This is a genomic window from Blautia sp. XA-2221 (assembly GCF_028767025.1).
Lineage (GTDB): Bacteria > Bacillota > Clostridia > Lachnospirales > Lachnospiraceae > Blautia_A.
In genome coordinates this window covers 173,015-230,685 of sequence record NZ_JAJQXX010000004.1, presented here as the reverse complement: position 1 = coordinate 230,685, position 57,671 = coordinate 173,015, and the positions used below count along the sequence as shown (strand labels likewise).

The window sequence follows — 57,671 nt, the reverse complement described above, 5'->3', positions numbered from 1 at the left end:
TTTAAATTCCACACGAATGTCTTTTGCTTTTAATATCAATTCCATAACATTTTCCTCCTGTCTATAATCGCATGTTTTCATTTGCTTGTACGCAGGGAAAACCCTGCGTACAAGCAGGAAGAATTACATGAAAATAAGATACATAAATATCCCTCCAATATTGTTTATTTTAAATCAAATTTTCTAATCTCAGTTATCATTGGGCAAACTATTGCAATGCAAATAATTAAAATACCTGATAGTAAAAACCAATGATTTACACCGATTCTATCAGCAAAGAATCCAGAAAGAATTAACCCAATTGGCATAGCAAGAGACATGATACTTCCAGTTAAAGAAAATACACGTCCTAAATATTCAGGCTTAATTTTCTCCTGAAAAAGAGCTGTTTGCACACCGCTGTAAAACGGAACCGAAAGCCCCATTATTGCACAGCAGACTACAAATATGAAAAATCCACTTTGGGGAAGTAATCCTGAAATGGTTAAGCTTATCCCCATCATAAAAATGGATGCCGTTATTAATAAGATTCGCTTTTGGTAATTCCCAAATAACCCTAATAATAGACCCCCTATCAACATACCAGAGGCATAAGCAATCTCCGTAATAGAAATATACATCGGTGTACCATTAAAATATTCCATAGTGATTAAAGGATATAAAGCATTTATGGGCATATAAACAAACATATATAATGTTCCAACGAGTAATAAAGCAAATAATCCTTTATTTTGCCGTAGTACAGCCATTCCTTCTTTCATTTCTCGTATGAAATTTGGTTTCAAACTTTGCACTTGATCACCCAGCTTAGGAATACGTACAATTGCTACCGTAATAGATGCAATCACAGCACCCAATACATCGATGGCAATAATAGCATTTAGTTCCCAAACGGAGTATAAGAGTGCTGCAACCGCCGGACTAACAATATAGCTTATAGACTGCAAAGACTGACTATAGCCTGCACATTTCGTAAGCTGTTCTTCTGGTACTAAAAGTGGCGTAACCGCATTGAGAGCCGGGGTGTGAAAAGCCGTTCCAATGCTACGGATAAACAATACTACCATAACCATCCAGATAGGTAGCTCCATATACAATGCAACAATAGCAAGCACTGCCCCAGCTGCTGCGATAATTAAATCAGCACCAATCATTATCTTCTTCCTATCATGACGATCCACTAATACACCAATAGCTGGTCCAAAGACCGCATAGGGTAAAAAACCTACTAGTGAAGCCATAGACAAGACTATCGCAGATCCTGTTTTCTCTGTAAGGTAAAAAATGATCGCCATTTGCAGGATGGCACTAGTGATTAATGATACTGCCTGCCCTGCCCATATTGTATAAAACTTAAGTTTCCAATTGTTGTATTTTTCCATTTATATTATCTCCTGCATATTATTTTGCTTGAATTTCTATTTTGAACAGCATTCTAGGCAATAAAAAATGCAGGCCAAAATCCACAATGTGGCTTTTGGTCTGCATACATACAATTTGGAAACATTCATATTAAAGACATAGTTAAATAAAGGTATAGTTAAATAACTTATATCTCACCGTAACTAATGAATGCTCAATATCGTATAAATAAGCACAACAAAAAAGCCTATCATCGGGGATAGATTCTGCTTTTTTTATTGCCAGCTTATCTTAAACGCATTGAGGCTGTCATAGTTTCGGTTCCTCCTAAACTCTTATTTGTATCAGCATATATTTTAACACAATAAGTTGTTTTAAGCAACGTTTAAAATTGAAAAAAGCCACGGACAGCGATAGCAAAATACGCAATACCGTCAATGGTCTCGATGAACAGTGCAAGCACTGCCATTGACGGTATTTCTTTATTTTGCTTATGAGCAGACAAGGGCAGTAAGCCAAAAGCTGGCTTACCGCCCCAATCACTCATTCTGTTATGCGTAGATAATCTCGCTGTAAATGATTTCTCTAACTCTGGACTGAATTTCATTCATTTTCTGTACCCACAGCATAGCATTATCTGCTTTCAGTTTCTCGGTCACATTTTCCTGCTCTGCAATTTGCTTTGTCAGCAGGAGCAAACGCTCCTGTGCCTGTCTGTCAATATCTGCAAGGTAGGAGTTTAGTGTACCCTCAATCAGCATTGTGGTATAGAGGAACTGCTTATGCTCCTTTAGATACTGCTTGTGGCGCTGTCCCCACAAACCGATAGGCTGTGTTTCTTCTTCGGAAAGTATCAGACAAGGGATATAATAATCTCCCTGCAATTCATACCATAAACCGTTGCTTTCATCAAAAATGTACTTGTCCATATAATAAATCCTCCAGTATAATATATTCGCACATACGTCACAGTTCTCCGATTGCCACATTCTCTTATATCTTGTTATCAGATTTTCTTGCCCTTGTGTTTGCCCTTATCAGCTTCCAAGGGAAGAATAAACGTAAGTGAAATCGTATAATAAGTTAAGGTGAGCATTTTGCGATAAACCCTTTATTTTCAAGGCTTTCGGAGGATTTTATTAAAACCCTGTGAGGGTTAATAACCACTTATAAAAATGTGGTTTTCAAATTGCAGTTTGTATAACTGGCAACCCAATCACAATTAAATCTTCACAGCTTTGCTAAGCAGGAAATCTGAAATGATATGCTCCCTTTATGAGAGACAGTAAAATAATAAACTGTCATCACGAAGAGAGCATATCTAAAGATTTCCTGCTTTTTTTATTTTATTAAAAAAATTATAATTCTGCAGAAAGTTCATGCATCCAGAAGGACGCAGCATCATATTCTCTTGGTTCAGATAATACTGGAACGGTGAGGACATCGATTGGTACGTAAAGTATTTTAGCCATTTTAGCAAGGATTTCATCACGAGGCTTTCTTGCATCTGCTTCATATTGTGCAATTCTGACATCAGCAGAATCTTCCGGAAAGCCAAGTGCAATACCTAGTTCTTTTTGTGTGAGATGATTTTTCTGTCTCAAATGTTTTAATTTTCTTCCAAACGTAATCATAATAGAAAATCCTTTCTGTAAGTTATTTTGATTGTGCGAGGTGTCAAATGATATATCATTCGGCACCTCTGGTTTTATGATCTTTATTCCCCGGTACTTCCGAAAGCACCAATATCTCTTGCTTCTCCGAGATCCAGAACAAAGTCGGCAATTAGAACGGGAGTGATAACCAGTTGCCCTACACGGGTATCTTTGCTGAGTATTTGGGATTCTGAACTAACATTGCTGATAATGGCATGAATTTCGCCACGATATCCGGAATCAATAGGCGGAAGTTCGCAGACCAATCCTTTTGCAGCCATGCTGCTTCTTGGAAAGACATAACCGGCATATCCATCCGGAATCATGAGCCCAAATCCTAAGGGAATTCTTGCAATCTCTCCTGGCTTTAATGTGCAGTCATAAGGCATATACACATCGGCGCCGGCATCGTTTTCATGAGGTCGGAAGGGATAATGATCTTTCTCTAACCCAAAGTCGATCAATTTAATTTTCATAAACAGCTTCCCTCCCTTCTACGAGCAGAGGATAATCTGCTCTCATTATTTCTAATGGAGACCAGTCTTTTGGGATGGGGATTCCACAGGACATAGCACCTTCTTCACAACATCCCCTTTGGCAGAAAGGACCGGTCAGCTTCGGTGAAAATAACACCGGATCGAATTCATATAGTTTCTGCCAGATGTCCAACATTACAATTCTTGTTTCGTCGGTATTTCTTCTGCAGATACGCTGACTGATCATATGTTTCCACTCATAAGGTGTAGCACAGATGATCAGAATATTTCTTAAAGCATGGGGGAGGGCATAGCCGGCAGAATCATGATGAAATCCCAAAGAACACAATTCCTGATAACATCTGAGATCCGATAAGCAGCTTTGCAGATAGAGATCAATGTATCTCTGTTCGGAAAAAAGGATTTCATATGGAATCGCAAATGCAGCTTTTTCTGAATAGTTGCTATATTGCAGAGATGCACTCATGAATTTCACTTCGTTTTGATGACGAGTGATCTGTGCAAGAAAACGTCTGCTTGCCCCTACAATCGCAACGGTGATCACCGTAAATTTTTGTACGGTTGGATGAGGTAGACTGGCAATCCGGTCTACGGTTTTATCCGTAAAAGATTTCTGATAAAGAGCCATAAGATCACCCATGTTTTGAATGCAATGCCCCTGTTGGGTAAGCCTTGCTGCGAATACCATGTTTTGAGCTGCTTTCTGAATGGTATAACTATTTAAAATCTTTGTCTCAATGTGATCCATAGGCTTGTTCCTCCTTTATCAATGCTTTCAGCAGAATGAGATAGTTGATGCAGTCTGTGATCTTCTCATCCCATTGTTCTAACTCAAATTGGAGCAACGAAGAGTAACACATATCATAGAGAGATACGACATGCTTCGACATCATTCCGGCCAGAGCAGTCTTAGGTGTGCATCCCTGTAATGAGGCAGCAATTTTAAATGCACTCAGGCGATCAATGCGGTCTCCGGTGTATTCTTTTTTCTTGTGTACCAGTACATCGGCACATTTTCGATATTGTTGTTCAAGGACAACATTAAATTCATTTTGTGTCATATTGTAATTCCTCCTTCGTAAAATGATTTATAATTCGGGTTCCCGTGTCTTTTGTTTTTTGGGAACCTGGTTGTGGAGAATTGCTTCCACATTTTTGTCTACGGTTCTTAAATCTTGTGTCAGATCCTTTAGAGATCGGATGGATGATTTTTGCTGGTCGATCTGTTCCTGCAAGCTGGCTTTTTGTTCCTTCAATGTTTTGATAGGAAGCATCTTTCCATCTGGATAAAAAGATTTCAGCCAGTCACGGGCTTCTTCATATGCTTGAATTTCAGCGGTGTGTTCCTTTCGGAATCTGCCTTTGTTTTTCGCTTTTAAAAATTCGGTATAGATTGCTTTCTGTGCAAAATATTGTCCGGTGTAATGAATCTGCCGGTTGATGCTTTTCAAATCTGCATTCATTTCCATAAGCTGATCTGTTGCCTGATCTAACTGTTTTTGAGATTCGGAAAAGGCACTTTTTAATTCGGTTTGGGTATTGTATCCATGTTCTTGCACATAGATAATGGTATTTGCCATTTCCTGAAGATTGGATATTTTTACCCGATGAGCATATCCGGGACTTTGCATTGCTTTCACATTTTTCTGAAGATCTACCACCAACCGTAAATGAGATCTGACATAAAGAATGGTTATCGGATTTTTTCGTAAGAAGAGCTGTTCTAAATGTTCTTTGCCGTATTGAGTTCCTAAAGCCTTCTCTGTAATCCGTTTGTCCCGATCCGGATGGAGATAACGATATCTTCCCCTCTCTTCAATAACGGAAATCTGATATTTTTCAAAAAGCAGAGATTGGAATTCCTGAAAGTTTTTGGAATGCGAGCTGCATTCTTCAATGGCATTTCTGAGTTCCTGCTTCTGTGTTTGAAATGTTGTGGCTGTTGGTTTCAATCCATCGGCAATGATTTTTTTATTTGTCTCTTCTAATTTTTTCTGTCCGGATTTTTGAGCCATATATTCTGCTTGTGGCACTTTAGTTTCAGCCGGAGAGAGAAGATCGATTTGATGAAGTCCCTCTTGGATGCACATATCCATAATTTCCTTTTTGAAATAATCCAGAAATTTATTTGTGGATCGGTGCTTGTATCCGGCTTCATGATCGTGAGGCTGCGTCATATAAGATTCTCTTTTTACTGTGTTTTTACGAACACTATTGATAACAATGTGCGTATGGATATTGCCGGATCCATTGTGACCATCGGTATGTGTCACGATAAGAGCCTGATATCCTGGAAAAATTTTCTTTGCAAGTTCTAAAGATAGAGCCTGTGCTTTTTCTCCCGTCAGATCACATTCAATAGCATCGGCAGGATCATAACTGATGATATAGTGATGACTTTTGATTTCGGATTTGCTTCGGTTCTTTTTAAAATGTTCATTACATTCATAGCATTCAACATCAAAAGTATCGGGATTACAGTTGAGACCATCCATGTATAATTCATCTCTTCGCAGTGGTCGATTAAATTCATCAAGAATCATTTTTCCGGTTGATTCATCATGTTGAAAGATGAGATAATCCAGAGCATCTGAATAGTTTGCATTTCGACTTTTAATATGTTTCACTATTGCCATGATAATCACCTATTACTTTTAGCAGTTCTTTTTTTAATCTATAGAGATCGTAAAGGCATTGCTGGATTTCATTTGCTACAGATTTAGAGTACGCTCCTCCAGTGTTAAAATACTTTGCAATCTGATTAAGATTAGAGCCGATTTTTCCATACTCTGCTAAGAGCATTTTTACTGTTTTGCTTTCAATGACAACCTCATAGTGTATGGCCATTTTGTGATCTAAAATCAGGTTTCTCAGATAATCAGAACGTGATAATTTTGCCTGAGAAGCGGCATGATTGACTAACTCTAATTCAATGTCACTTAATCTTAAACAGATGATATTAGAGTGTTTCATTTCATTTCTTTTTTTCTTCGGTGCCATGTTCCTCCTTTCTTAATTTGGCACTTCCAACTTTATGGCACTCCACAAGAAATATCAGCTGTCCCTTCTGATACTTCTGGTGTTGCGTACACATTTTATGTGGAAGCCAATCTGACATTTTGCAAATGTCAGTATCGAGGGTATGGGGAGCGAAATCCACATCAAGATAAAACTCAAAGTAATAGGAAAGCCAAAATGGCGATACCGTATTACTGAGTGGATCTTGCTCTTGAAAGATTAACCCTCTCATATAACGAAAGGCTCAGGGCAGAAAATACAGGGTGAGATAGAAAAAAAGTAAAAAAACTGCTATACTACAATTCAGAACAAAGCAAAAAAAACGATTTTGAGAATAGAGGTATGAAGAAAATGGTAAAACCAATTATGAAAGATATATTTTTTCTGGGACAAAAATCTGAACCGGCAACAAAAGCCGATCTTCAAGTTGGAAAAGATTTAATGGATACGTTAGCTGCGAACCGTGAGGGATGTGTTGGAATGGCAGCGAATATGATCGGTGTGAAAAAAAGTGTCATTATTGTAAATATGGGATTCGTAGATGTGGTAATGTTTAATCCTGTATTGGTAAGAAAAGAATCACCTTATGAAACTGAAGAAGGATGCTTATCTCTTACAGGAGTGCGTAAGACAACGAGATATCAGATGATAGAAGTTGAATATCTGGATATGAATTGGAAGAAACAGAAATTGAAACTTGATGGTTGGACTGCACAGATTTGTCAGCATGAGCTGGATCATTTGGAGGGCATACTGATTTAAGCCGAGAGAAATTTACAGGAGTGATACTTTATGGGAACGGAAAGAACAGATGAATTATATAAGGTTTTACTTACCAAAGGATATCCGAAAGAACTTTGTGCAGAAATAGCCTATAAGAATCTGAATACAGATTATACAGCGACCAGGATGTTGGGATACTTGTATCGTTACACAGAGCCCAGATTGGAAGATGTGATAGATGAAATGATTGCAATCCTAAGTGACCGGGAAGAAATCATAAAGAAAAAAGAAATGGAGCAGTCGCAGGCTGTTATAAATGAGATTTATAGAAATGGATTATAAATTTTTTTAGTCACCCTGTAAAAATCCTCTTTTTCCTTTCGTTATATAGAAGGATCTTTTTCCTTCCTATATGTATGAAAGAAGAAAGAGGGTTTTTTATATGTCAGAAAAAAGATGTTATACCGTAAAAGAGATTCAGGAAATTTTAGATGTAAGCCGCCCGACAGTCTATGCATTATTAAAGAAAAAAGAGTTCCGATGGATCCAGTTGGATGGAGGAAAGTATAGAATTTCAAAAAAGAGTTTTGATGACTGGCTTGATAAACAGCCGGAGTAAAAAATCTGGGATGTTGGTTGAGAGAAAAAGTCGCAATCGACATCCTAATTTTTTATTTGAAAATGATGTATGATGCAGAAAAGAAAGGAGAGTTGATCAGATGAATCAAGTTGTTATAGAAGAAACTTCGTTTGAAGAAGTGCTTTCAGAAATAGAGGAGAACAGTAAATACAAACGACTTCCTCCAAAGGAAAAAACCTGGATGACAGTTCCAGAGATTGGAAATCTTTTGGGACTAAAGAAGACAGGCAGATACTGGCTGGTTCAGAAAAATTATTTTGAATGCAGAGAAATCGCAGGACAGATGCGAGTGAATATTGCGAGCTTTGAGAAATGGTATGCAAACCAGGTGAAGTATCATAAAGTGAACGGGGAAGAACCGGGGAAAAACCTAAAAAAATGGTCTTATTCCATATCAGAAGTTGCCAAGATGTTGGGGATTAGTGAAACTACGGTTTATGATCTGATTAGACGTGACGGTATAAAAACAGTTACTGTTGATTACTGGATCAGGATTCCGAAAAAATCTTTTCAGGAATGGTATGAGAAGCAATCGAAATATCGCACACAGAAAGACAGGGAAAAGGACAAGGAGCTGGAAGGAGCAACAATTACCATGCCAGAAATGGCAAGGCTTCTGGGAATTCCAAGACGTCAGGTATATGAGATTTTGAAGAATTCTAAATACAGCCATTTTTTTGAAACGATTGAAATTGCAGAGAAGAAAAGAATTACAAAAGAGAGCTTTCAGAAATTTTTAGATGGACAAGATCATTATAAATTGGATCCGGCCAACGATTATGAAGAGTTGTCAATGGAACAAAATTTTAGTTTGGCAAATTACAGGCGAAAGAAATTAGCCAAAACCGGAGATCGTAGTAAGAATGGAAATCTGAGTTATCTGACATTTGATGAGGCAGCGTTTCTTGCAAAGGTCAGTAGAGGGATGATTTACAAATGGATGGATGATGGGAAATTTTCAGCAGTGAAGATTGGAAACATATCCAGAGTAAAAAGAGATGAATTTGAAGCTTGGTTGGAAGAAAGGAAAGGGAATTAGCATGGCATCGATCAGAGAACGAAACGGAAAATTTAATGTGATCTATAACTATAAGGATGATTCCGGTAAACGGAGACAGAAGTGGGAAACATATGATACAAAAGCAGAAGCAAAGAAGCGAAAAAGAGAAATCGAATATAAACAGGAAATGGGCGCACTTGTTGTGAGAAAGTGCAATACATTGTCGGATCTGCTCACGGAATACGTTTCTTTGTATGGAAAAGAAAAATGGGCATTATCCACTTATGAAGGGAATGTAGGGCTGATCAGAAATTATATTGAGCCTATGGTTGGCTCTGTGAAACTTTCGGAGATTAACACCCGCTTTATGGAAAAATATTATCAGGGATTGCTACAGACAAAAGCAGTCGGAAATCCGGTGAAGGGGAATAAGAAAAATGAATTTGTTTCTGCGAGTACTGTCAGAGAAATCCACAAGCTGCTCCGTAATTGTTTTGAGCAGGCAATCAAATGGGAGATGATAGAAAAAAATCCGTGCACCTATGCAACGGTGCCGAAACATAAATCACAGAAACGGGAAATCTGGACAGCAGAAACCTTGATGTATGCAATGGATGTCTGTGAAGACGAACGGCTGAAGCTGGCAATCAATCTGTCATTTTCCTGTTCCCTACGATTAGGGGAAGTGCTTGGTTTGACCTGGGATTGTGTAGATATTTCTCCGGAAGCAATCGAAGAGAATCGTGCATACGTTTATATCAATAAAGAAACACAACGGGTAACAAAGGAAACTCTGAAAAATCTGGAAGGGAAAGATGTGTTGCTGGTATTTCCTTCGCAACATAAAACCAACAAAACTGTTCAGATTTTAAAAACACCAAAAACAGAAAGCAGTATCCGTAAGGTATTTCTTCCCAAAAGCGTTGCTAATATGTTGGTTGAGTGGAAAGCGGAGCAGGACGAAGTAAAAGAAGTCTTAGGTGAGGAATATATAGATTATAATTTGGTGATGGCAACGACATTTGGAAATCCCATTGGTACCGGAGCAATCCGGGGACAATTAAATAAACTGATCGAAGAATATAATCTTCCGCCGGTTGTCTTTCATAGTTTGAGACATAGCAGCGTGACATATAAATTAAAACTGAATGGCGGAGATATCAAAGCGGTTCAAGGGGATTCCGGGCATTCACAAGTGGATATGGTAACAGATGTGTATTCCCATATTATTGATGAGGATCGAAGACGAAATGCAGAATTATTCGAGGAAGCGTTCTATGAGAAGAAAAACCTGGATCCAAAGATGCGAGAGGAAACCACAACTCAGACAGTAGATGTGCCGGATGATGTGGATGCAGAGCTGCTTGCAAAAGTATTGGCAAATCCGGAAATGAAAGCACTATTGGCTTCGTTGGCAAAGGCGATGAAGTAATGAAAAATAGTGAAATTTTAGTGGAAAATTCGATGTGCAGAATTTTCAGCAAGTTAAAATATAAAACAGCAGTTTTTATCCAACTATTGAAAGTTTCATCCAAAATGGGGTATAATATGGACGAAAGAACAAAGGAATGGATGATAAACCTAAGGAAGGTAGGTGTAGAGGTGAGAAAGTTTGATTATATGAAATTAGCAGATAGATTGTGGGATGGAGAAGTCGTGTCATATATTGCAAAAATTCATGAATGTAAAGGGCGTCAGGAATTATTTACAAGGCAGAAGCCGGTTGAACTGGAGCGTTTGATAGAAATTGCACGTGTACAGAGTACAGAGGCATCAAATAAAATAGAAGGTATTGTTACAACAAGTACACGTATTAAACAGCTTATGAATGAGAAAACAACACCTAAATCACGAGATGAAAGTGAAATTGTTGGATATCGTGATGTACTTAATACCATTCATGAGAGTCATGATTTCATACCAATTAGAACAGCATATATTTTACAATTACATCGTGATTTGTTAAAACATGCAGGTCTTTCCTATGGAGGTCAATTTAAGAATACACAGAATTATATCAATGAGACAAAGGCTGATGGAACAGTAGTAACAAGATTTATTCCGTTGTCACCGTATGAAACGGAACAGGCAATAGAGGCAATTTGTGAAAGTTATAGAAGAACATTGGCAATGGAAACGGTTGATCCGTTGATTTTAATTCCAACATTTATTTCTGACTTCCTTTGTATCCATCCATTCAATGATGGAAACGGAAGAATGAGCAGATTACTGACTTTATTGCTTCTGTATCAAAATGGATATGAAGTTGGAAAGTATATCAGTATAGAGAAGCAGATTGAAAAAACCAAAGATGCGTATTACGATGTATTGGAACGAATTGATTATGGATGGCACGAGGAAGAGAATGATCCAACTCCTTTTATTAAGTATATGCTTCAGGTAATTCTCGCTTGTTACAAAGAATTTGAAGAGCGAGTTGGATTGATGTCAGAAAAAAATAGAAGTACGGTATATGATGTTGTTAAAAATTATGTAACTGAAAAAATAGGTAAATTTACTGGTGCGGAGGTTATCGCAGCATGCCCGATTGGTAGTCGATCAGCTGTTTTAAATGCATTGAATAAGCTTACAAAAGAAGAGATAATTGTAAAGTGCGGTTCAGGGAGGGGAACGTTCTATGTACGGAAAGATGCTATGGAAAATGAGAACCTTCCCCAATAGAGGTGATATTATTCATAATATGTTGGAATATGTTGATATTGCTGGAGAGTATGTTTAAATCAGGTAAATGCCCGAAAAGTCTTAATGAAAATCACAATATACGAAAAAAAGGAAGGGATTTTAATGCTGAATATTTATTATGGTGATATGAAAGAAGCTGTATATAATACATCGGCTTATTTTAAATATGATTATGAAGATAGTTGGATTGTAGATCCTTTTGTGAAAGAAATGATTCAAGATGTAGATAAGTCAACAGTTTTGGATAGTGGAGTAATAGATAGTCCGGTTTTAGGAAAGATTCCGCCAACCGGGTTATCCGGAGGAGTAAAAACGTTAATCCTTTTTAAGTTTAATAAAGATAAAATTTTCAACGTATCAACCTGTGGAGATAACTGTGCGAAATGGCTGCTTAAAATTGCAGAATCGGAAGACAGGACTGTAAATCTGAGGCATCTGATGGATTTCGGTAAGGAACCTTTTGAAATTCGTATTTTGAATACTAATGAAATTGTTCATTCTATGAAAGAACTGGTACCGATTGCAGGAGAATTTGTCTAATGGAGGGGTGGTACGATGAGAGGGAAACATAGAGTTATTGTATCAACAAAACGCTTAAAATATGATTTTGAAATTCGGAAAAATTTAACGATCATTCGCGGGGACAGCGCTACGGGAAAAACTACTCTTGTAGATATAATTCAGGAATATGTGAACAATCCAACAGGAAGTCCGGTAGATTTGACATGCGATAAGAAATGTTATGTGCTGGAAGGTGCTTTGTGGAAAGGACAACTGGCGGAGATTACGGACAGTATCGTATTTATTGATGAGGGAAATGATTTTATCAAGACTGAGGAGTTTGCTAGAGAAATTCAGAAAACAGATAATTATTATGTGATTGTAACGAGAGAATCCTTGCCAGCTTTACCATATAGTGTGGAAGAAATTTATGGGATCCGGACATCCGGGAAGTATGGAACATTGAAGCAAAGTTACCATGAATTATATCGGATATATGGGACAAATGAGTAGCTTGGAGAATATGCATGGACTATAAGTAGCAGGAGATCACTATGTTAAAAATATATTTAGGAAATATGGAGAATGCGATTTATCATCCTCCGACTTATTTCGATAATCGATATGAGGATGAATGGATTACAAACGAATTATCAATCAGAATAATTAAAGCTGTAGATAAGTCAGAAGTGATAAGTTCTCATCTGATACAAAGTCCAGTATTAGGAACGATTTCCACAAAAGAACTGTCAGGTTCTGTAAAGACATTGATGCTGATGGCATTTGACCAATCTGGAAAAGTGTTTAATGCGTCTGTATGTGGAGATGATTGTGCAAAATGGATTCTTTCTATAGGTAAATCAAAAGACTTGACAATAAATTTAAGACATATTATGGATTTTGGAGAAGAAGATTTTGAAATAGAAATTCTCAATACAGGTGATATTGTTCATAATATGTTGGAATATGTTGATATTGCAGGAGAGTATGTTTAGATCAGGTAAATGCCTGAAAAATATAACTTTACTAATGTTTTGGATGTCACTACAAGTAATATATCATGGGAGTTACATTTGAAAAGCGTGAATCTATTCATGACGGACAAACAGAAAGATGATATTTTTTCATCATTTATTACGGATGAAATTTCTGATTTTAATTCTAATGTATATTATACGAATCCGGATTACTTGCGATGTTCCTATTTAGAAGGAAAAATGTTGGCATAAAAAATTTACATTATCAGTAGTCAAAACACCGTAGACAACCAGTCTAAAGTACGGTATTATATATGTAGAAATCAATTCAATTTCATATTGTTTATCATTCTCGAATGCTTGAACGATGGTAGCCATATTTTTCATAATGGTGGTGACACGAAGGTATTCCCCAAGTATTAGCTGATGCAAATATTCTGCTAATAAACAGGTCTTATCTAAGGCATATATGTGGGGTACAGGAATTGACTTGATTTGACTCGGAAGTAGAAAAAAGCCGTGACTTTAAAGGGCTTATAATGATAGTTCTTGTCTGGAATTGACACTACCTATTCGCTCTCCTAAGACTCAATTATAGGTTCGATTCCTATACGAGACGGTCAGTCAAAAGCGTTCAACTGTTAGCAGAAATGCAAATAGTGGAACGCTTTTTTGATAAGGAAAACGTATGATTTTATTGCCTTGAGGATGATTTTCAGATAACATAATGTAATAATAGTTAGATGGAAGTTGATAAAAACAGTGGCGAGAGGAAACGACATTTCAGACAGCAGATGTACCGGATGATGTAGATGCAGGAGAGGTTGTCTAATGGAGGGATGATACGATAAGAGGGAAACATAGAGCTATTGTATCAACAAAACGCTTAAAATATGGTTTTGAAATTTGAAGAAATTGACAATCATTTGTGGGGACAGTGCTACGGGAAAAGCTACTCTTGTAGATATGATTCAGGAATATGTGAACAATCCAACAGGAAGTCAGGTAGATTTAACATGCGATAAGAAATGCTATGTGCTGGAAGGAGTTTTATGGAAAGGATAACTGGCGGAGATGACGGGCAGTATCGTATTTGTTGATGAAGGAAATTATTTTATTAAGGCTAAGGAGTTTGCCGGAGAAATTCAAAAAACAGATAATTATTATGTGATTGTAACGAGAGAATCACTGCCGACTTTATCATATAGCGTAGAAGAGATTTATGGAATCCGGACATCAGGAAAATATGGGGCATTGAAGCAGAGTTATCATGGATTTTATCGAATATATAGTGTGAGTAAGTAATTTGGCAATAGGGATTATTATGATATGGATTTAGTGGCAGATATCTTAGTGGGAAAAAAACAGCGGAATATTGCTAGAGGAAAGAATAAAGGATATAATTTGATTGGGATAGGAGAGAATCGCAGAGTAGTTCGTATGGAGGTTGATTATGGGCGGAATATTGTTGTATCATGGAAGCAAAATTGAAGTTGCATATCCAGAGATACGAATAACAAAATATACAAAAGATTTTTCAAAGGGATTTTATTGTACGAATGATTATAAGCAGGCATATCGATGGGAAGACAGGCGTTCTGAAAATGGAGTTGTTAATGTGTATAAATATATTGAAAATCCTCAATTGAACATTCTTCATTTTTCTGAGATGACTGATGAATGGCTGGATTTTATTGCGAGATGTCGTAAGGGAGAACCGCATTCTTATGATATTGTGGAGGGACCTATGGCAGATGATACGATATGGGATTTTGTTAATGGATTTATGTCAGGAAAGATTTCTAGAAGTGTTTTCTGGGAATATGCAAAATTTAAATATCCGACACATCAGATTAGTTTCCACACGGTCAACGCATTGTGCTGTCTTACATTTGAAAGGAGCGAATCTATTCATGACGAACAAACAAAAAGATGATATTTATTATGTGTGCTGTTTGATAGAGTTTATTGCAAGAAAGACAAAAAATCATAGACAGGATATCATTCAGTATTTTACAAAGAAAGATTTGGAACGACAGTTAAGACTGGCTGAAGTTAATCATTGCCTTTCTTTTGAACAGGTGTCAGATGAATTAATTGAGGACTTTAATATCCAGGATGGAATGTTTGATACTGTAAGTGAGTGCCGTTATGAAGTTCCATCAGTAACTTCAATTGGTATGCTTTATCAGGAGTTAGTGCTTGCCATTATGAAAAAGGAAGATGCAGCACAGGGAATTATTGATATTTTTTCATCATTTATTACGGATGAAATTTCTGATTTTAATTCCAATGTATATTATACGAATCCAGATTACTTGCGGTGTTCTTATTTGGAAGGAAAAATGTTGGTATAATAAATTTATATTATCAGAAGTCAAAACACCGTAGATAACCAGTTAAAAGTACGGTATTCTATGTATAGAAATCAATTTAATTTCATATTGTTTATTGTTTTTGGATGCTTGAATGATGGTAGCCATATTTTCATAATGGTGGTGACGCGAAAGTATTGCATTAAAAAATACAAAGACACACTGAGTTATTTCAATAAAAATTATGTATGTACTGAAATCTTTCCTTGGAAACTTGGGAGAAAAATTGTGAAAACAGAAGAAATTTGTCATGCAAGTGACTATGATAAGTTTTATATTGCTTCAAGGGAAGTGAGTTTATCAACGGTTCAATAATTTACATTATCAAAATGCCCGTCTGAATCAGATTGTTTTTTAAATCAGATCCAAACGAGCATTTTTTGTTAATTGGAATGAGGGTTTGTGCGGTTTTGTTTTGAAATCAGTATTCCATATTTCGAATGGGGGAGATATTTCACTGTCAGAATATCTCCCCTGTCTATGCCCCTGAAAGAAGGGAATTCAACATATTCTTCATGCCCATCTTCTATGCTGATGATCACAACACTTCTGTCAATTTATTGTGGAATTTTTCTCTTTATAAGAAAATAAAGCAGAGTAATTAACATTGCAAAAATGACTATGCTTCTGCTAAGCATTTTAAATAGTATCGCATCCATTCAGGTTCCTCATTTTTTTATGCAATTTTTAGTTTTTGGATTTCTGCAAGCGTTATCTGTAGCCAGTTTGCATTTCTGCTTCTGGCAGATATTTAGCTGCATTTTTGAGTTCTGTATAAAATAAGAATTTCCTCAAATAAATTTTTCTTCTTCCTTCGGGTAATGTTCGTTAATCTTATTTTACAGTTCTTTTGTAAAAATCTAAGTTTCTATAGCCAGTTATCCCGGATAATCGTTCTATCTGTCAAAAAATAAAAAGATATTTTCCGGTATAAGTGAAAATAGAAGAAAAAGAAGAGCGCCGTATTTCTATAAAAACTCACGCAGATTCTTTTACATACACCGTTTGTCAAGAAATATATATAATCCCAGCATAATGATGACACAGCCACAGAATCCGCCCATACCTTTCGCCAGTTCGTTGTTGCGAAATTCTTCTCTTGGTAAAATTCCATCTTTTTCGTAATCATAGTAAATATGGTCTGTAGTATAAGCAGGAATGCTGTCGCCTACTTCATGCTCCCCATATATTTGTGCGGAAACCTGCATTTTTTTATCTGTATCGTAGTAGAAGAAATAATTTCTGGATAAACTATATTTTCCACTGGCAGAGGTGTAGGTATCTTTTTTCTTAATTGTAACATCCTCTATAAAATAATCTTTTCCCAGAACCATTTGCTCCATCTGATTTTTGAATTTTACAGAGGTGATCGCTACTTTTGTCCAGAGGAGAACAAACAGGATGCTAACGATTACCAGTATAACTGACAAAAGTTTCCTAATTCTTATTCTTTTTCTTATTTTTGCTTCCAGATCTTTGGATTTAATCAATTTGTTACTCATTTTTACCACTCCTTCTGCCGGGGTGTTACGATTATCAATATCCCCAGCCGCCCTCAACAACTTCCCAGCCCTGCCACTCATCGACTTGTACCAGACTCCAACTCCAGTCTGTGTAAGTTTCATTGGGTATCAGGCCTAAATCTCTGGCTCTCCAGTCTGTTTTAAAGTTGGACAATACAATTATAAAATCTCGCTTATTTATCTCTTTGTATTGTTGCATTTCAGCAATAAATTCTGTTTCTACTTCTGTGTCATAGCGTAATTCCGTTAATGTACAGCCTTTGAAGTCAGTTGCAAATTTAGTTTCTACTGCATCAAAGGCTTTGTTGATCAATTCTTTATCATACAATGCTGAAGTACCTACTACACGATTGACATCAGCTGTATTGCCATTCTGTCCAAACAGCATGAAAATAACTGTTGTAATTGAAACTGCTATAACAATAAATATTATACAAGGAACTAATTTTTTTTTCATATTAATCTCCAGCGAAATCAAATCATATCAATCTTAAAAATATTTGTGATTATTTGGATTTATGGCTCTTTTTTAATCAGTATCTATTTTTACTTATTGGATTTATGGTTCTTTTTCAATCAGTATCTTATTTTGCTCATTGGATTCATTAATCTTTCTCATTTAGTAGTTATTTTTGTTCATTGGATTTATTGATTTTTCTCATTCAATATCTTATTTTTGCTTATTAAATTTACGATTCTTTCTCATACAATATTTTATTTATCTCTTTCAACAGTAACTTTGTCATCAATGTCAATTATCCAGACAAACGTAGTGGCAATTTTTTCTCCGGTCAGAGTAAGATATTTATTAACAGCTCCGTGGTCGATCATAATTTTTCTTTTTGACAGATAAAAAATTGGACCTTAACGGATTTTTTTAGGTTCATTTCTACATAATAATGCTGCATGGAATAAATAGCAAGGGTTTTAAAATCAATCAAACAGAGTGGGATTGGTTCTTGATTTTATGCTTCATCATATATTGGAAACGGGCAGTCTTCAGAAGGCTGCCCGTTCGGATTATGGAGGATAAATACGTATAAGAATGATAGTTTCATGTAGATGATTTTCTACTGAAGGTGCTTAATTTCCATATCTTTTGGGAGAATTAAGTTTAATATAATTGCCATTACAAATACAACAGCAACTACGTTTGCAGAAAATACAGACTGCAGTATTTCCGGGAAGATATGCCAGATACCGATTTCACTTGCTGTGGTAAATCCAATACCTATGGAAAGGGAAAGAGCGGCAATGGTAATATTCCTCTGGGTAAAGCCTGCTTTTGCTATCATCTGGATTCCGGAAGTCAGGATAGTTCCAAACATCATAATAGTACATCCGCCGAGGACTGAATCTGGAAGGGAAGCAAAAAAGTTTCCTACAGGAGGAAGCAGTCCGGCCAGGATCATGCAAACAGCACCGGTCATGATAGTGAAACGGTTTACCACTTTTGTCATGTTGATAAGTCCTACATTCTGGGAAAATGATGTAACAGGAGGACAGCCTAAACAAGAGGAAATTGCAGAGGCATATCCGTCACAGGCAAGAGAACCTGAAATTTCTTCTGTTGTAATATCACGATCCAGACCTCCGGAAACCATTGCTGTAGTATCACCGATGGTTTCAGCAGCAGATACAAGGAAGATGATTGCAACAGAGAAAATAGCTCCCGGGTTGAATTCCGGCGCATAAGGCATGATTTTCGGGAAGGAGATGATGCCTCCGGAGAATATAACAGAGAGATCTACTTTTCCCATAAAAACAGCCACAATATAACCTACGATCAAGCCGGCTAAAACAGAAAGCTGTTTCCAGTATCCTTTTGCTTTTATATTCCAGATCAGGCATACCAGAAGAGTAATGGTTCCAAGAATAAGGTTCTGAGCAGAACCAAAGTCGTCTGCGTATCCTCCGCCGAAAGATCTGGTACCAACAGTAAAAAGAGAGAATCCAATGGCAGTTACAACAGATGCGGCAACGATCGGGGAAATAATTTTTTTCCAGTATTTTGCCAGCAATCCCAGAGTACCTTCCATAATACCGCCGACCATAACGGCTCCCACAACTGCAGGATATCCATAATTGGCGGCAACCGTACTTAATACAGTTACAAAGGTAAAGCTGACTCCCATTACAATAGGAAGACGGGAACCAATTTTCCAGACAGGATAAAGCTGGATCAGCGTTGCAATTCCGGCAACAAACATTGCGTTTTGGAGAAGAATTGCAATTTCAGCCTGTTTGAGCCCTCCTGCTGCGGCTATAATCGTGATCGGTGTCAGATTGGCAACAAACATTGCCAGGATATGCTGAAGGCCAAAAGGGATCGCTTTCATAATAGGAACCTGACCATCCAGACGGTAAATGTTGGAAATGTCTGCGCTTTTAGCGTTCTTCATAATAGATATCCTCCTTTTCAAATGATTTTGTACAATTTTTTCGTTCCTCCATAAAATTAATTATTATAGCAATAAAACTAATTTAATTTTAACATAAAAAATAAATTTGTCTACAAAAAAATTGGTTATACCTTACAAAATATGCTGGAGAATTTGAAGTATGATTTTGGATGGAATTAAAGTTAGATTTTCGGATATTATAGAATTTTTATAACTTGCGAAACTGTCATAGACAGGCAGAGCGTTCCGCGGTATATTATTAACAGAATTACAAACAGGTATTTCCGGAAAACGGTATAACGCTTCCATATGTTTATTTTTAAATATATGCGGTACAGTGTTGGGGAAAATTTTGACAGACAGGAAACTACAGGAACAAGTAATGAAAGTTAAAAACAATATAGAAACAGAGATAACAATTCCATTTAAGGGAGAATATGAAAAACTGAAGCTGCTGATAGCTCAGGGAGTATTTGAGCTTGTTTTGCCGGAAACATCAGACAGGGAAGATATTTACCTGATTTATCTTATGAATGATGCGGTGGAAAGCTTTTTGGTTTTTCGGCAGGCAAGGCTGACAGGTACTTATGAACCTGAGTTTGAGGGGGAAATAAGAGCTGATCTTGAAAAAAAGGGAAATCAGTATATATTGATCGTGCATCAGGGGGATTCTGTTTTTACTGTTTTTTTCAGAAATTTAGAGTTGGAAACCCATCTTTTTAATTATGGCAAAACGGGCCATTTCTGGGTAAAAGGGTATGAATATCTGAGACAGCTGGAATATCGTATTGCTATTTTAAGGGATAAAAGAGAATATCTTGGAAAGGAATTTTGCACGGAAGAGGAAGAGCGACTTTCTTATCTGGCAGAATTTCCTCCGTTAAATTTTTGCTGTTATCCTGCAGTATCAGAAAAATATATTGTACCTTCTTATCCGAAATGGAAGGTATCTGAAGAAGCCCTCAATGAAATGATGAAACTGGCAGAAGAGGCAGGTGACAGGAGTCTTATCAGATGGCTGAAAATGTATTCTTATTTTCCGGGAAGGACGGTCGCAAGGAAGATTGCCCGTATGCTGCACCGGGTAAAGCACACAGAGATTGTAGATCTTATTAACAGGAAAATTTCTGATGCGGCAGCTGTATACCAGGAGCGGCAGTTTGGGACAGAAAACCAGGATCAGGAGAGTTTTTCGGCAAATAAAAAAGAGGGAGGTGTACAGGAAGAGAACACAAAAGAGAAAATAAGAATCCGAAGTATACAGAAAAGAGCAGAACTGAGAAAAAAGGAACTGGAGAGTTCCGGAAAACAGGTGGATATACTGAAGGAAGAACCTTTTTTGTATGCAAAAGATTCGGTGGAATATAAAATTCACCTGATGATCTGGAAAACAGAGGGCAGAAACCGTAAGGTAGATGTGGAAACCATACAATAGATATGGCAGTCTATGGGGAAAAATATGAATGGCAGGAACATTTGTCGTAAAGCAGATGAAAATGTATCCATGAGGAATTAGAGCTGACATTCTGAATGAGGAAAATATATGAATAATTATGATAGGGAAAAACAGGAGGCTGTGGATGCAGGATATAGGACTCTGAACAGTCTGAAAAAAGCAAGGGATCATCTGAAAAAAGCCAAAAACTGGGGAACATGGGATATGCTCGGATGAGGAATCATTACTACCATAGGAAAACACTCCTGTATGGAACAGGCAAAATGGGACATGGAGGAGGCAAAATCTGAACTGGAAAGTTTCAGCCGGGAACTAAGAGACATAAGTATTTCCTGCAATCTGTCTTTTGATGTAAGTGATTTTCTTTCCTTTGCGGATATGTTTTTGGATAGTTTTATAGTGGAATGGATGGTACAGGAGCAGATTCACAGAACTTACGAAAATGTAGAAAAAGCAGTTTGGCATGTACAGGCAGTTATCAGGGAATTGGAACATAGATAGACCCCAAAATTATGAACAGTTGAAAATTATATTTTTAATGGATTTACTATAAAGAAACGGAGAGGAATAACAAAATGGGAAAATTAATCAATATGAATGCAACAGTCGAGAAAAACAAAACACTTCAGAATATTTTGAACCAGCTGGATACAGTAAAAGATGAGCTGGCAGAGCTGCTGTCCGTATCTGAAGAAACAGAGACAGACAGCGCCGGAATGGATGCTCTTACAGAGGCTCTGGACGCATTGGAGGACGCAGCAGAGATGATCGGCGAAGTTCTTATGGGCGACTGATAGCTCAGGGATGTTCATAAGACAGAAGTTCTTTCAGGATAATGTCATATTCTTCTGAAAAGATGCTGTCTTTGTTCCAGAGAAATGTAAAATCGTGCATAACCATAAAGTCAGAAAGCGGAATCTGTGTCAGGGTTCCGTTTTTTATTTCCTGTTCTACTGCTGACTTATAAAGAAAGGAAATACCGCAGTCCTGGCACAGAAGACTGACAATAGTATGGATATTTCCCACTTCTACAATGCTGCTGAAATCGTGTACAGACATATTTTTCAGAGCCAGAGTGCGGGTAAATATTGCTAGCGTTCCGGAACCGTGTTCACGGATAAGCAGCCGTTCAGAAGTAAGATCGCGAAGTGTTTTTACTGGGTTTTTAAATTCGTGACTGCTGGACGCCACTGCAATATATTCTTCTGTCCGGTAAATGCGCGTGTTGTAGTTATCAGCCTTAAAAAATCCTTCTACAACAGCAAAATCTATGGTTCCTTCACAGAGGCAGGATAGAAGTGTCTGAGTATTTCCATAACGGATCTGAAAGTCTGTATCAGGGTGCGCCTTGATAAATTCCGCAAGAGCAGGAACAAGGGTGTATTCTCCGATTGTCATAGTAACACCAAAGGTAAGTATTTTTTTTGCATGCATGCTTTCGGTGATACGTTTTTTCAAAGTGTTTTCATCATTTCTCATAGTTTCCAGTGCAGTGCGGAGGATTTCCCCTGCCGGAGTGAGAATGAGCTTCTTTTTATCACGGATAAATAAGGGCGCGTTATATTTCTCCTCCAGGAATTTTATGTGCTGGGAAACAGCAGGCTGGGTAAGGCTGAGAGCCTGTGCAGCATGAGTAAAATTCATGTATTCGCATACTTTTAAAAAGGTTTCCATTCTGAAATCCAGCATAGTGTACCTCCTGTACGGATATATTTAACCTGCCATAATCATAACAAAAAATTATGATTATATCAATATATATAATTTTACAAAATGAATTGAATCTTATATAGTAGTTTCAGAACAAAAACACGCAGGATCAGGAGGAAAAATTATGTATGATATCATTATTATCGGAGCAGGACCGGCAGGGATCAGCGCAGGAATTTATGCAGTAAGCAGAGGCAGAAAAACGCTGATTATTGAAAAAGATCAGGTGGGAGGAATGATCGGAAAGGTTTCTACAGTAACTCACTATGCAGGTATCATTGACGGAGAAACAGGAGAAACATTTGCGGAAAGGTTAAAAAACCAGGCGCAGCAGGCCGGTGTGGAGTTTGCATATGAGAAAGTGGAAAGAACAGAGCTTGGCGGAAAAATAAAAGAAATTATAACAGATAAAAATCATTACAGAGCTGCGAAGGTGATCCTCGCAAATGGAACAACTCCCAGAAAACTGGGAATCCCCGGGGAAGCAGAACTTTATGGCAAAGGAATTGGCATGAATGCAGCCAGAGATGCGGAAATGTACCGTGGAAAAAATGTGTATGTAGTAGGCGGGGCAGACGGAGCGGTAAAAGAAGCGTTATTTCTGGCAAAATATGCAGCACATGTGAATATCATACATTTTGAAGAAACATTGGGATGTATTGCAGAGTTCAGAGAAAAGATTGCGAAAACCGGAAATATCAAGCTCATACTTCATTCCAGACTTCATGCAGTATATGGAGCGGACAGAGTGGAATCACTGGAGATTGCAGATGAAAGAACTGGAGCGATAGAAACCATTGCGGATCCGGGATGTGGGATTTTTGTGTATGCAGGTGCTGTTCCAAATACAGAACTTTATCAGGAACTGAAGCTGGAACAGGGATTTATTGTTACGGATGAAAATATGGAAACAGAAATTCCGGGAGTTTATGCGGCAGGAGATATTCGTAAGAAAAATGTGCGTCAGGTATCAACAGCAGTTGCAGAAGGAACACTGGCAGCTATTCATGCCGCAGTATAAACAGGGGAGGAAGAAAATGAAATTTTTGTCAGAAAACGGAAAAGGAATTCTGGTATGCCTGGCGTTGGCGATTCCTGCAAGTCTGTTGGGAAAGCTTTTTCCGATTATCGGAGGACCGGTTTTTGCCATCATCGGAGGTATGCTTTTTGCGCCGCTTATAAGAGGTAAAGACAGCTGGCAGTCAGGTATTAAATATACGTCAAAAAAAATACTGCAGTATGCAGTGGTTCTCCTGGGCTTTGGGATGAATCTGGAAGTTGTCATGGAAACGGGCAAGCAGTCGCTTCCGGTTATTATATGTACGATTACGACTTCTCTTGTGATTGCCTGGGTATTTTACCGGAAATCAGGAATGGATGAAAATACAGCAACGCTGATCGGGGTAGGCTCATCTATCTGCGGAGGTTCTGCCATTGCGGCAACAGCGCCGGTTATTGAGGCAGATGAGGAAGACGTTGCACAGGCGATTTCAGTTATTTTTCTTTTTAATATACTGGCAGCACTTATTTTTCCGGCTCTTGGTACCGCCCTTGGATTCTCTACTACATCAGGAGATACGTTTGGACTTTTTGCCGGAACTGCAGTAAATGACACTTCATCAGTAACTGCAGCTGCATCTACCTGGGACAGTATGTATCATCTGGGGCATCAGACACTGGACAAAGCAGTAACCGTAAAGCTTACAAGGACACTGGCGATCATTCCTATTACTCTTTTTCTGGGAATCAGAAAGGCAAGAAAAGCAGAGCAGGACAATGGAAATAAAATATCGCTGAAACAGGTTTTTCCATTCTTCATACTGTTTTTTATAGGGGCCAGTCTGATCACAACCGTAGCTTCAGGATTTGGAGTTCCTGCCTCTGTGTTTGTTCCTTTTAAAGAGCTGTCTAAATTCTTTATTATAATGGCAATGGGAGCCATTGGATTTCATACAGATATTGTAAAGCTGATAAAAAGCGGCAAACAGCCAATTTTGCTGGGCTTGTCCTGCTGGATCGGAATTACGGCAGTAACACTTATCATGCAGCATCTGATGCATTTATGGTAAAATTATTTGTGCCTGTAGTAAAAAACAGCAACCTGAGTCCGATCTCTCAGCTGCAGTTTATCCAGAATAGAGCTGAGATAATTACGGACGGTTCCTTCGCTTAAAAAAAGACGGGAAGCAATCTCTTTGTTGCTGAGACCGTCTGCAATAAGGCGGATAATTTCAAATTCCCGTTCACTGATATCATAGTCCTCATAATGAAAAGCAGAACCGGTTTGAATAAGCTCCGGTATTCTGGACATGATCTCCGTGCCAAAAACAGTCTGACCGGAATGGACAGCTTCAAGAGCCGGCAGGATGCTTGCATAATCCTGTTTCAGAAGATAGCCTTTTGCGCCAAGCTTCAGAGCTTTTACAATATATTCATCATCAGAAAAAGTAGTAAGAAGAAGGATTTTTGCATCAGGAAATTCCTTCAGTATTTCAGCGGACGCATCCAGTCCGCTTTTTTCTTTCATACGGATATCCATGAGAAGCACGTCCGGCTGATGGATTCTGTATAAATCTACAGCTTCTGTCCCATCTGATCCTGTGGCAGCTACAGTGATTTTTCCACTGGCTTCCAGAATGGTTTTTAATGCGCCGGAAACAAACATATCATCATCTGCGATCACAATGTTCATAGGTTAATTCTCCTGTTCTTTTGGAATGATAATAAAAATACGGAATCCATGATCTGTGGTGATCTGGAGAGTTCCATGTAAAGGGACAAGTCTGTCATGGATATTGGAAAGGCCCATTCCTCTGTTTTGTGCAGAAAAGTTATCCGCTTCTGCAGCCTGTTGAGAAAAAGAATTCCCGAAAAAAGAACCTGATGTTTTATTTGCGGAAGAACTCTGAAAGCTACAGGAAGGTGTTGGAAGGTTTCCATTATCCTCTATACAAAGCTGATACAGGGCAGGATGTTCACGCATGACAATATATGCGCTGGTGGCATTGCTGTGCCTTGCCATATTGGACAGCGCTTCTTTTATAATACTGATAAAGCAGTATTTGATCTCACGGGGAATTTCAAGTCCCATATCATAATCCAGAGCAACAGGACAAAAATGAAATTCTGAGATCAGATCTTCTACAGATTCTCTGAGATTGACAGATTCATCATGAAGATCGTGGACACTTGTCCGGATACTGGTCATTGCCTGATTAAGAGAAATATCCAGACTGTCCAGAAGGGGAGAAACTGCCTCAGAGGTGCTGACTGCTTTTGCGGCTCCTGTGATCAGAATAGAACGGGATAAAAGATGTCCTACATTGTCATGGATTTCTCTGGAAATGCGGTTCCGCTCTTTTAAAGTGGCTGTATATATTTCATAATTCTGTTTTTCTGCAAGCATATGATTTTTTTCTTTCAGAAGCATATTTTTTTCTGTACTGTCATCCCGGAGTTTCATAAAATCCTGCCTGAGTTTTTCTTCGGCTTCGGTGCGGCGTTGGAGGAAAAATGCCACAATAAAAAACAGGATGCCCCAGAAAGAAAAAATAAAAATATCTGAGTTCATTATCCGGATCACATAAAGGTAAAGGAAACCTCCTGCAAGGGCAGGAAGATAAAAATGATCCTGGATCAGAATATAAAATACTGCAGGAAAAAATGCAGACATTTCAGGGACTGCAAGCGCTGCTGTCATAAAAGCTGCGCACAGAAAAAGATGAAGTTTTTTTGATACTGAGAAATAGCCTGCGCAGCAGATTCCCACACACAGAAGGAAAGCGCAGATAAACGCTTCATCTGGTTTCTGAAAAAACAGAAAAAAGAAACCTGATAAGATAAGTAATCCTGTATTTTCAAGATGGCCCATGACAGTTCCTCTCCTGATTGTTATTTCTGATAAGGCTCCTTGCGGCTCCTGTGTTTCAGATGGTTTCAGTATAATACAAAACTGTGACCGGGGCAAAGAAAACAAAGGAGGAAAAGAAGAAAGTGACATTTGTCATATGAGAAAATGACGGTGTTCACTACCGGAAAAATCTGTCATAGGTTATAATTTTTTTATGATCAAGATAATCAGCAGGTATGGAAATTGAAAATAAACAGGGCGTTTCATTACGCTTTTGCAGAGCTCATATAGAAGCTTGAATATTTTGGGTGTATGTATATGCCAGAGTTGTCTGTGAAGAATTGGATATTTGCTCCTTTACAGACATGAAACAGAAAATAAAACTTTACCGGGAGGGAAAAAGATGGGCGGAACAGATTATGAAAAAGAAGGAATTGTACATATAGAAAATCTTGTAAAAAGATATGGTTCTCTGGTGGCTTTGGATCATCTGAATCTGGATATACGGGAGGGTGAGATCTTTGGGCTGCTGGGACCAAACGGTTCGGGGAAAACAACAGCAATTAACTGTTTGCTTGCTCTCTTAAAATATGATAAGGGAAGCATCCGGATTTTTGGTAAGGAGATGGAGCCTGATAATTATGAGGCAAAAAGGCAGATTGGTATTGTACAGCAGAATGTGGCGGTCTTTGATGAGTTTACTGTGTATGAAAATATTGACTATTTCTGCGGTCTGTATATAAACGACAGGAAAAAAAGGAAACAGCTTGTGGAGGAAGCAATTGACTTTGTGGGGCTTGGGGATTACAGGAAAATCCGCCCCAAAAAACTTTCCGGAGGGCTTCTGAGACGTTTGAATATTGCCTGTGGAATCGCACATAAACCACGGCTTATCATTCTCGATGAACCAACAGTTGCTGTGGATCCTCAGAGCAGGAATCGGATTCTGGAAGGGATCCAGGAGCTGAACAGACAGGGTTCCACTATCATTTATACTTCTCATTATATGGAAGAGGTGGAGCAGATCTGTACAAGAATAGCAATTATGGATCATGGAAGGAGTATTGCAGCAGGAACCAGGGAACAGCTGACAGGAATGATAAAAACAGGGGAAAAGGTGACGGTAGAGGCTGTTGTGCTGAAAGAAGAGCAGCTTGTACAGATTCGGGAACTGGCTCATGTATTTCAGGTGGATTATGAAAATGATATTCTCAGGATTCAGTGTACAGAGGCAAAACATAATCTTGTGAGGATCCTGAGATATCTGGAAGACCAGGAGATCAGTTTTGGAAGAGTTTACTCAGAACTTCCCACTCTTAATGATGTATTTCTGGAAATTACGGGAAAGGAACTTCGGGATTAGGAGGGAAATTTATGGCTCAGTTGATTAAATACAGTATTATCCGTAAAATAAGGAATTTTAACATTATATTCTGGCCCTGTATTTTTCCTCTTATTATGGGAACCCTGTTTTACTTTGGGTTCGGAAATATGTCAGAGGCTGATTTTGAGACTGTTCAGGCAGGATATGTAGAGGAAAGCGCAGGCAGTTCCGTTTTTTCTAAGTATCTTGAAGAAATTGAAAAAGGTGGAACTCTTATCCATGTGGATACCATGACGGAAGCGGAGGCAAAGAAAAAACTGAAGGATAGACAGCTGGACGGGATTTTTTTCGCAGCAGACACTCCTTATCTGCAGGTTGCAAAAAACGGAATGGCGCAAAGTGTTATGCAGAGCCTTCTGGAAAGCTACCTGAACGGAAAGAATACACTGGAAACCGTGGCGGCGGTCCACCTGGAAAATATGGATCAGGCAGTGGCAGCCATGTCTGATTATCAGGAAATTGTAGAAAATGTATCTTTTGGAGGAAAAAGTACAAATAGCAATTCTGTATTTTTCTATGCGCTGGTGGGCATGGCCTGTCTTTATGGATGCTTTGTGGGAATGGGTTCCGCATTCTGGCTTCAGGCAAATGTAACAGACCTGGCGGCAAGGCAGTGTGTGGCGCCTGTACACAGAATGACTATGATTCTTACAGAAATGTTGAGTTCGTTTTTTATCCATTTTCTGAACGTAGTGATTCTTCTGCTTTATCTGAGATATGTTCTTCGTATGGAATTTCAGGGAAGTATGGCGCAGATGCTCCTGATTTCTCTGGTTGGGTGTATTGTTGGTGTCAGTATGGGAATTTTTGTATCCAGCGCGTCAAAGTTAAGCGAAAACATGAAAGTAGCGATCATGCTTGGTATTTCCATGACAGGAAGTACTCTTGCAGGATTAATAAACTGCAAAATTAAATTTATAGTAGACCAGAATGTGCCGATCATAAATAAACTGAACCCGGCAGCTCTGATCACAGATGCATTTTATTGCATTAATGTTTATGACGATCCGGTAAGAATGAAGACGAATCTTATTACGCTTCTGATCATGGCCGGGATACTGACAGCCGGTTCATTTTTTGTAGTCAGGAGGGTTCGCTATGACAGTATTTAAAGGATATATGAAAGTGATCAGACAGAGCAGATGGCTGATACTTATGTATGTGGCGATATTTTTTGCCTGTACACTTCTGATGCAGTCAGCGGCAGGAAAAACAGAGAAAAGTTTTCAGGCAGAGTCTTTGAAGATAGGAATTGCAGATGAAGACGGAGGAACGCTTGCTCTGGCGCTGAGAGCATATCTGGATAACTTTCATGAAGTGATACCACTGGAAAATGATATTTCTGCTATGCAGGAAAAGCTTTTTTACCGTGATGTGGAGTACATTGTAAGAATTCCGGAAAATTTTTACCGGAAATGCATTGTAAGTGGAGAAAAGCTTCCGGTTACAGCTGTCCCGGATACCTATTCCGGCATTTATGTGGATCAGCAGATCAACAGCTTTCTGAACAATGCAAGAACCTTTCAGGCAGCAGGATTTACAGAGAAGGAAATGGCAGATGCTCTCGTAAAGGACATATCGGTGAGAGTGGAGCTTGACAGGTCATCAGGAGCCATAGAAACACCTCAGTATATTTATTATTTTCGGTATGTTCCATATCTGGCGTTGGCCCTGCTGGGATTCGTGATAGGAAATGTGCTGCTTGTTTTTCGCAAAAAAGGTCTGAAACACAGATTGCTGGCATCTCCGGTTTCGTCCAGACGGCAGGCACTGGAAGGGATCCTGTGTATGATCGTGTCCAGCACAGCGCTGTTTGTACTGATCATTCTGGTGGCATTGATCTGGTATGGAAAAGAGCTGTGTGCAAACGAGAATTGGGGATATCTTATTATAAATACAGCGGCTTTGTTTTTTGTGGCTCTTTCTATTGCTTATTTTGCAGGAAGCCTTGTAACAAATAAGGATGCGCTCACAGGAACCATGAACATTATTTCCCTGGGAATGTGCTTCCTCTGCGGAGTGTTTGTTCCCCTGGACTATATTTCCACAGGAGTAAAAAATGTCAGTCAGTTTCTTCCTGTATACTGGTATGAAACCGCAAATGAAATTCTGGGAAGGTTTACTGTACTGACCGGCAGCGAAAAAACACAGATATTTCAGGCGATTGGTATTCAGCTTGTATTTGGAGTGGTGTTTGTGTGTCTGACTCTGGTGGTGGAAAAATACAGAAGTACAGGGAAGTAAGGTGATTTAGTCACAGACTGGCATGGAATCTTCGTGTATGATACATACATAAACAGGAGGAAAAAAGTACAGAAATAAATCTGGTACAGAAGTGTGATGAGAAGCAGTACATGGAAATAAATCCTGTAAAAATGGAAATGATAAATAAAAATACATGATGTCCGGGAGGCAGGAAACGGAGCACCGGGCAGGAGGAGGATCATATGTCAGTTTTAAATATTACAAAAAATAATTTTCAGGAAGAAGTAATGAACAGTGAAAAAACGGTTCTGCTGGACTTTTGGGCAGGATGGTGCGGACCTTGCAGAATGCTTTCACCGGTAGTGGATGAAATTGCAGAAGAAAACGACAATATTAAGGTTTGCAAGGTAAATGTGGATGAGCAGCAGGAGCTGGCATCAGAATTTCAGGTAATGACAATCCCGACACTGGTTGTTATCAAAAACGGTCAGATCCAGAATCGGTCTATGGGTGTGAAGCCAAAAGAAGAAATCCTGGACATGGTTCAGTAAAATGTAATAAAAAGTACAAAACAGGGAGTTCCTTCAGGTTGGAAAAGGAGTTCCCTGTTTTTATTTAATATGTATTTATTCCGAAAGTTTTTCCAGTCCTTTTTTGTCCGTGATCTCGATTGTTCCCCGGGACAGTCTGACCAGATTTTCATTCTGAAAATACCGGAGCATTCTTGTGACTACTTCCCTGGCAGTGCCAAGATGATTTGCTATTTTTTCGTGGGTGATCTTTAAGATATCAGTGTTTTCCAGAAGACTTTCTTCAACAAGAAAAGCGGCAAGCCTTTTGTCAAAGCTTTTCCACATGATCTGTTCGATCAGCCACATTACCTCAGAAAAATGGCTTGCCATGATCTGATTGGAGAAGTTTGCCATTGGAGCGGATTCTTCCATCAGAGCTTTGTATATATGGGGTGGAAGAACCAGTATTTCACTGTCTTTTTCGGCTTCAATGATAACCTCAAACTGGATATTTTGCATAACGCAGGATGCGGAAAAAATACATACATCCCTTTCAAAAAGACGATAGAGGGTGATTTCTCTTCCTTCGTCAGATACGATATATGACCGAAGCTGTCCGGAAAGGATCAGCAGCATTCCAAGACAGCTTACAGATCCGTTGTGCAGGATGGTTCCTTTAGAAACAGAACGGCGAAAAGCTGTCTGGGAAATTGTTTCCTGATGGGTGGGTGTCAGCTTATCCCATACGGGAAAATATGTGGAAAAATCCATATTTTATGCCTCCTTTTACGGGCAGGCAGTGTGATTACTGCCAGGACAAAGTTTTAAGATTACTGCAAGTGAAAACAAAATTCTATTGCCAGAAATAATATGGAATAAAATGTGGCTATTTTATTATTACAAAGGAAATAAACAATGATTTAAGTATATAGAAACGTTTAAAATCTGTCAAATATCTGGAAACTTTAAAAGGCATGTGATAAAATTCAAGTTAATGTATAGTTTCCAATAAACAGCTTATAATCAGTTATCAGGTGGCTTATATGGAGGAAATTGCTATGGAAAGACATGGGTTTGCAATGAAAATAAAGAAGGGGCAGATGAATGCATACAGGAAAAAACTTGGTGAAATCTGGTTGGAACTTACCCAGTTTCTGGATAGAAATGAAATTAGAAATTTCAGTATCTGGAATGCGGAAGATTTGATTTTTGGATATTATGAAAATCAGGATCACAAAAGTACAGGAGAAGAGGAAAAGGCAGAAATTAAGGCTCTTTCAGAGAAAATTCAGGATACTTTTGACTGGATTTCCACGCCCGGACAGGACATGAGACTGATGTATCATAATTTTGGTATTGTGAGAGAAAATAAAGAGTTGATTCGTCACAGAGTATTTATGACCAGGCTGAAAGACGGATGCGAAGAAGAATATAAAGCACGTCACGACAGGCTGGTTGCAGAACGGGGAGATGCCGTAGATCCCGGTCCGGACAGCAATTTCAGTATCTGGAGTGCCGGAGGATATATTTTTGGCTATGACGAAATTGACATGACTATGGAAACAGAGGAAACAATTGTTTCAAGAGAGGCAACGGTTGCCTGGGAAATGCGTCAGCTGGAGATCATGGATTGGATTACAAATGATGTGGACTGGATGACAGGAGATGTTCATGCAGATGTCAAACGTCTGGCATGGCATAACTGAGCAGAATTGTATGGCTTATTATTGAGCCCGGCAGCAGAAAATTACTGTGGAAGACAGACATAACTGTATAAAAAAATAAAATGATATACAAAAACCTTCGGAGTCTGTTCCGAAGGTTTTTGTATACAGGAATCATGAACACAGGTTAGCTTACCGGACATAATCCTTAAGATATTCCTGGGTGGTGTTGTCGATCAGGTGATAGGTAAGTTCTGCCATGGTTTCCGGGGATTCGTGTTCTGTCTTTGACAGCCAGGTTTTGATCATGCCGATGCAGCCGCTGAGACAAAAAGCATAGGCATAGCGGATCTCGCTGTCATTAATTGCAAAGCTGCTTGGCTTGAGGAACTTGCTGGCGATCAGTGTCTCAATTCTTTCTACAAAATCCATGTCCCCGTTAGGTCCCAGAAGGGCAAGGGACAGATCGCGGTTGCTGTCCAGAATGGAAAAAAAGCGGGCAAGGAAAGGAATGATTTTTTCCCGTTCTGTGCAGTCTGTAGGGCAGCCTTCCATGGCTTCCCGGATATCCACCATTGCTTCTTCCTCGATTTTTTCAAGCATCTGGTAGATGTCTGTATAATGCAGATAAAAGGTGGAACGATTAATATCCACTTCATCTACCAGTTCCTTAACGGTGATTTCCTTAATACTTTTTTTCTGCATCAGGCGGGCAAGTCCCTGCCTGAGCTGCATCTTTGTTTTTCTGACTCTTCGGTCAACTTTTTCAGCCATGAAAAAACCTCCAATCTTTTTGCAAAAAAAGGCATTATTTTGGTAGAAATGTCGAATTTTATGTTTAGTAGACAAAATAGAAAAAAATGTCTATTAGTAAATATTAAGCTCTTTTTTTGTCGCTTGTATTTTTTTTCAGTTTTAGTATAATACGTTTTGTAAAGAAAAGCAACACATTGTTTATTAATAGAGTTGAAAATGATTAATAGAATTTTAACTATTAGTAGAACAGAAATTGATTAACAGAATATAATGTGATTAACAGAACCAGATAAACGCTGTGCATCGAAGTGTATCTGATTCTTTTAAATAAAGTATTTTCTATATAAAATATATCATGAAAGAAAGGGAATGACTATGATCAAAAACGAGTGGAAGAATCTGCTGAAGAACAAAATGTTGGTAGTTGTTGTTATGGCTATTATCATAATCCCGGTCATTTACGCAGGATTGTTCCTGAAATCCATGTGGGATCCATATGGAAGTCTGGATAACCTTCCTGTAGCAGTAGTCAACAATGACAGATCAGTGGAATATGAGGGAAAGACTTTAAGTGTGGGCAGTGATATGGAAGACGCCCTGAGGGATAATGATTCCCTTGACTTTCATTTTGTGGACAGTAAAGATGCGGAGCAGGGACTGAGAAACGGTACATATTATATGGTAATTACCATTCCGGAAGACTTTTCTGAGAATGCTTCTACTCTGATGGATGAGAAGCCCAAGAAAATGGAACTGAAATATGAAACAAATCCGGGTACCAATTACATTGCTTCCAAAATGAGTGAGAGCGCTATTGTAAAAATTCGTGATGAGGTAGCTTCTCAGGTAACAGAAACCTATACTCAGACAGTTTTTGACCAGATCACAGAAGTTGGAGACGGTATGCAGGAGGCTGCCGACGGTTCAAAGGAACTGAAGAACGGACTTGGAGATGCTTCTGATGGAAATAAAACTATTACAGATAATCTGAAAAAACTGGCGGACAGCACGCTTACCTTTAAGGATGGAGCAAATACTCTGACAGAAGGTCTGAAAGAATACACGGACGGTGTAGCGCAGGTAGACGACGGAGCCGCACAGCTGAATGATGGAGTGGGAACTTTGACAGCAAAGGTTCCTGAACTGACAGCCGGTGTAAATAAACTGAATCAGGGCGTTAAGGATTATACAGACGGCGTTGCAAAACTTGATGCAAATTCTGCACAGCTGACAGCCGGAACAACAGATCTTCAGGAAGGTGCAGAAACTCTGAAAAAAGGTCTTGATACCTTAAAGGATGGAACTACCCAGTATGTAAGCGGAGCCAATACTCTTGCAGATGGAGTGACACAGTATGTTGCCGGAGCAGATCAGCTGGCAGCCGGAGCAAAACAGCTTTCACCGCTGCAGGGAATCGGTCAGGTATCTTCAGGTATTTCTCAGCTGAACAGTTCTGTTTCCAAAGGAGATGGTTCTCTGAAAGCAGGAACTCAGCAGTTGGAAGCCGGTTTAGGGGAGCTGTACGGGCAGCTGAAAGAGCTTGGCGGCAGTCTGACAGCAGAAAACATCAAAAAGCTGACAGCCGGTTTAAATGAAGCAAAAGGCGGAATGGAAAGCGCGGGAAAAGGAATGACCGCTGCCTCTTCCGGAATGACGCAGGCTGCAGAGGGAATGAAAAATGCAGCCGGTGTGATCACCCAGGCCGGACAGGGGATTTCTGCAGTGGCATCACAGGTACAGAACGCATCAAAACCTGTGGCAGATGCAGTAAACGGAGTGACAGGAATTGTAAATCAGTGTGCCCAGGATGCAAATGGAAAACTGGATGCGGCAAGAGCCCAGGTAGATGCGGCAAATGCCCAGATCGCTTCTGCAAACGGACAGATTGAGGCGGCAAACCAGCAGATATCAGGTATGCAGGCATCTATGGCAGGCGCCCAGGCAGCCATTCAGGGAATTCAGGGTTCAGCGGATGAAAACGGAATGGTTTCTGCAGCAAGTCTGAATGCTGTGATCGGAATGCTTGGCAATTCTGCTTCCGGTGTATCCGGAGTAGATGCAGTACAGAATAATGTGGAAAACATGGACGCTTCTGCTTATACTGCACAGGCACAGCAGATTTCAGATGCAGCTGCCGGACAGCTGGCAGGCATGCAGGAAACTTTGAATGGAACTGCGGGACAGTTGAATCAGGCAGCTGAAGGACTGAAAAAAGGAGCGGAAACTCTTGGTGCAAAATCAGGAGAAATGAAAGCGGGCGCAGCTCAGATGGCAGCCGGGGCTGAAAAAATGGGAGCCGGAGTAGAAAATATTCCAGAGATTCCATCGGATCCGATTAATCAGGTGACCGGAGCGGTAGGCCAGCTTTATGCAGGCTCTCAGAAAGTAAATCAGGGTGTTGGAGCTGTTTCTTCAGCTCTTGGTACACTGGAAGAAGGAACAAAGGATTTCCCGAAGGCAGCAGCCGGTGTAAAAGCTCTGAATGAAGGATTTGCACAGCTGACAGCTAATGATAAAGCGCTGACAGCAGGAGCCAAAGATCTGAAAGCTGCAGGCAGTACGGTAACAGGAGGAATCAGTAAGCTGACAGCCGGAGGAAAAGATCTTGCAGCGGGAGTAGGCATATTAAGCCAGGGAATTAAAACCTACACTGCCGGAGTCAGAACACTGGCAGGAAATAATGACGCTCTTACTTCAGGAACTCAGCAGCTTGCATCAGGAGCCGGTACTCTTGCAGCCGGAGCGGCGCAGCTTGCAGATGGAACAAAAACTCTGAAAGCCGGAACCAGTAAACTGGTTTCCAATAACAGTAAACTGAACAGTGGAGCAGCCCAGCTTGCAGACGGTGCAGGACAGATTCAGGACGGTTCTTCCAAGCTTTATGACGGATCAAAGGAACTGGGAAGCGGAATCAAAAAATTAAGCGACGGTTCGGAAACCCTGCAGACAAGTCTCAGCGACGGAGCAAAACAGGTAAAAGAAACAAAAGCAAACGATGATATGATAAGTATGTTTGCCACACCGGTCAAAGAGAAAGAAACTCAGATGACAACTGTGGAGAATAACGGACACGCTATGGCTCCTTACATGATGTCTGTAGGTCTTTGGGTAGGTTGCCTTGCCTTCTGTCTGATGTATCCTCTGACAGAATACAAAGGAAAATTAAAATCAGGCTTTGCATGGTGGGCAAGTAAGGCGTCTGTTCTTTATCCGGTAGCGATACTTCAGGGAATCCTTCTGATTGTCCTGCTTCACCTGATAGACGGATTTACGCCGGCAGAAATGATGAAGACAGTTCTCTTCTCCTGTCTGACATCTGTGGCCTTTACTTCTATTATGTACTTCTTTAACATTACTTTTGGAAAGGTAGGAAGTTTCCTGATGCTGATCTTTATGGTAGTTCAGCTGGCAGGTTCAGCAGGAACTTATCCGGTAGAGATTTCACCTTCCTTTGTGTCAAAGATTCATAATTATCTGCCTTTTACCTATACAGTAAATGCTTTCCGAAGCACGATTGCAGGGGGCGAAAGTATAGGAACAGCAGTTGTTGTACTGATTGTGCTGGCAATTATATTTACAGCGCTGACAATTTTACAGTTTAATCATATGGCACATGCCAGAAAGAGTGGAAAGACGGTTCTTTATGACTGGCTGGAGGCTCATGGAGTAGCATAAAAAAGAAAAACGCTGCAGCTCAGGATCTACAGAGGATTCCGGGCTGCAGCGTTTTTTATAGTAATTATGTATTATTTCTCAACAATTTCAAGGATTTCCATTGGACAGGCTTTTACACAGATACCGCAGGCTGTACATTTGGATGCGGTTGGTTTGTCCTCAGCTTTTACCATCAGGCCGAAAGGACAAGCTTCCACGCATTTTCCACAGCCGGTACACAGTTTTTTGTTTACCATGTATACGCCTTTTGCATTCTGGGTGATTGCGCCTGCTTCACAGACTTCCGCACATTTTCCGCACTGAGGACATGCCATTGGCTTTGGCTCTCCCTTGCGCTCTACAATCTGGATGCAGGATTTGAATACATTAGATTCCTTGTAATAAGCATTTGAACAGGCCTCTACACATTCCAGACATGCCATACAGGTGGCGCCTTTTTTTACTGTCAGTTTTTTCATTACATTACCTCCGCTTTTGTTCTTTTTACCATACTCATCATCTGCTGTGTTCAGCTTATTACATTATATCATTCTTTCTGTACAGGGACAATTTGTTTTGTAGTTTTTTTCACAAAGAAGAAATCCGAGGATGGTGGTGTAACGATAAGATTGAGCGAGGCGTTTAGGTATATTCTGGTTAAAATCCACATACATACAGGGCAAAATATCATGATTGGAGGTGGAGCAGAAATATATTTTGACCAGGTTACTGTAAATGAAGCGACCGGTAATAATTTGGATATTTTTATATAGAATGTCTGGTGTTAGTCTGAAAAATAGAGTATGATAACAGAAAGGGATATTTAACAGATTCATCACATTTTTCCCACAAAGTAAACACAAATTTTTTTTATACTCAGAACATCAAAAAACAGAATATTATCAGGAGGAAATTATTATGGAGAATATGAACAATAATATGAATGACAATTTTAATAATATAAATAATAATGATGATCAGGATAACAAAAAGGATAAGAAAAAAATGAATTTTAAAAAGGGTGCAGGAATTGCTCTCTGCGCTGTTCTGGCAGGAGGTCTTGCATTTGAAGGCATCAGCGCTGTCAGCGGCTGGGATTTTAGCAATGTTGTGCAGGCGTCTGACAGGAATGAAAATAAAACAGAGCTTCTGAAAACAAAGAAGAAATCAGATGAGAAGGATGATGAAAAATCTGAGGAGACCAAAGACAAAAAAGATACAAAAGAAGCCTCTGAGGAAAGAGTAAAAGGAAGTCTGGACGTATCTGATATTGCAGCAAAGGCAATGAAATCCGTAGTTGCCATTGACACCAAATCTGTGCAGGAAGTACAGACATATATCGGTGACTTTGGTTTCGGAGGCTTTACTACTCAGGAGCAGGAAGTTGAGGGAAGCGGTTCCGGTATCATTGTGGGAAAAAATGACGAGTCCCTTCTGATCGCAACAAACTTCCATGTAATCCAGGGTGCAGATACGGTATCTGTTACCTGCATTGACGGAGAGGTTTATGAAGCTGTTGTAAATGGTTATGACGCAGATAAAGATCTTGCAGTAGTTTCCGTTGCTCTTTCTGATATCTCAAAGGATACCATGAAGCAGATCGAGGTTGCCACAGTGGGAAGTTCTGATGACCTGAGAGTAGGAGAGCAGGTAATTGCTATCGGTAATGCTCTTGGATACGGACAGTCTGTAACAACAGGTATTGTCAGCGCAAAAAACCGTAAACTGGATGATTCCGGACTGTCAGAAGAAGATTCAGACGGTGTAAACCTGATTCAGACAGATGCAGCGATCAACCCGGGAAACAGCGGCGGCGCGCTCCTGAATATGAACGGTGAGGTTGTGGGAATCAACTCTGCAAAGCTTGCTTCCACTGAAGTTGAGGGCATGGGATATGCCATTGCTATTACTGATGTATCAGACATTCTTGAGAATCTGATGAATGAAACACCGAGAGATAAGGTGGAGAAACACGGCGCTCTTTCCATTACAGGAAGCTCAGTAAGTGAAGAAGCATCTGTTGTTTATGATATTCCGGAAGGTGTTCTGGTTGCAGAAGTAGCAAAGGATGGAGCAGCTGACAAGGCAGGAATTGAGGAGAAGAATATTATTACAGAGTTTGACGGTAAGAGAGTCCGCAGCATTGAAGCTCTGGTTGATATGCTTCAGTATTACGAGCCGGGCGAAGAGATTGAAGTAACACTTCAGGTTCTTGGAAATGGAGGCTATGAAGAAAAGAAAGTAACCGTTACTCTTGATGAGGGAGCCTCCGAGGACCCTGAGGTTTCTGATACAGTAGCTCAGGAGCCGTCACAGGAAGAAAGCATCCTGGATGAGTTTGGAAACAGCGCAGAGGATGAAGAAACTTATAATGAGTTTTTTGGTGACCTCTGGTAAATGACAGATACAGTCTTTCCATTATAAAAATATATAAGTACAGAAAAGGCCGACAGGATTAGTCGGTCTTTTTTGTGCTGTATTGAAACAGCAGGTCAGGTCTGTTATACTTAAACACAGAGATTTCGGGAAAATGTGGAAAAACAGGTTCCCACAAATGAATATATGTGGAAAACGGTGACAGAATATGAAAAAAAGAAAAGTGATCCTTGATTGTGATCCCGGAGTGGACGATGCAGTTATGCTTGCCCTGGCAGCAGCTCACAGAGAAGAGCTGGATATTCTGGGAATTACAACGGTAAGCGGAAATCAGGATATAAAAAAAGTAACGGCAAATGCAGTGGATCTGGCAGCATTTTTCGGACTGTCAGTTCCGGTGGCAGAAGGAATGGAAAAGCCTGTAATGCGAAAACCGTATTTTGCGCCGGAAACCCATGGAGAAAGCGGGATTGGGAACTGTGTTCTTCCGTGTTCGGGAAAAACGCCGGAGCCGGAAAAGGGAATATTTTTTATCCGCAGAATTCTGGAAGAGCTCCCGGAAGGAGAACAGGCAACGATCGTTGCCACAGGTCCTCTGACTAATATTGCCCTCCTTCTTAGAATTTTTCCGGAAGTAAAAGAAAAAATACAGGAAATTGTTTTTATGGGAGGTTCCCTGTCCGGGGGCAATGTTACAGACGCGGCAGAATTTAACTTTTTTGCAGATCCCGAGGCTGCATATATGGTTCTTCATGAGGGAGTACCTCTTGTTATGTGCGGTCTGGATGTGACGGAGCAGTGTACCCTGTCGAGAAATCAGATTCTGAAGCTATGTCAGTCAGGAAACAGGATCGCAAAGTTATGCGGAGATATGCTGGGGTATTCTCTGGAAAACACATCAGAAAAATACCGGGGAGAGATCAGCGTACATGATGCTGTTCCTGTCATGTATCTTCTTTATCCGGAGATATTTAAGGGAAGCCGGAAACTCCTGACAGCAGACTGTTCAGAGGGAAGCGCCCGGGGCGCTGTACTGGGGGGATTCCGCTGGTGGCAGCATGAGGAAGAGGATTCAAATGTTTTTGTGCTGACTGAGGCGGATAAAGACAGGTTCCGGGAGATCCTGATCACCTCCCTGTATGAGTTGGGACAGCGTTGAAGCATGATATTCCGTAAATAAAATAAAGGAAGCAAATAAATGAATTATATAATTTTTGATCTGGAGTGGAACCAGAGTCCGGAGGGAAAAAGAAGCTCAAATGAGCGGATGCCCTTTGAGATCATAGAGATCGGGGCAGTCAGGCTTAATGAAAAAAGAGAAAAAACCGGAGAGTTTCAGACTCTGATCAAACCGGAGGTGTATAAGTGGATCCATGACAGTATCCGCAGCGTAGTGCATGTGGATTACAAAGATCTTATGAATGGAGTTCCTTTTCCTCAGGCGATTCGGGATTTTCTGGACTGGTGCGGAGAGGATTTTATGTTCTGCACCTGGGGAATGCAGGATCTGACTGAACTTCAGAGGAATCTGAGATATTATGATCTACTGGAGCTTCTTCCGGGCCCGGTGAATTATTATGATATACAGAAGCTTTTCAGCTGGTTTCACGAAAATATGAAATTGCGCAGAAGTCTGGAATATGCAGTGGACACTCTGGGAATCAGTAAGGAAAAGGGATTTCACAGAGCTTTGGAGGATGCAGAATATACGGCTGAGGTTTTTGGCAGGCTGGATATGTCGGAAATTCTGCCCTATTATTCTGTTGATGCGTATCAGGCGCCAAAAAATAAAAAGCAGGAAATTTATATTTCTTATCCTTCCTATGACAAATATATTTCCAGACAGTTTTCGGATCGGGAAAAGATCATAAAGGACCGGGAGGTTTCCAGTACCCGGTGTCCGGTATGCCATCTTCCTGCAAAAAGGAAACTGAGATGGTTTATTAATAATTCCAGAATATATGAAAGTATTTCCGTATGCCAGAAGCATGGAAGTATAAAGGGAAAGGTCCGCATCAGGAAAACCGATGACGGTATGTTTTATGCAGTAAAAACTCTGAAGCGGGTAAGTGAAGAAAAAGCGGAGGAACTCCGTGAGAAACGGGACTCCCTCCGCAAAAAACGCAGAATAAAGAATCAGTGAGATGAAATAAGCCGGTCAGATAACAGAGTTTCAAAATAATATTTTGCACAGCCTGTTTTCTGGCCGTTAAAACTGTAGGTGATTTCCAGAATCGGAAGTCCCACGGAATTTTTGCGCAGGCTTCGGCTGGAATTCAGCGCGCTGATATCTGTTCCATTGGGAAGTGTTACAGACGGAACCTGATATCGGCGGCACAGGATACAGTCGCTGTAGTCCTTCAGGATATATTTTTCTGCAGGAAGATAAGATACGGACATGGTTGCCGGTTCAGTTTTTACAGCTGTTCTGGTAAAGTTATTAAAACCATAATCCAGAAGTGCGGCGGTATCTGCGTAGGCTCCGTTAATGGATTTCATTACAACGGAAACAAGACGCATATTTCCTCTTTTTGCGTATGTGACAAGAGTATTGCCCGCAGCGTCAGTGTATCCGGTTTTGCCTCCCATCACACCTTCATAGGCATAGGTGTTGCCTTTCATCATTTTGTGATGGTTCAGAAGATACCGTGTTTCAGCAAATTTGTTAGTAGGCGGAATCTCATAATAGGTTGTGGTGGCATATTTCCGGAAAGTGGGATTATACCAGGCTGCCCGGGCAATTTTTGCCATATCGGAGGCGGTTGTATAATGAAGCTCATCCGGCAGTCCGTTTGGATTATTAAAATGAGTACCGGTACATCCGAGCTGCTTTGCTTTGAGATTCATCAGCTCTACAAATTTTTTTACAGATCCGGAGGTTTCTTCCGCAAGGGCAAGAGTCATTTCATTGGCTGACTGAAGCATGACAGCCATCATGGCCTGTTCTGTGGTAAATTCTTCTCCGGTATCCGCATAAATGCTGGAGCTGTCGCTGATGGTGATCCCATAGGCTGCGGACTGTGACATTACGATCTTATCTTTCATATTCAGATGTTCCGCTGCCAGAAGCGAGGTCATGATCTTTGTGATACTGGCAGGGTACTGAACTTTGTCTGCATTTTTGGAATAGAGGACTGCGCCTGTTACCATATCTACCAGAATGGCAGATTCTCCTTCGATTTTTGGTCCCTGAGGCCAGCCTTCAATATTGTCCGTATCAGGAGCCTGTTCATAATATTCTGTGTGAGGAATCGGAGTAGGAGTGGCAGTTACAATGGGAGCCCCGTACTCATCATATTCTGCTGCGGAAACGGAAACTGTGGGAGAAACAGCAATTACAGTACACAGAAATCCGCAGAGTATTTTTCTGATATGTTTTATTTTTCTGTTTTTCATGTTCAGAACCTTTCTGATTGTTCGATATTAAGTATTATTCTTTGCATTTTATCCCCTATAGTATACCATACTTACATCTGAGATTGTAGCCATATCTTGGAAGTCAGATAACTGTCCGCTTCATTCACAGCAACCGGATCAAAATATTATATAAACAGTAACTGACAGATTATTGCTTTGCGATATGCCCAGAATTATATTGTCAAAATCCTGAGATATCAAAAAGAGGACACAGATTAGTCAAAAAAGAAGTTTAAAATATCTGAAAAGAAGTATATAATTTTGATAAATTGTGGATTTATACCTGATTTATTTATGACAAAATGGAGGAACCATGAAAAAGACGGGAAACAGAGAAACGATTTTGATCCTGCTCGGTATTTTTATAGTGGGATTTTTTGTATTTTTTACAAATAATTTCTATAAAAGTGTCTGGAAAAAAAGCGGCCTGGAGGAGGCGGAAGAAAGCCGGGTCTACGAAAGCCAGTACGAAATGATCGTCGGAAGCGGAAAAAATGAATTCTGGCAGGCTGTTTACGCAAGCGCAAAGAAAGCGGCAGAAAACCATAATGCATATCTGGAATTTCACGCAAGTGACATGGGAACCGGATATAATGAGATTGATTACATGGAGATCAGTATTGCCGCAGGCGTAGACGGGATCATTCTGGAATTTAACGGGGAAGAGGCTCTGAAAAAAGAAATTGATAAGGCAGAAGCAGCGGGAATTCCTGTGATCACTATTATGAATGACGCTCCGGACAGTAAGCGCCAGAGTTTTGTAGGCGTCAATGACTATCAGATGGGACAGGCATATGGCGAACAGGTAGCTGCGCTTATGGATGAAAATACAGAAACAGCTCTGATTCTTCTGGACAGCGAAAAAGGGGACTTTGAAAAAGGTCAGATCTACAGTCAGATTAATAATGTAGTTATGGAACGGAAGAATGGAAAAAATATTAAGATTCAGGCGCAGAATCTTATGCCGGAAAACAAGTTTGATATAGAAGAAGCCATACGGACGATTTTTCAGTCTCCGGAAGGACCGCCGGAGATCCTGGTATGCATGGACGAGGTAACAACCGAATGTGCCTATCAGGCAATGATTGATTTTAATATGGTAGGAGAAGTAAAAATTATCGGTTACTATGTTTCGGATACAATCCGGGAAGCTGTTGACAAGGGGCTGATTCCCGTAACCTGTACACTGGATACAGAAAAAATGGGAAAGGACTGTATAGAGGCTCTCTGGGAGTACAGACAGGAGGGCAGAGTTAATTCCTATTACAATGTGGAACCGGAGTTTGTAACAAGAAATGAACTTCCGGAGATTTCCCGGGCAGAAAACATGGAGGAACAAAATTGAGCAGAGAAGGTACAAAGAGGAAAAGATGGAAGGATATTCCTCTTGGCAGAAAGGTACTTCTGGCAGTGGTAAGTATTATGCTTCTGATGCTGGGGATCAACATTATCCTTTACAGCCAGGTCAATAAGACGATCCGGAGAATGGATACAGTATATTCCAGTAATGTGGATCTTACAGAACTGTCAGATTCGCTTTCAAATGTTCAGGAGTCCCTGTATGGGTATTTGAGTGTAAAAACATCGGACTCTCTGGAAAGCTATTACAGAAGCGAGCAGACCTACAGGAATCTTTTGGAAAAGCTGGGAAGTCAGATCTCATCAAATCCCACCATGCTTCTGGAGCGGAATATACGCAGAATGTCAGAGTCTTATCTGGCTCTGGCAGAGGAGGCGGTGTCTGCCAAAAGGGGAAGAAACGTAGAAAAATACAAAGAACTTTATGACAGTTCCCAGAATCTTTACAGCTATATCAATACTTATATTGATGAGCTGAACAGTCAGCAGTTCAGAAACAATTCAGCCAGCTACCAGACCTTGAGAGATGCGCTGGAATACCTGGAAATATCCAGTCTTGTGCTGATGACAGTTATGATGGGGATCGGGATTTTGATGCTGTTTGGCATTACCAAGGGAATGATAGAGCCTCTGACAAATCTTGCAGAAACGGCAAATCTGGTAGGTCAGGGAAATTTTAATGTAAAGATGCCTCCGACAGATTCTCTGGACGAGGTGGGAATTGTGACAAGAGCTTTTAATACCATGGTGGAGAGCCTGGAGGAATATATTATCCGTACAACCAGAAGTATGGAAAAGGAACAGCAGATGATGGAAAGGGAGCTTCTGATGAAAAATCATCTGAAAGAGGCCCAGCTTAAATATCTGCAGTCTCAGATCAATCCTCACTTTCTGTTTAATTCGCTGAATGCGGGAGCTCAGCTTGCCATGTTGGAGGATGCGGAAAAAACCTGCATTTTTGTGGAAAAGATGGCGGATTTTTTCAGATATAATGTAAAAAAAGGTCTGGAGGATGCCAGTCTGGAAGAAGAGCTGGTAGCGGTTGAAAATTATATTTATATTCTTAACGTTCGCTTTGCAGGAGAAATCCATTTTACCAGACAGGCGGATGAAGATATCATGGACTGCAGAGTACCCAGCATGATCCTTCAGCCTCTTGTGGAAAATGCAGTGAACCATGGAATCCGGAATATTGACTGGGAAGGCAGGATCCATCTGGAAATCGTGGGAAAAGAGGACAGGATTTTTATACGGATCATGGACAATGGAAAAGGCATGAGTCAGGAGCGAATCCAGGAAGTGCTGAGCGGACACGCAGGAGACGGAGAAGAACAGTCTGACTCCACAGGCGTGGGAATGAATAACGTGATCAGCCGGCTGGAGCTTTATTACAATCAGAAAAATCTGGTGGAGATCCACAGCGAAGGAGAAAACAAAGGGACAGAAGTGATTTTGAAACTTCCAAAAACAGGAGGGCAGAAATAAATGTACAGAATTATGCTGGCAGATGATGAAGGAATCATGCTGGAGGCGCTAAAAAATATCATTACATCAAATTTTGGGGATGAATGTGAAATTGCCACGGCAAAAACAGGAAGAGCGGTAGTAGAACTGGCGGAAAGTTTTCGGCCGGACATTGCGTTTATGGATATTCAGATGCCGGGCATCAATGGGATCCAGGCTATTAAGGAAATACAGAAGTACAATCAGAACACTATTTTTATTGTTATTTCTGCTTATGATAAATTCAGCTATGCAAAAGAAGCTATTAATCTGGGTGTTCTGGAATATCTTACCAAGCCGGTAAACAAAAGAGTTGTCATAGACGTGTGCATGAAAGCCATGCGTAAAGTGGATGAGGCAAGGCAGAAGAGAAGTGATGATCTGAAGATAAGAGAAAAGCTGGAAACAGTGATTCCCATACTGGAAAGCGGATATCTGTACAATATTCTGCTTGCAGACACCTTTCATAATTATAATGACAACTACAGGCAGTTTCTTGTGATCGAAGAAAAGTATGGATTTATGATCGTTCTGGAGTTTGGAGACAGTGAGGAAAATGGAGTTCTTACCAACGCTGTGGGGATCAGCGTGCGGGCAGAAAAATTTTATCCTCAGCTTCGGGAGATCGCAAAGGAGTTTTTTCACTGTCTGGTAGGTCCTGTTATGGGAAACAGAGTGGTTCTTCTGGTTCCTTATGAAAAAAATTCCATAGACTATGACGAGCGGGTACATATACTCACAAAAACCAGAAATATGGTGTATAAGCTGGAAACAAGGACAGACAGCAGATTCCGGGCCGGAATCGGACGGATCAAGGAAGAGGACAATCTGAGAGAATCATATTCAGAGGCTCTTCAGGCTCTCCGTGAGGCGGACAGTCATGTAGTTCATGTCAATGACATTCCCACAGGGCGGGAGGACGAAGAGGATTATCCGGAAGAACTGGAATCCAGGTATTTAAGAAACGCCATGAAAAGAGATATTGCAGGGACTTCAGAATGTGTGGACAAAATCTTTGAATGGATGGACAGTCACTGCGGTGGTTCCATGGAAGAGATGCAGATCAGAGCTCTGGAACTTCTGATAAAGCTGGAACAAAAGGCTTTTGCTTCAGGAAGAATGAGGAGCAGGAAGAAAAAACATTATATCCAGGAGCTGAGAAACTGTACGGACAGGCAGCTGATGAAAAAATGGTTCTGGGAGCAGACAAGGGATATCAGCAGAAGCGTGGAGGAAAACAGGGAGAGGCAGTCGGAATCTGTCATGGAAAAGGCAAAGGCCTACATCCGGGAAAATTTTCAGAAGGAGCTGACGCTGGACGAGGTTTCCAAGATCGTGGATATCAGTCCTTATTATTTCAGTAAACTTTTTAAGCAGGAAACAGGTGAGAATTTTATCGAATATCTCACAAAAATACGAATGAAAAATGCAGAAATGCTTTTGCAGGATTCTCATTATTCCATTAAAGAGGTGTGCATTATGTCCGGGTATGGGGATCCCAATTATTTCAGCAGGATTTTTAAAAAGTATGAAGGGGTAACTCCAAGTGAATACAGAGAAAGGCTGGGATAACAGATGAAGAGAGTTTTGACACTTTTTCTGACCGTGTTGCTTGTGGCTGGGCTTTTTGCAGGCTGCGGAAAAAAGACACAGGAAACGCAGAAGTATACAGAGCCGGTTACAGAGGAGGAACAGAAAAATATTAAGATTGGTCTGAGCTTTGACTCTTTTGTTATTGAGCGGTGGCTCAGGGACAGGGACGCCTTTGTGGCGGCGGCAGACAAACTTGGCGCCGAGGTAAATGTGCAGAATGCCAACGGGGACGTAGAGGAACAGATAGATCAGATCCGGTATCTGATCAAAAAACAGGTGGACGTTCTTGTTGTGGTGGCAACAGACTGTATGGCTCTGTCCGAGGTGGTACAGGAGGTGAAAAGCGCAGGTATTCCTGTCATCTCTTATGATCGACTGATCCAGAATGCAGATTCTGATCTTTATATCTCTTTTGATAATAAAAAAGTCGGGGAATATATGGCGAAGGCGCTGACCCGGGAGATTCCTGACGGCGGAAATATTTTTATGATCCAGGGACCTGAAGAGGACAATAACGTAAAGCTGGTACGTGAAGGATTTGAAGAAGGACTGAAAAACAGCAATCTGAAAGTGGTGTATAAAGCAAACTGTGAAGGCTGGCTGGCAGAGCAGGCAATAGACGCTCTGAATAAAGGACTGGAAAAATTTCCGGAAGTCAGCGGAATCATGTGCGGAAATGACGATATTGCAAGTCATGTGGTAAATACTCTGGCGGAAACAAGAAAAGCAGGAAATATTGTTGTAGTAGGACAGGACGGAGATCTTGCAGCCTGTCAGAGAATTGCAGAGGGAACGCAGACAATGACAGTTTACAAGTCTGTAGAAAGTCTTGCGGAAATGGCGGCTGAGATGGCAGTGAAACTGGCAAGAGGGGAGAAGCTGGAGCTTGACGGACAGACTATGAATGACGGCTCTTATGATGTGCCCTGCTGTCTGCTGGAAACTGTTGCGGTTTCCAGAGAAAACCTGGATCAGGTGATCATAGACGGAGGAGTGCATAGCGAAGACGACGTATACCTGAATGTGATGCAGACCCGGGACAAAAAAGAATAGCATTTTTTTGTTGCAAAAATGTCTTGTATAATACAGGACATTTTTCTTTTTGAAAAAAAGTGCAGAAGCTTGCCAACTAACTCCAGACAGGTTCGTGTTATAGTAAATTCATCAAAAGGAACGAAAAAATAATTAAAAGAAAATGGAGGAATTCATTATGAAGAGAAAAGTTCTTGCAGGTCTTCTGACAGTAGTTATGGCCGCCGGATTTGTGGCAGTTCCGGGAATGCAGACAGAAGTAAAGGCTGATGACAAAAAAATGGTTGGCGTTGCAATGCCTACAAAGGATCTTCAGAGATGGAACCAGGACGGCGAAAACATGAAAAAATCTCTGGAAGATGCCGGTTACGAAGTAGACCTTCAGTATGCTTCCAATGAAGTTGCTACTCAGGTATCTCAGGTTGAAAATATGATTTCCAACGGCTGCGATATTCTTGTTATTGCATCTATTGACGGAAGCTCTCTGGGAGAGCCGTTAAGCCAGGCAAAAGAGGCCGGCATCCCGGTTATCGCATATGACCGTCTTCTGATGGAATCTGATGCAGTTTCCTACTATGCAACCTTTGATAACTATATGGTAGGACAGAAACAGGGCGAGTATATCGAAGAAACTCTGAATCTGAAAGAGGAAAAAGGTCCGTTTAACATTGAGCTGGTTGCAGGCGCGCCGGATGACAACAATGCAAAATTCTTCTTCAGCGGCGCAATGGACGTGCTTCAGCCATACATTGATGAAGGTGTTCTTGTAGTAAAATCCGGACAGACAGAATTTGAGAAATGTGCAACTCAGGCATGGGATTCTGCTAAAGCTCAGGACAGAATGGATACTATCATTGCAGGCAACTACACAGATGGAACAAATCTTGATGCAGTTCTCTGCTCCAATGACTCCACATCCCTTGGCGTACAGAACTCTCTGGCAGCTTCCTACACAGGAGAATACCCGGTTATCACAGGCCAGGACTGCGATATGGCAAACGTTAAAAACCTTGTAGCAGGAAAACAGTCTATGGATATTTTCAAAGACACACGTATGCTGGCAGATCAGGTTGTAAAAATGGTTGAGTCCATTCTTAACGGCGAGGAAGCAGAAGTAAATGATACAGAAAGTTATGACAACGGAACAGGCGTCATTCCCACATACCTCTGCGAGCCAACTGTTGTAACAGCTGACAACTACAAAGAAATTCTTATTGATTCCGGTTACTATACAGAGGACCAGATCAAATAAAACATGATGATTCATAAGGGGGCGGACTCCGCCCCCTTATCATTTCAAATTTAGGGAGGGATATCATTGGCGAAAATACTTCTGGAAATGAAAAATATTACCAAGACTTTCCCGGGTGTAAAAGCACTGGATAATGTAAATCTGAAGGTAGAAGAGGGCGAGATCCATGCGCTGGTAGGAGAGAACGGCGCAGGAAAATCAACTTTGATGAACGTTCTCAGCGGAATTTATCCTTATGGCTCCTATGAGGGAGATATTATTTACAATGGTGAGATCTGCAGATTTACAAATATTAAGGACAGTGAAGAAAAAGGGATAGTTATTATTCATCAGGAACTGGCATTGATCCCCTATATGACAATCGGGGAAAATATGTATCTTGGAAACGAAAAAGGTTCTGCATTCTCCATTAACTGGAATGAAACTTACGGAGAAGCAGATGAATATTTGAAAACAGTAGGACTGGAAGAATCTTCCCGTACTTTGATCAAGGATATAGGTGTTGGAAAACAGCAGCTTGTGGAAATTGCAAAAGCTCTTGCAAAACATGCAAAGCTTCTGATTCTGGATGAACCGACAGCTTCTCTGAATGAGGATGACTCAAAAGCGCTTCTGGAGCTGCTTCTGAAATTCAAAAAAGAGGGTATGACTTCCATTATCATTTCTCATAAACTGAATGAAATTTCTTATGTGGCAGATAAGATCACAGTTATCCGTGACGGTTCCACAATCGAAACGCTGGACAAAAAAACAGACGATATTTCAGAAAACCGTATCATTCAGGGTATGGTAGGCCGTGAGCTGACAGACCGTTTCCCGAAACGTCCCCATGTAAAAATCGGGGATGTGTCCATGGAGGTCAAGAACTGGACGGTTCACCACCCGCTTTATTCTGAAAGAAAGGTAGTAGACAATGCTTCTTTCAAGGTACATAAAGGTGAAGTAGTAGGAATCTCCGGACTGATGGGCGCCGGACGTACGGAGCTTGCCATGAGTATTTTTGGCAAAAGCTACGGTACGGGAATCAGCGGACAGGTATTTATTGACGGCAAAGAAGTTAAAATGAATACAGTCACAGATGCGATTAAACATAAGCTTGCCTATGTGACTGAGGACAGAAAAGGCAATGGCCTGATTCTTTCCAGTCCGATCAAGATCAACACGACCCTTGCCAATCTGAAGAATGTAAGCAACTGCGGTGTTCTTGATAACGACAAAGAATATGCGGTGGCAGACGAATACAGGGAGAAGCTGAAAACCAAATGTCCGACCGTAGAACAGAATGTAGGAAATCTGAGCGGTGGAAACCAGCAGAAGGTCCTTCTGGCAAAATGGATGTTTACCGAACCGGATATCCTGATTCTTGACGAGCCCACCCGCGGCATTGATGTAGGTGCAAAATATGAGATTTACTGTATTATTAACGACCTGGTTGCAGCAGGAAAATCTGTAATTATGATCTCCTCTGAGCTTCCTGAGGTTCTTGGTATGTCCGACAGGATCTATATCATGAATGAAGGAAAGATCGTGGGAGAGGTCAGCGGACAGGAAGCTACCCAGGAAGGCATCATGTCACGTATTCTGAAATCAAGCAAAGGAGAATAAGCCATGGAAAATAAGATCAGATTTTCTGAAGTATTGAAAAAATATACAATGGTTATTGTGCTGGCACTGGTAATCATTTTGTTTACAGTGAATACCGGAGGAAAAATGCTCCTGCCCCAGAATGTCAATAACCTGATCGTACAGAACGCATATGTATTTATTCTTGCAACAGGTATGCTGTTCTGTATTCTGACAGGAGGAAACATTGACCTGTCTGTAGGTTCTATTGTCTGCTTCGTTGGCGCCGTAGGCGGAAAAATGATGGTGACAAATGAAATGAACCCGTATCTGTCAATTATAGTTATGCTTCTGGTAGGACTTCTTATCGGAGCATGGCAGGGATTCTGGATCGCTTACGTTCGAATACCACCGTTTATTGTAACACTTGCGGGAATGTTGGTATTCCGTGGACTTTCCAATGTTGTACTGGAAGGTATGACTCTGGCTCCGATGCCGGATAATTTCCTTGCACTTTTTAACAACTATATTCCGGATTTCTTCGGAATGGAAGGCTTTAACATGACCTGCTTCCTTGTAGGTGTGGTTGTCTGTGTCCTTTATGTGTTTATGGTACTGAAGGGACGAGCTTCCAGAACTAAAAAAGGTTATCGCGTAGAACCCTTTGGCGGTGTGCTGATTAAAATGATCGTAATCTGTGCGGCAGTTCTGGCATTTATGTTCCGTCTGGCACAGTACAAAGGTATTCCGAACTCTCTGGTATGGATCGCTGTTGTAATCGCAGTTTATACTTATATTGCTTCCAAGACTACAGTAGGCCGTTATTTCTATGCAGTAGGCGGCAACGAGAAAGCAACAAAGCTTTCCGGTATCAATACAAACAGAGTTTATTTCCTGGCTTATCTGAACATGGGATTTCTGGCAGCAGTGGCAGGTATGGTCACAACAGCCCGACTGAATTCTGCCAACCCTACAGCAGGAACAAGCTTTGAGATGGATGCGATCGGCGCCTGCTTTATCGGCGGTGCTTCCGCATACGGCGGAACAGGAACCGTTCCAGGCGTTATCATTGGCGCTCTTCTGATGGGTGTTCTGAACCTTGGTATGAGTATCATGGGTGTTGACCAGAACATGCAGAAGGTGGTAAAAGGTCTTGTACTTCTGGCAGCAGTTATCTTTGATGTAGTAAGTAAGAGAAAATCCTTTATTGTAAAATAAGTCAATGGAATAACAACTGGTTTCGTAAAAATCGGAAAACCTTCTTAAATCGATATGCTTTCTTTTAAACATAATTGTCGCTATATCTGAAAAAATGGTGTATAATAGCTAAAAGATTATGTCGCATTTAAGATCAGCTTTTCCAGTAGAGATTTATAGGGTAAATACCATGCATCAAGATGCTGCAGCATTTTGATGAAATAGAGGCGGCAGTACCACATCTTAGTTGAGTGGTGTCTGCCGTTTTCTAATTGAAAGGAATCCATAAGCATTGAATTTACTGAGCTGAAGATTCCGATAGAATATTTTATAATCAGAGGAGGTATGACTATGAAAAACGGAATTGATCTTCATCTTCATCTGGATGGATCTCTTACCCCGGCTTATGTGATCAGGCAGGCGAAAAAGCAGGGGATAGAGCTTCCTGCCTGGGAAGAAAATGAATTGGTGAAATATATGACAGCGCCGGCTGACTGTCAGGATCTAAATGAATATCTGGAAAAGTTTGATCTGCCCTGTTCTGTAATGCAGACAGAGGAGGGACTGACAGATGCAGCCCGGGACGTATGCAGTCAGATGAAGGAACAGGGGCTGAAATATGTGGAAATCCGTTTTGCGCCGCAGCTTCATACTCAAAAAGGTCTGACCCAGGAGCAGGTGGTAAAAGCAGTCCTGAAAGGATTGCTCTGCGATGATGATTTCCAGTCAAGAGTTATTTTGTGCTGCATGAGAAAAGATAATAATGAACAGGAGAACCTGGAAACGATACATATTGCGGCAAAATATCTGGGAAAAGGCGTTGTGGCAGCAGATCTGGCAGGTGCAGAGGCACTTTTTCCAACCTCCTCTTTTGAAAAAATCTTCAAAGAGGCAAAAAAAGAGGGAATACCATTTACAATTCATGCAGGAGAGGCAGCCGGTCCGGAAAGTATATGGGCAGCATTAAAATTCGGAGCAAAACGGATCGGTCATGGAGTGCGATGCCTGGAAGATAAAGAATTAGTGGCTTATCTCAGAAAAAACCAGATTCCTCTTGAAGTATGCCCTACCAGTAATTTCCAGACAAAGGCGGTAAAAGGGGAATATCCATTAAAGAAAATGCTGGAGGAAGGCTTGTGCGTAACCTTAAATACAGATAACACGACTGTTTCCGGAACCACTCTGGAAAGGGAATATGAGATTGCCGGAACTCAGCTGGGTCTGACAGAAGAAGAGATCAGCAGATTAAAAGAAAATGCAGAAAAGTCCAGATTCTGATTTTTTAGTATCTATTGTATACTTTATAACAGAAGAGAAGCGAAAGTATGCGTAAAAATGTACAAAAAAATATTTGGTTATTAAAAAAAATCTGTTTAATAATAAAAAAAAGGACATGAGTCCTTTTTTTATTGCACAAAAAAGATGTATAATAAATGGAACAAAAAGATATTTTGCACAAACAGGAACGGGTAAAGGAGGTACATGAGTGGAATATGTAATCGAAATGAACCATATTACAAAACAATTTGGGGATTTTAAAGCAAACGATGACATTACTCTCCAGGTAAAAAAAGGAGAAGTCCACGCTCTTCTTGGGGAAAACGGAGCAGGAAAGTCCACCTTGATGAGTGTTCTTTTTGGTCTTTATCAGCCGGAGGAAGGCGAAATAAAGATCAATGGAAAAACTGTAAAGATCAATAATCCAAATGATGCGAATGAGTTGGGCATCGGAATGGTTCATCAGCATTTTAAACTGGTTCATAATTTTACAGTTCTGGAAAGTATTGTGCTTGGCAGGGAAACCGTAAAAATGGGTGTTCTGAAAATGGAAGACGCCAGAAAAAAAGTAATGGAACTCAGTGAAAAGTACAAATTTAAAATTGATCCGGATGCCTACATCTCTGATATTACCGTAGGAATGCAGCAAAGAGTTGAAATCCTTAAAATGCTGTACTGTGACAATGATATTTTGATTTTTGACGAGCCTACCGCAGTACTGACTCCTCAGGAGATCCAGGAGCTTATGAAAGTAATGAAGCAGCTTGTGGCAGAGGGAAAATCCATTATTTTTATTACTCATAAGCTGAATGAGATCAAGGAAGTAGCAGATCGCTGCAGTGTTTTGCGTAAAGGCAAATACATCGGTACCATCAATGTGGCAGATACCACCAAAGAACAGATGTCTGAAATGATGGTAGGAAGAAAAGTAAACCTGAACGTGGAAAAAACAGAAATGAATCCCGGAGATGCAGTTCTGGAAGTGAGAAATCTGACCATCAAAAGCAAAGCTTCAAAGAAAGCGGCTGTTAAAAATGTTTCTTTTAAGGTTCGTAAAGGTGAAATTCTTTGTGTGGCAGGTATTGATGGGAATGGACAATCAGAACTGGTATATGGAATTACAGGTCTGATGCCCCTGGACAGCGGACAGGTGATCTTAAACGGAAAAGATATTACAAAGGAAAGCATCCGTCAGAAATGTATTGATGGTATGGCTCATATTCCGGAAGATCGTCATAAAGACGGACTGGTTCTTGACTATACACTTCAGGAGAACCTGGTACTTCAGACTTACTATACAGACCGTTTTCAGAAACATGGATTTTTGAAATTTGATGCAATCCGTGAGTATGCAAAAGAGCTGATCAAAAAATTTGATATCCGTTCCAGTCATGGAGAAACCAGCATCGCCAGAGGCATGTCCGGCGGAAACCAGCAGAAAGCCATTATTGCCAGAGAGCTTGACAGAAATCCGGAGATCGTAATTGCAGTGCAGCCGGTACGAGGACTTGACGTAGGAGCCATCGAGTACATCCATAAGCAGCTTGTAGCACAGAGAGATGCAGGAAAAGCGGTTCTTTTGGTATCTCTGGAACTGGATGAGGTAATGAATTTAAGTGACCGTATCGTGGTTATGTACGAAGGTGAGATTGTTGCTGACCTGAATCCGAAGGAAATCACAACAGAGGAACTTGGACTTTATATGGCAGGTGCAAAAAGGAGTGTGAAGAATGAACAGTAAACGTAAATCTATATTTAAAGGAGAAGGATTTGTTAATTTCAGTTCTTCTATCCTGGCGATCATCTGTGGTCTGCTGTTTGGATTCATCATCCTTCTTGCAAGTAATCCCAGCCAGGCTGTAAATGGATTTATGATGATCATAAAAGGCGGTTTTACAGACGGTATGAAAGGAGTAGGTGATGTTCTCTACTATGCGACTCCGATCATTATGACAGGTCTTTCTGTAGGATTTGCTTTTAAAACAGGCCTTTTTAACATCGGAGCATCCGGACAGTTTACAGCAGGAGCTTTTGCAGCCGTATATGTAGGAATCAAATGGACGTTCCTTCCGGCTTCAATCCACTGGCTGGTAGCCCTTCTGGCAGCAATCTTGGTAGGAGCTCTGGTAGGAAGTATTCCGGGAATCCTGAAAGCTTTCTTTAATGTAAATGAAGTTATTTCAGCGATCATGATGAATTACATCGGCATGTATATCGTGAATCTTCTGGTTCGCAACTATATTTACGATCCGCTGAAAAATCAGTCTGTGGCAGTAGCTCAAAGTGCGATACTGCCAAAAGCCGGACTGGACAAGATTTTTGTAGGCGCAAGCCTGAACATCGGAATTTTTATTGCAGTACTTTGTGTGATCCTGATTTATGTGATCCTGAACAAGACAACATTCGGATATGAGTTAAAAGCCTGCGGTCTTAACCCTCACGCAAGCAAATATGCCGGAATCAATGAAAAGAGAAATATCGTTCTTTCCATGGTGATCTCCGGTGCCCTTGCAGGTCTTGGCGGTGCGCTGCTGTATCTGGCAGGATCCGGAAAATATCTTCAGGTACTTGATATCATTGCACCGGAAGGATTTTCAGGAATTTCAGTGGCTCTTCTTGGACTTTCCAATCCGATCGGAATCCTGTTTTCCGGACTTTTTATCGGACATATTACTGTAGGCGGCTACAATATGCAGCTTTTTGACTTTGTATCAGAAGCGATCGATATTATTATTGCAGCAATCGTTTACTGCGGCGCTCTGTCTCTCCTGTTTAAGACAATGATCCATAAGATTCAGATGAGACGGGCAAAAAAAGCAGAAGCAAAAGCAGTTGGCACAGATAAAGGAAAGGAGGAATAGGCATGAGCGTATTATATTTTATCATTCAGCAGACAATGTATTTTGCGATTCCTCTTCTGATCGTGGCCATCGGTGCTATGTATTCGGAACGAAGCGGCGTCATCAACATTGCTCTGGAAGGTATTATGGTTATGGGAGCCTTTGTAGGAATTTTCTTTATCAATATCTTTCAGAACAGTATCAGTGGACAGCTCCTGCTGATCCTGGCAGTTTTGATCGCAGGTGCGGTAGGCGGGATATTTTCTCTGCTTCATGCATTTGCTTCCGTAAACATGAAAGCAGATCAGACTATCAGCGGTACTGCTCTTAATATGTTTGCTCCGGCATTTGCGATTTATGTGGCACGTATGATCCAGGGTACTCAGCAGATTCCTTTTGCAGATACCTTTTATATTTCAAAGGTACCGGTTCTTGGAAGTATTCCGGTGATCGGACCTATGTTTTTCCAGAATTGCTATATCACTACATTTATTGGCATCGGTATTTTCCTTGTGGCAGCCTTTGCCATCAAAAAGACAAGATTCGGTCTTCGTCTCCGTGCCTGCGGTGAGCATCCGGGCGCAGCAGACTCTGTAGGCGTAAACGTAGCAGGGATCCGCTATGCAGGTGTTATCATTTCCGGTGTCCTTGCCGGAATCGGCGGTCTGGTATTCGTAGTTCCGACATCCACAAACTTTAATGCAACTGTAGCCGGATATGGATTCCTTGCCATTGCCGTGCTGATCTTCGGACAGTGGAGAAGTGGTAAAATCCTTATGGCAGCATTTTTCTTCGGTATCATGAAGACACTGGCAAGTGCATATTCAGCTATTCCGATACTGAAATCTCTGCCGATCCCAAATGAGATCTACAAGACGATTCCTTATATTGCAACGCTGATCGTCCTGATCTTTTCTTCAAAGAATTCTCAGGCTCCGCGGGCAGAGGGAATTCCATATGATAAGGGAAGCAGATAAACGTTTATTTTTACGTGAAACTTATTAATTTACATAAAAAATCCAAAGGAGGACAAAAACATGATGAAAAAATTATTAAGTTTATTACTGGCAGGCGTAATGGTTATGGGAGGTGCTGCAACGGTTCATGCAGATGAGGGATATGAACTTGCGCTGATCACAGACGTAGGAACTATTGACGACAAATCCTTTAACCAGGGTTCCTGGGAAGGACTGGAGGCATATGCAAAAGATAATAATCTTACCTGCAAATATTACAAACCGGCTGAAAAATCAGACGCTGCATGCATGACCTCCATTGACCTTGCAGTAAAAGGAGGAGCAAAGGTTATCGTAACTCCGGGATTCCTGTTTGAGTATCCGGTTCTGGAAGCACAGGATAAATATCCGGACGTAAAATTCGTAATTATTGATGCAGCTCCTACAGATCCTAACGAGGGTCAGAGAATTGAGAAAAACGTAGAATCCATTTTCTATGCAGAGGAGCAGGCTGGTTATCTGGCAGGCTATGCAGCAGTAGCAGAAGGCTATACAAAGCTTGGATTCATGGGCGGTATTGCAGTTCCTGCAGTAATCCGTTACGGTTATGGATTTATCCAGGGCGCTGACGCAGCTGCAAAAGAGCTTGGCGTAGAAGAAGTGTCCATGAAGTATACTTATGTAGGAAACTTTGATGCAACTCCGGAAAACAATGCAAAAGCATCTGCATGGTATAAC

The 57,671-nt window shown here is 40.5% G+C and carries 58 protein-coding genes (2 of these 58 running past the window's edge); 39 read left to right on the top strand and 19 right to left on the bottom strand.

The annotated features are described in order from the left end of the window. The 9 genes from msr(D) to LU279_RS05555 all read right to left on the bottom strand — a co-directional run. A protein-coding gene (gene msr(D), locus LU279_RS05595; protein WP_008976877.1) for an ABC-F type ribosomal protection protein Msr(D) crosses the window boundary here: on the bottom strand, window positions 1-45 show its 5' portion. The gene continues 1,419 nt to the left of window position 1, outside the view; the window shows 45 of its 1,464 coding nt (coding positions 1-45); it begins with the start codon at window positions 43-45; its stop codon lies beyond the left edge, outside the window. A 119-nt stretch (window positions 46-164) separates the two neighbouring features. Then, window positions 165-1,382, bottom strand: a complete 1,218-nt coding sequence (gene mef(A) / locus LU279_RS05590) for a macrolide efflux MFS transporter Mef(A) (protein ID WP_008976876.1) — start codon at window positions 1,380-1,382, stop codon at window positions 165-167. A 531-nt stretch (window positions 1,383-1,913) separates the two neighbouring features. Next, a complete protein-coding gene (locus tag LU279_RS05585; protein ID WP_008976875.1) occupies window positions 1,914-2,291 on the bottom strand; it encodes a TnpV protein in 378 nt (125 codons plus the stop codon). A gap of 429 nt (window positions 2,292-2,720) precedes the next feature. Beyond that, on the bottom strand, window positions 2,721-2,996 hold the full coding sequence (locus LU279_RS05580) for a helix-turn-helix domain-containing protein (RefSeq protein ID WP_008976874.1): 276 nt from the start codon (window positions 2,994-2,996) through the stop codon (window positions 2,721-2,723). Window positions 2,997-3,079: 83 nt separating this feature from the next. Beyond that, window positions 3,080-3,493, bottom strand: coding sequence for a dUTP diphosphatase (locus LU279_RS05575; protein WP_008976873.1), 414 nt, complete (start codon window positions 3,491-3,493; stop codon window positions 3,080-3,082). Beyond that, window positions 3,483-4,262: an FAD-dependent thymidylate synthase gene (locus LU279_RS05570; RefSeq protein WP_274421534.1), complete on the bottom strand. Its 780-nt coding sequence runs from the start codon at window positions 4,260-4,262 to the stop codon at window positions 3,483-3,485. The genes LU279_RS05575 and LU279_RS05570 overlap by 11 nt, the downstream gene beginning before the upstream one ends. Then, window positions 4,249-4,575, bottom strand: coding sequence for a hypothetical protein (locus LU279_RS05565; protein WP_008976871.1), 327 nt, complete (start codon window positions 4,573-4,575; stop codon window positions 4,249-4,251). The genes LU279_RS05570 and LU279_RS05565 overlap by 14 nt, the downstream gene beginning before the upstream one ends. A gap of 27 nt (window positions 4,576-4,602) precedes the next feature. Continuing rightward, entirely contained in the window at window positions 4,603-6,150 is a 1,548-nt protein-coding gene (locus tag LU279_RS05560) for a relaxase/mobilization nuclease domain-containing protein (RefSeq protein ID WP_008976870.1), read from the bottom strand. Then, window positions 6,128-6,514 (bottom strand): plasmid mobilization protein, encoded by a 387-nt coding sequence (locus tag LU279_RS05555; protein WP_008976869.1) that lies wholly within the window; start codon window positions 6,512-6,514, stop codon window positions 6,128-6,130. The genes LU279_RS05560 and LU279_RS05555 overlap by 23 nt, the downstream gene beginning before the upstream one ends. Window positions 6,515-6,883: 369 nt before the next feature. Between LU279_RS05555 and LU279_RS05550 the strand changes: the two genes are divergently transcribed. From LU279_RS05550 to LU279_RS05495, 12 genes are all read left to right on the top strand, one after another. Then, window positions 6,884-7,294, top strand: a complete 411-nt coding sequence (locus LU279_RS05550) for a peptide deformylase (protein WP_009247020.1) — start codon at window positions 6,884-6,886, stop codon at window positions 7,292-7,294. A 30-nt stretch (window positions 7,295-7,324) separates the two neighbouring features. After that, complete coding sequence (locus tag LU279_RS05545) at window positions 7,325-7,597, top strand: hypothetical protein (protein ID WP_009247019.1); 273 nt, start codon at window positions 7,325-7,327, stop codon at window positions 7,595-7,597. Window positions 7,598-7,697: 100 nt separating this feature from the next. Further along, the gene (locus LU279_RS05540) at window positions 7,698-7,874 is read left to right on the top strand and encodes a helix-turn-helix domain-containing protein (RefSeq protein WP_009247018.1); all 177 of its coding nucleotides are present in this window, start codon (window positions 7,698-7,700) and stop codon (window positions 7,872-7,874) included. A gap of 100 nt (window positions 7,875-7,974) precedes the next feature. Continuing rightward, window positions 7,975-8,934 carry a helix-turn-helix domain-containing protein gene (locus LU279_RS05535; protein ID WP_009247017.1) on the top strand — a complete coding sequence of 320 codons (960 nt, stop codon included), beginning with the start codon at window positions 7,975-7,977 and terminating at the stop codon, window positions 8,932-8,934. A gap of 1 nt (window position 8,935) precedes the next feature. Next, the gene (locus LU279_RS05530) at window positions 8,936-10,327 is read left to right on the top strand and encodes a site-specific integrase (RefSeq protein ID WP_039925177.1); all 1,392 of its coding nucleotides are present in this window, start codon (window positions 8,936-8,938) and stop codon (window positions 10,325-10,327) included. Continuing rightward, entirely contained in the window at window positions 10,327-11,577 is a 1,251-nt protein-coding gene (locus LU279_RS05525; protein WP_008977276.1) for a Fic family protein, read from the top strand. Before LU279_RS05530 ends, LU279_RS05525 begins: the two co-directional genes overlap by 1 nt. Window positions 11,578-11,700: 123 nt before the next feature. Next, window positions 11,701-12,138: a DUF4869 domain-containing protein gene (locus LU279_RS05520; RefSeq protein ID WP_008977275.1), complete on the top strand. Its 438-nt coding sequence runs from the start codon at window positions 11,701-11,703 to the stop codon at window positions 12,136-12,138. A 15-nt stretch (window positions 12,139-12,153) separates the two neighbouring features. Then, entirely contained in the window at window positions 12,154-12,612 is a 459-nt protein-coding gene (locus LU279_RS05515) for a Fis family transcriptional regulator (protein WP_008977274.1), read from the top strand. Between the two features lie 41 nt (window positions 12,613-12,653). After that, a complete protein-coding gene (locus tag LU279_RS05510; protein WP_009247014.1) occupies window positions 12,654-13,094 on the top strand; it encodes a DUF4869 domain-containing protein in 441 nt (146 codons plus the stop codon). A 1,056-nt stretch (window positions 13,095-14,150) separates the two neighbouring features. Beyond that, window positions 14,151-14,381, top strand: a complete 231-nt coding sequence (locus LU279_RS13465; RefSeq protein ID WP_330684569.1) for a hypothetical protein — start codon at window positions 14,151-14,153, stop codon at window positions 14,379-14,381. A gap of 148 nt (window positions 14,382-14,529) precedes the next feature. Beyond that, window positions 14,530-15,012, top strand: coding sequence for a DUF3990 domain-containing protein (locus LU279_RS05500; RefSeq protein ID WP_274421533.1), 483 nt, complete (start codon window positions 14,530-14,532; stop codon window positions 15,010-15,012). After that, the gene (locus LU279_RS05495; protein ID WP_274421531.1) at window positions 14,990-15,433 is read left to right on the top strand and encodes a hypothetical protein; all 444 of its coding nucleotides are present in this window, start codon (window positions 14,990-14,992) and stop codon (window positions 15,431-15,433) included. Before LU279_RS05500 ends, LU279_RS05495 begins: the two co-directional genes overlap by 23 nt. Window positions 15,434-16,443: 1,010 nt before the next feature. Here the strand turns inward: LU279_RS05495 and LU279_RS05485 are convergent. The 3 genes from LU279_RS05485 to LU279_RS05475 all read right to left on the bottom strand — a co-directional run bounded on the left by LU279_RS05485 (window position 16,444) and on the right by LU279_RS05475 (window position 19,376). Beyond that, a complete protein-coding gene (locus LU279_RS05485; RefSeq protein ID WP_274421530.1) occupies window positions 16,444-16,953 on the bottom strand; it encodes a hypothetical protein in 510 nt (169 codons plus the stop codon). 34 nt (window positions 16,954-16,987) lie between these two features. Further along, window positions 16,988-17,431, bottom strand: coding sequence for a hypothetical protein (locus LU279_RS05480; RefSeq protein WP_274421529.1), 444 nt, complete (start codon window positions 17,429-17,431; stop codon window positions 16,988-16,990). 613 nt (window positions 17,432-18,044) lie between these two features. Beyond that, window positions 18,045-19,376, bottom strand: a complete 1,332-nt coding sequence (locus LU279_RS05475; RefSeq protein WP_274421528.1) for a uracil-xanthine permease family protein — start codon at window positions 19,374-19,376, stop codon at window positions 18,045-18,047. 382 nt (window positions 19,377-19,758) lie between these two features. Here LU279_RS05475 and LU279_RS05470 point away from each other — a divergent pair, with 382 nt between their 5' ends. The 4 genes from LU279_RS05470 to LU279_RS05455 all read left to right on the top strand — a co-directional run bounded on the left by LU279_RS05470 (window position 19,759) and on the right by LU279_RS05455 (window position 21,626). Beyond that, window positions 19,759-20,811 (top strand): DUF3878 family protein, encoded by a 1,053-nt coding sequence (locus LU279_RS05470; protein WP_274421527.1) that lies wholly within the window; start codon window positions 19,759-19,761, stop codon window positions 20,809-20,811. A 108-nt stretch (window positions 20,812-20,919) separates the two neighbouring features. Beyond that, window positions 20,920-21,048, top strand: a complete 129-nt coding sequence (locus LU279_RS05465; protein WP_274421526.1) for a hypothetical protein — start codon at window positions 20,920-20,922, stop codon at window positions 21,046-21,048. Between the two features lie 33 nt (window positions 21,049-21,081). After that, window positions 21,082-21,333: a hypothetical protein gene (locus LU279_RS05460; protein WP_274421525.1), complete on the top strand. Its 252-nt coding sequence runs from the start codon at window positions 21,082-21,084 to the stop codon at window positions 21,331-21,333. A 74-nt stretch (window positions 21,334-21,407) separates the two neighbouring features. Beyond that, window positions 21,408-21,626, top strand: a complete 219-nt coding sequence (locus LU279_RS05455) for a hypothetical protein (protein ID WP_274421524.1) — start codon at window positions 21,408-21,410, stop codon at window positions 21,624-21,626. Window positions 21,627-21,630: 4 nt separating this feature from the next. Here the strand turns inward: LU279_RS05455 and LU279_RS05450 are convergent, their stop codons facing one another. Then, window positions 21,631-22,521 carry a LysR family transcriptional regulator gene (locus LU279_RS05450; protein WP_274421522.1) on the bottom strand — a complete coding sequence of 297 codons (891 nt, stop codon included), beginning with the start codon at window positions 22,519-22,521 and terminating at the stop codon, window positions 21,631-21,633. A gap of 145 nt (window positions 22,522-22,666) precedes the next feature. Between LU279_RS05450 and LU279_RS05445 the strand changes: the two genes are divergently transcribed. Beyond that, the gene (locus LU279_RS05445) at window positions 22,667-23,563 is read left to right on the top strand and encodes an NAD(P)/FAD-dependent oxidoreductase (RefSeq protein WP_274421521.1); all 897 of its coding nucleotides are present in this window, start codon (window positions 22,667-22,669) and stop codon (window positions 23,561-23,563) included. Between the two features lie 16 nt (window positions 23,564-23,579). Further along, on the top strand, window positions 23,580-24,611 hold the full coding sequence (locus LU279_RS05440; protein ID WP_274421520.1) for a YeiH family protein: 1,032 nt from the start codon (window positions 23,580-23,582) through the stop codon (window positions 24,609-24,611). Window positions 24,612-24,613: 2 nt separating this feature from the next. On the opposite strand, the gene LU279_RS05435 is transcribed toward LU279_RS05440, so the two are convergent. Both LU279_RS05435 and LU279_RS05430 read right to left on the bottom strand, forming a co-directional pair. Then, window positions 24,614-25,234: a response regulator transcription factor gene (locus LU279_RS05435; RefSeq protein WP_274421519.1), complete on the bottom strand. Its 621-nt coding sequence runs from the start codon at window positions 25,232-25,234 to the stop codon at window positions 24,614-24,616. A 3-nt stretch (window positions 25,235-25,237) separates the two neighbouring features. Further along, on the bottom strand, window positions 25,238-26,413 hold the full coding sequence (locus LU279_RS05430) for a sensor histidine kinase (protein ID WP_274421518.1): 1,176 nt from the start codon (window positions 26,411-26,413) through the stop codon (window positions 25,238-25,240). Between the two features lie 412 nt (window positions 26,414-26,825). Between LU279_RS05430 and LU279_RS05425 the strand changes: the two genes are divergently transcribed. The 4 genes from LU279_RS05425 (at window position 26,826) to trxA (ending at window position 30,532) form a co-directional block, all read left to right on the top strand. Further along, window positions 26,826-27,755 (top strand): ABC transporter ATP-binding protein, encoded by a 930-nt coding sequence (locus LU279_RS05425; protein WP_334305583.1) that lies wholly within the window; start codon window positions 26,826-26,828, stop codon window positions 27,753-27,755. Window positions 27,756-27,766: 11 nt separating this feature from the next. Then, the gene (locus LU279_RS05420) at window positions 27,767-28,888 is read left to right on the top strand and encodes an ABC transporter permease (protein ID WP_274421516.1); all 1,122 of its coding nucleotides are present in this window, start codon (window positions 27,767-27,769) and stop codon (window positions 28,886-28,888) included. Beyond that, window positions 28,875-30,020 carry an ABC transporter permease gene (locus tag LU279_RS05415; RefSeq protein WP_274421515.1) on the top strand — a complete coding sequence of 382 codons (1,146 nt, stop codon included), beginning with the start codon at window positions 28,875-28,877 and terminating at the stop codon, window positions 30,018-30,020. The genes LU279_RS05420 and LU279_RS05415 overlap by 14 nt, the downstream gene beginning before the upstream one ends. A gap of 203 nt (window positions 30,021-30,223) precedes the next feature. Further along, window positions 30,224-30,532 carry a thioredoxin gene (gene trxA, locus LU279_RS05410; RefSeq protein ID WP_274421514.1) on the top strand — a complete coding sequence of 103 codons (309 nt, stop codon included), beginning with the start codon at window positions 30,224-30,226 and terminating at the stop codon, window positions 30,530-30,532. Window positions 30,533-30,607: 75 nt separating this feature from the next. Here trxA and LU279_RS05405 read toward each other — a convergent pair whose 3' ends face one another. Continuing rightward, the gene (locus tag LU279_RS05405) at window positions 30,608-31,264 is read right to left on the bottom strand and encodes a Crp/Fnr family transcriptional regulator (protein WP_274421513.1); all 657 of its coding nucleotides are present in this window, start codon (window positions 31,262-31,264) and stop codon (window positions 30,608-30,610) included. A gap of 287 nt (window positions 31,265-31,551) precedes the next feature. Here LU279_RS05405 and LU279_RS05400 point away from each other — a divergent pair, with 287 nt between their 5' ends. Further along, entirely contained in the window at window positions 31,552-32,199 is a 648-nt protein-coding gene (locus LU279_RS05400; protein WP_274421512.1) for an L-rhamnose mutarotase, read from the top strand. Window positions 32,200-32,349: 150 nt separating this feature from the next. Here LU279_RS05400 and LU279_RS05395 read toward each other — a convergent pair whose 3' ends face one another. Further along, window positions 32,350-32,931, bottom strand: a complete 582-nt coding sequence (locus tag LU279_RS05395; RefSeq protein WP_274421511.1) for a TetR-like C-terminal domain-containing protein — start codon at window positions 32,929-32,931, stop codon at window positions 32,350-32,352. A gap of 357 nt (window positions 32,932-33,288) precedes the next feature. Here LU279_RS05395 and LU279_RS05390 point away from each other — a divergent pair, with 357 nt between their 5' ends. Beyond that, entirely contained in the window at window positions 33,289-36,588 is a 3,300-nt protein-coding gene (locus LU279_RS05390; protein WP_274421509.1) for a YhgE/Pip domain-containing protein, read from the top strand. Between the two features lie 71 nt (window positions 36,589-36,659). Here LU279_RS05390 and LU279_RS05385 read toward each other — a convergent pair whose 3' ends face one another. Then, entirely contained in the window at window positions 36,660-37,046 is a 387-nt protein-coding gene (locus tag LU279_RS05385; protein WP_022067241.1) for a 4Fe-4S dicluster domain-containing protein, read from the bottom strand. Window positions 37,047-37,485: 439 nt separating this feature from the next. Between LU279_RS05385 and LU279_RS05380 the strand changes: the two genes are divergently transcribed. The 3 genes from LU279_RS05380 to LU279_RS05370 all read left to right on the top strand — a co-directional run bounded on the left by LU279_RS05380 (window position 37,486) and on the right by LU279_RS05370 (window position 41,086). Next, complete coding sequence (locus tag LU279_RS05380) at window positions 37,486-38,964, top strand: S1C family serine protease (protein ID WP_274421508.1); 1,479 nt, start codon at window positions 37,486-37,488, stop codon at window positions 38,962-38,964. Window positions 38,965-39,151: 187 nt separating this feature from the next. Beyond that, window positions 39,152-40,102, top strand: a complete 951-nt coding sequence (locus LU279_RS05375) for a nucleoside hydrolase (RefSeq protein ID WP_274421507.1) — start codon at window positions 39,152-39,154, stop codon at window positions 40,100-40,102. 39 nt (window positions 40,103-40,141) lie between these two features. Beyond that, window positions 40,142-41,086: a 3'-5' exonuclease gene (locus tag LU279_RS05370; protein WP_274421506.1), complete on the top strand. Its 945-nt coding sequence runs from the start codon at window positions 40,142-40,144 to the stop codon at window positions 41,084-41,086. Here the strand turns inward: LU279_RS05370 and LU279_RS05365 are convergent. Next, window positions 41,080-42,339, bottom strand: a complete 1,260-nt coding sequence (locus LU279_RS05365; RefSeq protein ID WP_274421505.1) for a D-alanyl-D-alanine carboxypeptidase family protein — start codon at window positions 42,337-42,339, stop codon at window positions 41,080-41,082. The genes LU279_RS05370 and LU279_RS05365 overlap by 7 nt on opposite strands. Window positions 42,340-42,673: 334 nt before the next feature. Here LU279_RS05365 and LU279_RS05360 point away from each other — a divergent pair, with 334 nt between their 5' ends. The 12 genes from LU279_RS05360 to LU279_RS05305 form a co-directional block, all read left to right on the top strand. Then, on the top strand, window positions 42,674-43,705 hold the full coding sequence (locus tag LU279_RS05360; RefSeq protein ID WP_274421504.1) for a sugar ABC transporter substrate-binding protein: 1,032 nt from the start codon (window positions 42,674-42,676) through the stop codon (window positions 43,703-43,705). Beyond that, window positions 43,702-45,204: a sensor histidine kinase gene (locus tag LU279_RS05355; RefSeq protein ID WP_274421503.1), complete on the top strand. Its 1,503-nt coding sequence runs from the start codon at window positions 43,702-43,704 to the stop codon at window positions 45,202-45,204. Before LU279_RS05360 ends, LU279_RS05355 begins: the two co-directional genes overlap by 4 nt. Continuing rightward, window positions 45,205-46,794, top strand: coding sequence for a response regulator (locus LU279_RS05350; RefSeq protein ID WP_022067234.1), 1,590 nt, complete (start codon window positions 45,205-45,207; stop codon window positions 46,792-46,794). It begins immediately after the preceding gene. Window positions 46,795-46,797: 3 nt separating this feature from the next. After that, window positions 46,798-47,868, top strand: coding sequence for a substrate-binding domain-containing protein (locus tag LU279_RS05345; protein WP_022067233.1), 1,071 nt, complete (start codon window positions 46,798-46,800; stop codon window positions 47,866-47,868). Between the two features lie 157 nt (window positions 47,869-48,025). Continuing rightward, entirely contained in the window at window positions 48,026-49,099 is a 1,074-nt protein-coding gene (gene chvE, locus LU279_RS05340; RefSeq protein WP_022067232.1) for a multiple monosaccharide ABC transporter substrate-binding protein, read from the top strand. Window positions 49,100-49,165: 66 nt separating this feature from the next. Further along, complete coding sequence (gene mmsA, locus LU279_RS05335; RefSeq protein ID WP_274421502.1) at window positions 49,166-50,704, top strand: multiple monosaccharide ABC transporter ATP-binding protein; 1,539 nt, start codon at window positions 49,166-49,168, stop codon at window positions 50,702-50,704. 3 nt (window positions 50,705-50,707) lie between these two features. Next, window positions 50,708-51,880: a multiple monosaccharide ABC transporter permease gene (gene mmsB, locus LU279_RS05330; protein WP_022067230.1), complete on the top strand. Its 1,173-nt coding sequence runs from the start codon at window positions 50,708-50,710 to the stop codon at window positions 51,878-51,880. Window positions 51,881-52,210: 330 nt separating this feature from the next. Then, on the top strand, window positions 52,211-53,137 hold the full coding sequence (add, locus tag LU279_RS05325; RefSeq protein WP_274421501.1) for an adenosine deaminase: 927 nt from the start codon (window positions 52,211-52,213) through the stop codon (window positions 53,135-53,137). A 208-nt stretch (window positions 53,138-53,345) separates the two neighbouring features. Further along, window positions 53,346-54,878: an ABC transporter ATP-binding protein gene (locus tag LU279_RS05320; protein ID WP_022067228.1), complete on the top strand. Its 1,533-nt coding sequence runs from the start codon at window positions 53,346-53,348 to the stop codon at window positions 54,876-54,878. Continuing rightward, window positions 54,868-55,998 carry an ABC transporter permease gene (locus tag LU279_RS05315; RefSeq protein WP_022067227.1) on the top strand — a complete coding sequence of 377 codons (1,131 nt, stop codon included), beginning with the start codon at window positions 54,868-54,870 and terminating at the stop codon, window positions 55,996-55,998. The genes LU279_RS05320 and LU279_RS05315 overlap by 11 nt, the downstream gene beginning before the upstream one ends. A 2-nt stretch (window positions 55,999-56,000) precedes the next feature. After that, the gene (locus LU279_RS05310) at window positions 56,001-56,954 is read left to right on the top strand and encodes an ABC transporter permease (RefSeq protein ID WP_022067226.1); all 954 of its coding nucleotides are present in this window, start codon (window positions 56,001-56,003) and stop codon (window positions 56,952-56,954) included. Window positions 56,955-57,014: 60 nt separating this feature from the next. Then, window positions 57,015-57,671, top strand: partial view of a BMP family lipoprotein gene (locus tag LU279_RS05305; RefSeq protein ID WP_022067225.1) — the 5' portion only. The gene runs 408 nt beyond the window's last position; only the first 657 of its 1,065 coding nucleotides appear in the window; its start codon is at window positions 57,015-57,017; its stop codon lies off the right edge, out of view.

Bases quoted from the DNA above. Each gene is read 5' to 3' on its own strand.
- LU279_RS05445 (WP_274421521.1), top strand. From the start codon at position 22,667: ATGTATGATATCATTATTATCGGAGCAGGACCGGCAGGGATCAGCGCA.
- add (WP_274421501.1), top strand. From the start codon at position 52,211: ATGAAAAACGGAATTGATCTTCATCTTCATCTGGATGGATCTCTTACC.
- LU279_RS05515 (WP_008977274.1), top strand. From the start codon at position 12,154: ATGAGAGGGAAACATAGAGTTATTGTATCAACAAAACGCTTAAAATAT.
- LU279_RS05535 (WP_009247017.1), top strand. From the start codon at position 7,975: ATGAATCAAGTTGTTATAGAAGAAACTTCGTTTGAAGAAGTGCTTTCA.
- LU279_RS05475 (WP_274421528.1), bottom strand. From the start codon at position 19,376: ATGAAGAACGCTAAAAGCGCAGACATTTCCAACATTTACCGTCTGGAT.
- LU279_RS05375 (WP_274421507.1), top strand. From the start codon at position 39,152: ATGAAAAAAAGAAAAGTGATCCTTGATTGTGATCCCGGAGTGGACGAT.
- LU279_RS05390 (WP_274421509.1), top strand. From the start codon at position 33,289: ATGATCAAAAACGAGTGGAAGAATCTGCTGAAGAACAAAATGTTGGTA.
- LU279_RS05585 (WP_008976875.1), bottom strand. From the start codon at position 2,291: ATGGACAAGTACATTTTTGATGAAAGCAACGGTTTATGGTATGAATTG.
- LU279_RS13465 (WP_330684569.1), top strand. From the start codon at position 14,151: ATGACGGGCAGTATCGTATTTGTTGATGAAGGAAATTATTTTATTAAG.
- mmsB (WP_022067230.1), top strand. From the start codon at position 50,708: ATGGAAAATAAGATCAGATTTTCTGAAGTATTGAAAAAATATACAATG.
- LU279_RS05565 (WP_008976871.1), bottom strand. From the start codon at position 4,575: ATGACACAAAATGAATTTAATGTTGTCCTTGAACAACAATATCGAAAA.
- LU279_RS05345 (WP_022067233.1), top strand. From the start codon at position 46,798: ATGAAGAGAGTTTTGACACTTTTTCTGACCGTGTTGCTTGTGGCTGGG.
- LU279_RS05525 (WP_008977276.1), top strand. From the start codon at position 10,327: ATGAAAAATAGTGAAATTTTAGTGGAAAATTCGATGTGCAGAATTTTC.
- LU279_RS05540 (WP_009247018.1), top strand. From the start codon at position 7,698: ATGTCAGAAAAAAGATGTTATACCGTAAAAGAGATTCAGGAAATTTTA.
- LU279_RS05400 (WP_274421512.1), top strand. From the start codon at position 31,552: ATGGAAAGACATGGGTTTGCAATGAAAATAAAGAAGGGGCAGATGAAT.
- LU279_RS05500 (WP_274421533.1), top strand. From the start codon at position 14,530: ATGGGCGGAATATTGTTGTATCATGGAAGCAAAATTGAAGTTGCATAT.
- LU279_RS05405 (WP_274421513.1), bottom strand. From the start codon at position 31,264: ATGGATTTTTCCACATATTTTCCCGTATGGGATAAGCTGACACCCACC.
- LU279_RS05440 (WP_274421520.1), top strand. From the start codon at position 23,580: ATGAAATTTTTGTCAGAAAACGGAAAAGGAATTCTGGTATGCCTGGCG.
- LU279_RS05310 (WP_022067226.1), top strand. From the start codon at position 56,001: ATGAGCGTATTATATTTTATCATTCAGCAGACAATGTATTTTGCGATT.
- LU279_RS05450 (WP_274421522.1), bottom strand. From the start codon at position 22,521: ATGCTGGATTTCAGAATGGAAACCTTTTTAAAAGTATGCGAATACATG.
- LU279_RS05560 (WP_008976870.1), bottom strand. From the start codon at position 6,150: ATGGCAATAGTGAAACATATTAAAAGTCGAAATGCAAACTATTCAGAT.
- LU279_RS05480 (WP_274421529.1), bottom strand. From the start codon at position 17,431: ATGAAAAAAAAATTAGTTCCTTGTATAATATTTATTGTTATAGCAGTT.
- LU279_RS05370 (WP_274421506.1), top strand. From the start codon at position 40,142: ATGAATTATATAATTTTTGATCTGGAGTGGAACCAGAGTCCGGAGGGA.
- LU279_RS05545 (WP_009247019.1), top strand. From the start codon at position 7,325: ATGGGAACGGAAAGAACAGATGAATTATATAAGGTTTTACTTACCAAA.
- LU279_RS05530 (WP_039925177.1), top strand. From the start codon at position 8,936: ATGGCATCGATCAGAGAACGAAACGGAAAATTTAATGTGATCTATAAC.
- LU279_RS05455 (WP_274421524.1), top strand. From the start codon at position 21,408: ATGGGAAAATTAATCAATATGAATGCAACAGTCGAGAAAAACAAAACA.
- LU279_RS05385 (WP_022067241.1), bottom strand. From the start codon at position 37,046: ATGAAAAAACTGACAGTAAAAAAAGGCGCCACCTGTATGGCATGTCTG.
- LU279_RS05435 (WP_274421519.1), bottom strand. From the start codon at position 25,234: ATGAACATTGTGATCGCAGATGATGATATGTTTGTTTCCGGCGCATTA.
- LU279_RS05460 (WP_274421525.1), top strand. From the start codon at position 21,082: ATGGAACAGGCAAAATGGGACATGGAGGAGGCAAAATCTGAACTGGAA.
- LU279_RS05570 (WP_274421534.1), bottom strand. From the start codon at position 4,262: ATGGATCACATTGAGACAAAGATTTTAAATAGTTATACCATTCAGAAA.
- LU279_RS05495 (WP_274421531.1), top strand. From the start codon at position 14,990: ATGACGAACAAACAAAAAGATGATATTTATTATGTGTGCTGTTTGATA.
- LU279_RS05580 (WP_008976874.1), bottom strand. From the start codon at position 2,996: ATGATTACGTTTGGAAGAAAATTAAAACATTTGAGACAGAAAAATCAT.
- LU279_RS05555 (WP_008976869.1), bottom strand. From the start codon at position 6,514: ATGGCACCGAAGAAAAAAAGAAATGAAATGAAACACTCTAATATCATC.
- LU279_RS05365 (WP_274421505.1), bottom strand. From the start codon at position 42,339: ATGAAAAACAGAAAAATAAAACATATCAGAAAAATACTCTGCGGATTT.
- LU279_RS05470 (WP_274421527.1), top strand. From the start codon at position 19,759: ATGAAAGTTAAAAACAATATAGAAACAGAGATAACAATTCCATTTAAG.
- LU279_RS05510 (WP_009247014.1), top strand. From the start codon at position 12,654: ATGTTAAAAATATATTTAGGAAATATGGAGAATGCGATTTATCATCCT.
- LU279_RS05360 (WP_274421504.1), top strand. From the start codon at position 42,674: ATGAAAAAGACGGGAAACAGAGAAACGATTTTGATCCTGCTCGGTATT.
- LU279_RS05315 (WP_022067227.1), top strand. From the start codon at position 54,868: ATGAACAGTAAACGTAAATCTATATTTAAAGGAGAAGGATTTGTTAAT.
- trxA (WP_274421514.1), top strand. From the start codon at position 30,224: ATGTCAGTTTTAAATATTACAAAAAATAATTTTCAGGAAGAAGTAATG.
- LU279_RS05430 (WP_274421518.1), bottom strand. From the start codon at position 26,413: ATGGGCCATCTTGAAAATACAGGATTACTTATCTTATCAGGTTTCTTT.
- LU279_RS05550 (WP_009247020.1), top strand. From the start codon at position 6,884: ATGGTAAAACCAATTATGAAAGATATATTTTTTCTGGGACAAAAATCT.
- LU279_RS05395 (WP_274421511.1), bottom strand. From the start codon at position 32,931: ATGGCTGAAAAAGTTGACCGAAGAGTCAGAAAAACAAAGATGCAGCTC.
- LU279_RS05420 (WP_274421516.1), top strand. From the start codon at position 27,767: ATGGCTCAGTTGATTAAATACAGTATTATCCGTAAAATAAGGAATTTT.
- LU279_RS05350 (WP_022067234.1), top strand. From the start codon at position 45,205: ATGTACAGAATTATGCTGGCAGATGATGAAGGAATCATGCTGGAGGCG.
- LU279_RS05380 (WP_274421508.1), top strand. From the start codon at position 37,486: ATGGAGAATATGAACAATAATATGAATGACAATTTTAATAATATAAAT.
- LU279_RS05485 (WP_274421530.1), bottom strand. From the start codon at position 16,953: ATGAGTAACAAATTGATTAAATCCAAAGATCTGGAAGCAAAAATAAGA.
- LU279_RS05465 (WP_274421526.1), top strand. From the start codon at position 20,920: ATGAATAATTATGATAGGGAAAAACAGGAGGCTGTGGATGCAGGATAT.
- LU279_RS05415 (WP_274421515.1), top strand. From the start codon at position 28,875: ATGACAGTATTTAAAGGATATATGAAAGTGATCAGACAGAGCAGATGG.
- LU279_RS05575 (WP_008976873.1), bottom strand. From the start codon at position 3,493: ATGAAAATTAAATTGATCGACTTTGGGTTAGAGAAAGATCATTATCCC.
- LU279_RS05520 (WP_008977275.1), top strand. From the start codon at position 11,701: ATGCTGAATATTTATTATGGTGATATGAAAGAAGCTGTATATAATACA.
- chvE (WP_022067232.1), top strand. From the start codon at position 48,026: ATGAAGAGAAAAGTTCTTGCAGGTCTTCTGACAGTAGTTATGGCCGCC.